We start from the raw sequence: 57671 nt of genomic DNA on the forward strand, positions 1-57671 counted from the left end.
AAAACATGTAATTTTTTTTATATAAATACGTATATTTATTAGATATTTCTTTTCATATCAGTTCAACCCCCATATTTTCCACAACTCTCAACTTTTTCCACTAATATCCTATTTGTTCTTTCATTTCCATTCTTATCCCTTCTATCTAGCAGATTCTTCCGCTCTCAACTTCAGAGAAAAAGCGGTCGGCGTGTGGGCGGCGGATGCGGTGGGAGGGGAGAAACGTGCCGGGGCGCGGGGCATTGATTTGGGTGGGAGCGGAACCTGACGCGGACGGGACGGAACGGGGGAGATGAAATCCGGCTCACAAAGCCGGATTTCAAGAGACACTGAGTCGGGAAAACATCAGTTTTCCTGACGAATTGTCTCGGTGCTCCCCCGTTCCGTCCCATCCCATCCACGCCAAGGTCTCCGCCCCACCCAAATCACAGCCCCGCACCCCGGCACGTTTCTCCCCTCCCACCGCATCCGCCGCCCACACGACGCCCGCTTTTCCACGTTTCTCCCCTCCCACCGCATCCGCCGCCCACACGACGCCCGCTTTTCCTCGTCCCCCCTCCCACCAAAAAACGGCCCCACAAGGAACCGTTTTTTCTCATCTTATAATACATTCTTCAACAGCATCAGCACCGGATTATTCTCCCGAATCCATGCCAGCGCCATATCGCCCTGGATCTGCTTCATGCATACATTCCCCCAGTGTGTCGCCTGAAAGCAGTACACCACCGCAAAGAAAATCCAGATCCACAGCACCGCACGCACGACACCAAGTCCTGCTCCTCCCATGCGGTTCAAAAAGCTGATCCCCGGAATCTCCGCAATCAATTCCACAATTTTCACCGCAATCGTCACGAAAACAACGGCAAGCACCAGCGTCAGAAAGAAAGCAATCCCTTTCATAATCTTTTCCGATACCGCCTTCGCCGCGTAGGATGCCAAACTGTGCAGCTGTTCCTCCTGGTACTCCCGCACCGCGCCGCTTCCGAGAATCTGGTTCACCAGCTCCTCCGGCACGCCCATGCTCTCCAGCCATTTCTTCTGCACATCCTGGTTTTCCCCCGACAGAAATTCATTGTTTTCAAATGTCTCTAAGCATTTCTTCTCCACATACTGCGGCAGCTCCGTCCGCTCATTCAGCACATCCGTCACATACGGATTCATCCAGATCGCCAGTCCTGTCACCAGAATCAGGGACACCATGGACAGCACTGTCCGGACCAGCCCCTTTCGATATCCAGCCAGCGCGGAAAGAATACACACCGCAAGTAATACGTATCTCAGCCAATTCATGTTTTTCTTCTCCTATTTCAGCCGGATCATCGAAACGCCGTCCTCCTCCGCGAGCAGATACCGGTTCTGCCCCATGCCGAGGATCTCGTGAATCTGTGTTTCGCTGACCACGCCGCTGTACTTCTTTCTTCCATTTAAGGTATATACACACAGCTCCTGCCGGTTCGTCAGCAGAATCTGTTTTTCTTCTATCTGAAGGTTCTGGTAATAGAAATCCAGATTTTCATCCGCAAGCTGCTTTCCTTTCAGATTGTAGATTTTCATCCGGTAAGGATGATCGTCACTCTCCCCGCGCAGAATCAGAACCACGCGGTCGTCCGCATACGCGCAGCTTAAAATTTCTCCATCTTCCGATACGCTCACCGTTTCCTTCGGCTTGTTTGTTCCTTCATAAACGCGGAAGCCGTTGTCAAAGAAGGCAACCCATGAGGATGTTCCCGCGGTTTCGATCTGTGGGCACAGCATATCGGTGTAGCTCGATGAGCTTGCAAGATTGTCCACCAGATCCTCGCCCCTGCTTCCGAAATTGTAGAAAGCGACCTGTGATTTCATCTTGCCGCCGTCTTCGTAAGCGTAGGAAACCGCCATCCAGAGTCCGTCCGCAGAAAGTGAGAGATCCATCGGATAGCCCGGGCTGTCCATGTTCGGGTGAGAGGAGGCGATCTCCGTTCCATCGGTATTATAGTATTTGATCCAGCTCTCCCCGTTGTTTTCCAGAATCGCCGCAACGACGCCCTGGCCTGCAATGGATGCTTTCACGATCGGATACGACGCGGTAATTTCGCCGGCCTTTCCATCGGCATCGTATACAACAATTTTGGTTCCGTTTTTATCGTAAATGGCAATTGCATCGCCGCAGGATATCATCTGCGGATTTTCCATGGTATAATGATCGCTCCAGAGGATCTGATTTTTCCGGTCGCGCAGTTCGATGCCGTCGATACCGTAGCGCACGATCTTATTTCCGGATTTCTGAAACATATACGTATCGGTGTCCTCGGTCTCTGTTGCCTGTACTGTGTCGTATCCCTGAAAAGTACGCAGCTGAAGCCATACCCCTGTACCAATTCCGGCCGCGAGAATGGCTCCTGCAAGGATTCCAACGGTGATCCGGCGTCTGCGTTTTCTTTTTCTGTTTTCTGCTTTATACTCCTCAAGATCCCGGACTTTTGCTCCGTTCTCCTGTTCTTCTCTGTTTTTTCCGTCCATTTTCATTCCCCTTATGTTCTTTTCGGACTTATTTTCTGCCGCCCTTTCGGCCGCAGTTTGATTCCGCTCTAGTGTACCATATTTTTCTCTATTTTGGGAGGTATATTTTCTGCCCCGCATATATGAGATCTTCCACCGCGATCTGGTTCAGTTCGCAGATATCTTTCACTCTGCTCATCGTTCCGTAATATCTCTCACTGATTTTCGAGAGGCTGTCCCCCTTCTGTACGGTGTACTCCTGCCAGACCTGCGCGGCGGTTTCTGCCGTCTCACTGCCGGAAGCAGTTACCGGGGCGGACGATGGCTCTGCTCCCGGTGCTGGATCTGTCTGCGCCGTACCGGTATTGTTCTCCGCTGCACCAGTCTGCTCCCCGCCGGATGTGCTTTGCTCTCCGCTGCCTGCCGGATCCGTTCCGGATAAATTCTGCTCCTCACTTACCGCCGCGCTCCCGCTCTCATTTTCCGTTTCCAGTTCCGTTCCTGTGCTTTCCGGTGTCGAAGTATTTTCCCCTGTGTTTCCCTCTTCCGCCGCTGATGCTTCCGCTGCACTCTCCGCCGTCTGTGTCTTCTCTCCCTGTACGTTTCCCGCCACTGCTACCGTCTGCTCCTTTGTTTTCCCCGGAAACGGCAGCGCATCTCCGTATTTCTGCGTCACCGTCACAAGAAGCGCCGCAGCCGCGCATGCTGTCATCGCATAGAGGATCGGCTTTCTGTGATCGTGTTCCGGCTCCTCCCCGCTCTTCTCCTCAATCATCTTCCGAAAATCGCTGACAGCGCGGTCGGGCACGCTCTCTCCGTTTTCGATCGACCGGTTCTGATTCTGATCGATCAGATACGACTGCATCGGCTCATTCTTTTCATAATAAATGTAAAAGCCTCCCGTGCTCCGCAGGGTGCCGCCCTCGTACGTATAGAAGGTTTCCTCTTTTTCCTGTCCGTTGACGCGGAACAGCGTCTTGTCATTTCCGCCGAAGTGGTTCAGATGCGCTCGGATGATCTGTTCATTCAGATCCTCCCCGTATCCCGGAAGAGAAAGTGCCCAGCCGAGGATCTGCTGGTTTTTGAAATATTTTTCCATCACATCGTGGACCTCCGTCCATACTGCATCATCGAAGACCAGGTGATCCGGCGCCGGCTCCATCGTATGAATCGCGGCCGCGCTGCGGATAAAAAAGTAGGAAATTCCGTCCGCCCACTTAAATTCGCCGAACAGCATGGCGGCACGTCCCTCTGGTGCGGAAAATATTTTTTCAGAAAGGTTCCGACATAATCTTCCAGATAAATCCGCTCCCTGCCGTTTGTATCACCGACCTGGCGGATATTTTTCGGCAGATGAAAGTATCCCTCGTTGCCGTTCGCCTGCTCTTTGTTTTCTTTATAGACAATCTCAATCATGCTTTTCACCCCTTTTTGCCTACTTTATCACGGATGTTCCGCGAAAAAGATCGTTTTGGGGCAGGGCTGTCACGGTTTTTTCCGACTGTTTTCCCGTTTTTCTGCACCGGAGGGCATGTCATGTTTTTTTCATTGCAGGAATAGTTTATACCATATACGGTTAAACTGTGGATGATTCTTCTGAAAGGCAGGTACCGGTCATGTTTCGAAAAAAAGACGCCGAAGTTTACTACATCAATGAGCGAAGCCGCAGCGCCAGCGAAGAGCTGGCGTCGCTGTTTTCTTACTGCATTCAAAAGGACGGACGCATGTTCCGTGAACTGGTATTTCTCTGCATCGGAAGCGACCGGATCACTGGGGATTCCTTAGGACCGCTGATCGGGTACCAGCTTTCGCCGTACTGCAGCCGCATTTTTCATGTCTACGGAACGCTGGATGACCCGGTGCACGCCCTGAATCTACCGGACCGGATTTCGTACATCCATTCCCGCCACCCGGAGGCACTGCTCGTTGCGATCGATGCTTCGCTTGGTTCGCGGCGTCATCAGGGATACATCACGATCGGAAACGGGGCGATCCGGCCAGGCGCGGGGGCAGGGAAGACGCTGCCCGAGGTCGGGGATATTTTTATCACAGGCATTGTGAATGTATCGGGCAGTTTTGAACAGCTTCTTCTGCAAACAACCCGGCTTGCCACGATTTTCCATATGGCGGAATCCATCTCGCAGGGAATCCTGCTCGCCTGCCGGGAACTTGAGGCGGCTGGGACAAGCGAACTTCTGCTTTAAGAAAAACTGCAGACAACAAAACAGGCAGAGACTACACCGTTTTCCGGTGTGGCCTCTGCCTGTTTTCTTTTGTCATTTATTTCGAAAAATCTTATTTACAGAACTCTTTTACCTGCTCGTAAACGCCCTCGCCGTCGAGTTTGTATTTTGCAAGAAGAGCGACTGCCGGGCCGGACTCTCCGAAGACGTCCTGTACACCGATTTTCTTCACTGGAACCGGGCATTTCTCTGCCAGTGCATCGCAGACTGCGCTTCCAAGTCCTCCGATCACCGAGTGCTCTTCTACGGTTACGACTTTGCCGGTCTCTTTTGCTGCTGCAACGATCAGCTCCTCATCCAGCGGTTTGATGGTGTGGATGTTGATGATCTTGGCATCAATGCCGTCTGCTGCAAGTTTCTCTGCTGCTTCCAGAGCGGAGCTTACGCAAAGGCCTGTTGCAACGATGGTGACATCCTTGCCTTCACGGAGAACAACGCCTTTTCCGAGCTCAAATTTGTAATCCGGTCTGTCGTTGATCACCGGCACTGCCAGACGTCCGAAACGAAGGTAAACCGGTCCGTTGTATTCATAAGCTGCTTTCACGCAGGCTTTTGCCTCTACATCATCTGCCGGGTTCAGGATGACCATGCCCGGGATGGTTCTCATCAGGGCGATATCCTCATTGCACTGATGTGTTGCGCCGTCTTCTCCTACGGAAATTCCGGCATGGGTAGCACCGATTTTTACGTTCAGATGCGGGTATCCGATAGAGTTGCGCACCTGCTCAAACGCACGGCCTGCGGCAAACATCGCGAAGGTGCTTGCGAACGGAACGATGCCTGTGGTGGAAAGACCGGCAGCGATTCCCATCATATTACATTCTGCGATACCACAGTCGATGTGACGGTCCGGATATGCTTTTTTGAACACACCGGTCTTGGTTGCTGCTGCAAGGTCAGCGTCGAGTACGATCAGATTGTCATGCTCTGCGCCAAGTTCAACCAGTGCATTACCGTAACTTTCTCTTGTTGCGATTTTCTTTACTTCTGACATAACGCTTCACCTGCCTTTTCCAGTTCTGCCATAGCAATTGCGTATTCTTCATCGTTCGGAGCTTTTCCGTGCCAGCCTACCTGGTTCTCCATGAAGGAAACGCCTTTTCCTTTTACGGTCTTTGTGATGATGGCGGTCGGCATGCCTGTTACGGTGCGCGCCTCATCAAATGCAGCTTTCAGCTGATCGAAATCGTTGCCGTCCGCTACGTTGATTACGTGGAAGTTGAATGCCTCGAATTTTTTGTCGATCGGGTACGGACTGTTGACATCTGCTACGTTTCCGTCGATCTGAAGTCCGTTGTTGTCTACGATCACAACGAGGTTGTCCAGATGTTTTGCTCCGGCAAACATAGCTGCCTCCCAGACCTGACCTTCCTGGATTTCACCATCGCCAAGAAGTGTATAAACACGAAATGCTTTGTTCTGCAGTTTTGCACCGAGTGCCATTCCGACTGCTGCGGAGATTCCCTGTCCGAGGGAACCGCTTGACATATCAACGCCCGGGATATGTTTCATATCCGGATGTCCCTGCAGGTAAGAGCCAAGGTGACGAAGGGTCAGCAGGTCTTCTTTCGGGAAGTAACCTTTTTCAGCCAGTGCTGCGTAGAGTCCCGGCGCTGTGTGGCCTTTCGAAAGTACAAAACGATCGCGGTCCGGATCTTTTGGATTTTTCGGATCCACGTTCATTTCTTCAAAATACAGATACGTGAAAATATCGGCTGCAGACAGAGATCCGCCCGGATGGCCGGCCTTTGCTGCATGAACGCCGCTGACGATCCCTTTGCGGATCTCATTGGCCGTCTTCTGAAGTTCTAACTTGTTCATGTCTTTTCTCCTTGTTTAGTTGAATCGGAATCAAAAGCTGGAAATATCGCTATTGTTCACTTTGTTCACAATACCATATTTCCAGCTTTTATGCAATCATGTTTAGGTCTTATTCGCCGAATACAGCTTTGTAGTCAGCCTGGAATTTTGCGATTCCGGCGTCGGTCAGAGGATGTTTGGTCATCTGTACGATTACGTTGTATGGAACAGTTGCAATGTCTGCACCAGCCAGTGCGCAGTCGGTTACGTGGATCGGGTTGCGGACGCTTGCTGCGATGATCTCGGTGTCGATGCCGGCTACGTCGAAGATCTCAACGATTTCACGGATCAGATCAACGCCGCGGGTGCTGATGTCATCGAGTCTTCCAAGGAATGGGGAAACATAAGTTGCACCTGCTCTTGCAGCCAGAAGTGCCTGGTTTGCGGAGAAGATCAGGGTTACGTTTGTCTTGATGCCCTCTGCGCTCAGAACTTTAACAGCTTTGAGTCCTTCTACGGTCATCGGGATTTTAACAACCATGTTGGATGGATGGCTGCGATCTCACGGCCTTCTTTGATCATGCCTTCTGCATCTGTTGTGGTAGCTTTTACCTCGCCGCTGATCGGTCCGTCTACGATCTCGGTGATCTCTTTGATGACCTCTTTGAAGTCACGTCCTTCTTTTGCGATCAGGGACGGGTTGGTGGTAACGCCGCAGATAACGCCCATGTCGTTTGCTTTTTTAATGTCCTCTACTTTTGCTGTGTCGATGAAAAATCTCATGTTGTTTTTCCTCCCATATTCATACTTTCGTAAGGTTTCGGGGCCTGTTGTTTTCCGCAGAACGGCTCCGTTTTTCTGTTATCTCCAGTATAGATATGTTTGGTTTTTCCGTCAAGTCGGCCTCATTTTTATTAATTAATTTATTATTTATAAATACTATTTTATAAATTACTCTGGCGGATTTTTTCTCATTTTTTCCGGTTTTTCCTTTTCTTTGTGTTTTCCCGGTTTGCGCCGGAGCTGTTTTATTCAAAATTATTAATAATAATTTCAGCCGTCCTATTTATTTTTTAATTTTTCGGTTCTTGCATACGAAGTGCTGCGCCGCACGATCAGTTTCGGTTCATACTCGACATGATACGTGCTTAAGGGTTCATTGCCGTCCTGGCTTTCCCGAAGAGACTGGATTTTCCGCAGGATGATATCGCACGCATCGCGGCCCTTCAATGGCACATAGTGGTCGATCGTCGTCAGGGAAATCGAGCGGAAGCTGGAATAGACGGTGTTGTCACATCCCACTACGGAAATATCCGCCGGAATGCGCAGTTTGCTCTCGAGCACGGCGTCCATGATCCCGAACGCGATCATATCATTCATGCCGACGATTGCCGTAAGGTTCTTGTCCTCCCGCAGCAGTTCCTTCGTCAGATAATAGCCCATCTTGTACTCAGAATCCATGCTCGGGATCACCTCGTCGAGGTCCTCATCCGCCGATTTGACGATCACGCCGTCGCCGTATCCTGCCTCCTCAAACTCGCGCACAAAGCCCTCCACGCGTTTCAGGCGCTGGCCCTGTTTGGAAGTCAGCGGAGGTGAAACAAACGCCACATGCCGGTGTCCCAGTTCCAGCAGGTGGCGTGCCATCAGCCTGCCGGGTTTTGCATTGTTCAGCTCGACCGCATCAATTTCCAGCAGCTCTTCTCGGTTGTTGATGATGACAAGCGGAATCTCCGCGGCCAGCTCCTCCACTTTTTCCTTGCAGCTTCTGCTCGGATTGCAGGTGTAGATAATTCCGCGCGGGCGCACACTCTTCATCATCCGAAGATAATTCTCTTCGATTTTCAGGTCCCTCTGCGTATTGCAGACAAATACCCCGTAATTCTTCTCTTTTGCAACTTCTTCGATGCCGTGCAGCAGCATCACATAGTAAGGATTCGTCAGCGTCGGACAGAAGACGACGATCAGCTTGTTGCCGTTCGACTCTCTTCTCATCTTCCGCCGCGGAATCTGGTAGCCCAGCTCTTTTGCCGCCGCCTCCACTTTTTCTACTGTTTCCCGCGAGAACGAAACGTTTTCCCGCCGGTTCAGGATCATGGAGACCGTCGCCTGGGATACGCCTGAGGCTGCTGCGACATCACTGGATGTCACTTTTTTTCTGCCCATAATTACAGCTCCGTTCTGCCCTCTAACGCACGCAGAAGGGTGACTTCATCAATATTTTCCAGATCGCCGCCCACCGGAACGCCGCTTGCAATCCGCGTCACCTTGATGCCGGTCGGCTTGATCAGCTTGCTGATGTACATGGCCGTTGTCTCGCCCTCCAGGCTGGAGTTCGTGGCAACGATAACCTCCGAGACATCGCCCTGGAGGCGCTGCATCAGCTCTTTTAACCGGATGTCGTCCGGCCCAATCCCCAGCATCGGGGAGATGGCCCCGTGCAGGACGTGGTAAACGCCGTCGTATTTTCCGGTTTTTTCATATGCCGCAAGATCCTGCGTCGTCTCCACCACCATGATCACGCTGTGGTCGCGCTTGACATTTGCGCAGATCGGGCACAGCTCTTTGTCGGTCAGGGTCTGGCAGCACTTGCAGTACTGGACGTGGGATTTTGCTTCTGTGATCGAATCGGCCAGCCGTTTTGCCTGGTCGGCCGGCATATTCATAATATGAAAGGCCAGCCGCTGTGCGGTTTTCACACCGATGCCAGGCAGATGGGACAGCTGCTCGATCAACTGATTGATGTATCCGCTGTAGTAATCCATCAGAACGGGAATCCTCCGCCCATGCTGCCGAGTCCGCCGGCAAGTTTGCCCATAGCTTTGGCTGCCTCGTCCTCAACTTTGCGCAGTGCTTCGTTGGTTGCTGCCATGATCAGATCCTCGAGCATTTCTACGTCGTCCGGATCTACGGCATCTTCGCTGATTTTAACTTTGGTTACTTCTTTTTTACCGGAAATGGTTACTTCTACGGCTCCGCCGCCTGCTGTCGCAGTGAACTCTTTCTCCTCCAGTGCTTTCTGGTTCTCTTCCATCTGCTTCTGCATTTTCTGAGCCTGCTTCATCAGATTGTTCATGTTGCCCGGCATTCCTCCCGGAAATCCTCCTCTTTTTGCCATGGTAATATCCTCCTGAAAAATTTGTTTTTAATCTATTCTTCCCCGTCGTCAAAGTCGCTCTCGTCGTCCTCCTCGACCGGGATTCCATGAATCGCCTGCGTCAGTGCATCATCCACGGAAATCGTGGAGAGCGCGGCGTTTGCATGCTGGTCTGCTAAAATGAGCTGGACCTCTACGGTTTTTCCAGTCATCTGTTCAATAATGGTGCGGATCTCATCGGCTGCCTCCGGCCGCTCAACGTAAATGGATGCGAGCTGGTCTGCAAACTCAACAAACAGTTTGGCGTCGCCCGTCTCGCTGTTGTATTTCGGAACGGCGCTCTGCAGAAACTGGCGGAACATGCCGCTTGTCTGGCCGACAATTGCCTTCCAGGACGCGCTGATGCGCTGTAAATCCGCCGGTGCGGCTTTCACTGGTGCCAGTGCATTCTGCGGTGTTTCTGCCGCCGCATAGCCGTCTCCGGCCGCTCCGGAGCCTCCTGCACTGCCGTTTCCTGCTCCCGGTGCATTTGTCACCATCATCGGGATTCCGCGCTCCATTTTTTCTTCGAGAATCCTAAGACGCTCCAGCACGGATTCGAGGTTCTGCTCCATCTGCGGTTTGCAGAGTTTGACGAGCGCCACCTCAACGAGCACGCGCTTCTGCGCCGCATAGCGGAGCTGGCCGGAGAGCTCGGATAAAACGCGGATATAGTGGATCAGCGTCTCATCGTCTACCATCGTGCTCTCTTCTTTTAAAAGCTTCAGGTTTTCTGTAGAGACGTCGAGCAGTTCTTCGGTTTCATCTGCGCTTTTTACCAACAGCAGATTCCGCAGATACCACGTAAAGTCGGTAACGAACTGTCCCAGCTCTTTTCCGCGGTTTAAAAGGGTTTCCAGCGTGCGGATGCTTCCCGTTACATCCCCGGCGAGGATCGTGCGGAGCATCTGGCTGAAGATTTCGGTATCAACAGTTCCGAGAACTTCAAGGACTTTATCGTACGTCAGCTTCTGCCCGAGGTAGAAGGCGATGCACTGGTCCAGGAGGCTTAACGCGTCTCGCATGGAGCCGTCGCCCGCCTTTGCGACGTAGCGGATGGCTTTTTCTTCGACGTCCACGCCCTCTTTTTCCATCAGTTCACTAAGACGCGCCGCGATGGTGTCGATCGTGATGCGGCGGAAATCGTACCGCTGGCATCTGGAAAGGATCGTCACCGGGATTTTGTTTGCCTCTGTGGTCGCCAGAATGAAGATGACATAGGACGGCGGCTCCTCCAGGGTTTTTAAGAGTGCATTGAACGCTCCGGTAGAAAGCATATGCACCTCGTCGATGATATAGACTTTATACCGTCCCTGTGTCGGCCGGTAGGCTACCTCCTCACGGATTTCACGGATGTTGTCGACACCGTTGTTCGATGCCGCGTCGATCTCGATGACGTTCGTGGAAACGCCCGCCAGAATCGCCTTACACGTCGGACATTCGTTGCACGGGCTTCCGTCCACGGGATGTTCGCAGTTGACCGAGCGGGCGAGAATCTTGGCGATCGTCGTTTTTCCTGTTCCGCGGGTTCCGCAGAACAGGTACGCATGACCGATGCGGTCCGCGCGGATCTGATTTTTTAATGTTGTTACAATGTGATCCTGTCCTTTTACATCCTCAAAGGTGGAAGGACGGAATTTTCGGTACAGAGCAGTATAGCTCATAAAATTTTTCTCCTTTTATTGCATCGGCATGGAAGCCTGCCGCCGGCAGTTTCTTTTGGACAGCAGTGCAACAGAAGAACGGAGACCTTGTTCTTCTTGCTTTAAGGCCTCCGTTCTTTTTCCTTGCCTTTTTCGGGAACGCATCAATCGCCGAAGCTGATTCCCATCCGTTTTGCCTGCAGGACTTCCTGTGCATTCGGATCTACGGTCTTTAATTTTCCGGCGCACTCGCCCAGCGGAATTTTCTTTACTTTTCCGTTGACCATTCCGACCATGTAGCCGTACTGTTTGTCCAGAATAAGCTGTGCTGCCTCAGATCCGAGTCTTGTGGAAAGGACACGGTCATACGGACACGGGCTGCCGCCTCGCTGCATGTGGCCCGGTACGGTGACGCGGATTTCCATGCCTGTCTTTGCCTCGATCTCTTCTGCGATCTTGTAGGATACGGACGGGTATTTCTTTGCGATTTCTTCCTGACGTTTTTTCAGCTCTTTCTTCGGAAGTGCTGCGTCTTCTTTTGCAATTGCACCCTCGGCAACGGCAAGAATGGTGAATCCGCTTCCGCGCTCTTTTCGTCTGTTGATGGCCTCGCATACTTTTTCAATATCGTATGGAATTTCCGGAATCAGGATAACGTCTGCGCCGCTTGCGATTCCGGCGTACAGAGTCAGCCAGCCTACTTTATGACCCATAACCTCTACGATAAAAACTCTCTGGTGAGAGGAGGCTGTTGTATGGATGCAGTCGATCGCATCGGATGCAATATTGACGGCACTGTAGAAACCGAAGGTCATATCCGTTCCGTAGATATCATTATCGATGGTTTTCGGAAGATGGATAATATTCAGTCCTTCCTCTCTCAAGAGGTTTGCTGTTTTCTGGGTTCCGTTTCCGCCAAGAATGACAAGGCAGTCCAGAAGGAGCTTGTGGTAGGTATGCTTCATTGCTTCCACTTTGTCCAGACCGTTTGCATCCGGGGTACGCATCAGCTTAAACGGCTGACGTGAGGTTCCGAGAATAGTTCCTCCCTGTGTTAATATACCGGAAAAATCTTTTGCACTGAGCATGCGGTAATCGCTGTAGATGAGGCCTTTATAGCCGTTCATGAATCCATATACTTCGAGATCTTTTACATTGTTTGCAAGGCCTTTTACGACTCCGCGCATGGTCGCATTTAATGCCTGGCAGTCTCCGCCGCTTGTTAACAGACCAATTCTTAACATATGACTTTTCCCATCCTGTTCTTTATTAGATTTTCACGACTGCTTCTTGTTTCTTGGCAGTATTATGGAATGTTTACATTATACCCTATTTTTTTCGTTCTCACAATAGTTCGGGGGAAGAAAGCGCGGGAGTTTCTATTTTTTGTACGAAAAAAGGAAGTCTGGGGTTCAGGCTTCCTTGGATTTTCTTTTTTATGCGCGCCGCACTTCGAACTCTCACCACAAACGTTACTCCTACAGCCTACTCGGCCCAGGCACCCTCACGGCACACAGGAGGTTCCACTTAGTGCTGCTGCATTCCTGCCCTGACACGGTTCATGGAGTCCTGTTGCGTAAGACCCAGACGTCAACGTCACTTATAGAAGGCAGCTTCGCAATGAAAAAGCCCTCGGATTGGCATCACCCCCGCTGTAGCGGATTGCGGGTACAGGGCACCGCTATCTCCCCGGCTGCGCATTGTTTAGTATACGGGATTTCGGAGGGGATGTCAAGGAATTTGTGAATTGAAATATTGGTATAGCACGAGTATAATTTATAGTAAGGCCAGAAAATAACGCAAAAATTCAGTACCGCAGAGTGTGAACGACTGCTTTTTTCATTATTTTCAAGATTTGCTATCGATAACTTTTTGAAAATGATACATTTTTTTCTTATAGAAGGAGGATGGACGAATGATACGAGTTACGGTCTGGAATGAGTTTCAGCATGAGCGAACGCAGGAGAAAGTGAAAGAGATTTATCCGGACGGGATTCACACCTGTATTGCAAGGTTTCTGAGACAAGAGGAGGAGCTTTCGGTTCGGACGGCTGTGTTTGACGAGAAGGAGCATGGGCTGACGGAAGAAGTACTGGCAAATACCGATGTGCTGGTGTTCTGGAATCATATGCTGCAGGAGGAGTTCTCGGACGATGTGGCCGAGCGGGTTCGGCGTCATGTGCTGGCCGGAATGGGGCTGGTAGTTCTGCATTCAGGGCATTATTCCAAGATTATGCGGAAGCTTCTCGGAACAAGTATGACGCTTCGGTGGCGGCATGGGGATCGTGAGAGACTGTTCTGTACGTGTCCGACCCATCCGATCGCGCAGGGAATTCCGGCATGGGTGGATATTCCGGAGGAAGAGATGTATGGGGAGTTTTTTGATATTCCCAAACCGGATGATGTGGTATTTACGGGATGGTTTGCAGGCGGTGAGGTGTTCCGCAGCGGATGCACCTTTACACGTGGGCTGGGCAAAATTTTCTATTTTCAGCCAGGACACGAGGAATACCCCATTTACCATATGCCGGTGATTCAGAAGATTATCAAAAATGGGGTGCGCTGGTGCGTTCCTGTAGTACGAAGACCGGCACCACTGGATAATGCATGGGTGAATCCATCTACGGAGGAAGTGTATCTTTCTTCACACCAAAAATAGCAGCTGCAGTTTACCGATATCTGTATCCCGTTTGATTTTTTCAAAACAGGGGTCTGATTTCACGATCAAAAATGTTCTGCAATACGCGGATGGAATCTGTGTACACATTGCATAAATCAGGAGGAAATGTTATATGAGAAAGCTTTCCGTTTTTTACGAACACATTCTACAGGCGTGTGAGCAGTCCGGTAAGACGATTCCGGAAGTGCTCGCGTTCTGCAGGGAGCAGGGAATTTCGGCTGTTGAGATGAACTACAGTCTGTTTGCATCAGAAAGAGAGGTCATTGCCCCGATGCTTTCCGATGCGGGGCTGGTGATCAGCTGTATGCATGAAACCTTTGATTTTTCCCATGATACGGATCTTGGCAGAGCACAGCAGATGCTCGATACTGCGGCATCGCAGCAGGTTTCGCGTGTCCTGTTTGTTGCAGGCGCGCTTGAAACTGCCGAAGCGGCAGAGCTTGCAGCCTGCAGCAGCACCTATGAGGCAACGAGTACTTTTATGGCCAAAAACAAATCGATTCAAAATATGGTACATGCGCTTTCCTCACTCGCCGAATATGCGGCTTTACGTGGCGTTTCGATTACCTTAGAGGACTTTGACGGTTTTTTACAGCCGTTTGCACGCACATATCCGCTGCTCTGGTTTATGGAGCACGTGCCGGGGCTGCGGTATACGCTTGATATCGGAAATTTTGCTTTCAGTGATGAGGATGTTTCGTATGCTGCCTGGCTTCTGAAGGATTATATTGTCCATGTTCACTGTAAGGATCGTGCCGAAAGTCCGCTCGTTCACGGACGTTTCTGCCGCGGTCTTGGCCAGACACCGGCCGGAACGGGATATCTGCCGATGGCAAAGCTTCTTACAGATTTAGAAGCGTGCGATTACGACGGTTATCTCGCCATCGAGCATTTCGATGCACCGGATCAGTTATCGTTCATCGAACAGTCCGCAGCGTTTCTGCGCCAGTGGGTTTCCGAATAATTCCGCCTCTTTCATAAGCGCTCTGATTTTCGGAAAATTTCGTATTTCCGGGGAGAAATTCAGCAAGGAAAATATGTCGAAAAAATTCTTTACTATCTTTGGTTTTTTCGTATCTTTTCCTTGCTTTCCATGGAAAACATGGTAAACTAAATTTGAAGCTTTTTGAGAAGGCGTGATTCGAAAAGCAAATCTAAAACAAGAGGGTTTTAAAGTAATGGGAGAAATTATTATTCCGCAGGGTTACAAATCTGCATTAAACCTCCACGATACACAGGTGGCGATTAAAACAGTAAAGGATTATTTCCAGCACGAGCTGACACATCGTCTGCATCTGCTCCGTGTAACAGCTCCGCTTTTTGTACAGCCGGAAACCGGCTTGAATGACAATCTGAATGGCGTAGAACACCCGGTTTCTTTTGAGTTAAAGGATCAGGGTACCAAGAAAACCGCTGAAATTGTTCAGTCTCTGGCAAAATGGAAACGGTACGCGCTTCACAAATACGGCTTCTCTGAGGGAGAAGGCATCTACACCGATATGAACGCCATCCGCCAGGACGAGGTGACCGACAACATTCACTCCGTTTACGTGGATCAGTGGGACTGGGAAAAAATCATGTCCCCGGAAGAACGCAATCTTGATTTCTTAAAGAGTACCGTAAAAGATATCTATGAGGCACTGAAAAACACGGAAAAACATATGGCAGACCAGTACGACTACATCGAAACCATTCTGCCGGATGAAATTTTCTTTATCACTTCCCAGGAACTTGAGGATCGCTATCCGGATCTGACTCCAAAGGAAAGAGAGTATACAATCACCAAAGAAAAAGGTGCTGTCTTTATTATGCAGATCGGCGGCGTGCTTGCTTCCGGAGAGCGTCAGGACGGACGTTCCCCGGACTACGACGACTGGTCCTTAAACGGCGATCTGATCGTTTATTATCCAGTGCTTGACATCGCCCTTGAGCTCTCCTCCATGGGTATCCGCGTCAACGCAGATGCTCTCCGCGCCCAGTTAAAGGAGTGCGGATGCCAGTCCCGCGCGAAGCTTCCCTTCCAGAAATCTATTCTGAACGGCACTCTCCCGCAGACAATCGGCGGCGGTATCGGACAGTCCCGTATCTGTATGTTTTTCCTGCGCAAAGCGCACATCGGAGAGGTACAGTGCTCGGTATGGCCGATGGAGACACGAGAGGTGATGGATGTGATGAATATTCAGCTTCTGTAAGAAATTCTCTGTCTTTTCTCAAATTTCTGTTCTTCTTTCAGAAGATCAAAAAGAAGAATTCCCATGCAGTATTTCCGCACAGGAATTCTTCTTTTTTCTTATTTTTTTATCTTACATCCACGTAACCTTCGGCATTCCGCGAAGATCTGCTTTTACATCACAAGAAAATGTTTCCCCCTCATGGGCCTCTATTACTTTTGCATTTTTTAATCCATCTTCTCCAACTGCCTTTTTGCCTAAATGGCCGCCTAAAACAGCTCCCAGTCCGCCGCCAAGAGCAGCTCCAAAGGCTGCATTTGCAACATCACCGGCTCCGATTTTTCCCATAGGCTTTCTTGTAATCGCAATCGTATGGGCACCTGCTTCGATTGGAATTACATACGGTTGTTTTGCAGCTCTCAACTTTTGCGGTTCTTGATCATCTATATACAGACAGAAAAACCCCGGTCGCCTTACGGCGCCGGGGTCTCTTACGTTTGAGCACAAGTATCTTTCGATACAATTATATTTTATTTAGAATAGTCTACCGATAATTAGTCGATCAGAGTAGCAACACGGCCTGATCCAACGGTACGGCCACCCTCACGGATAGCGAAGGTAAGACCCTGATCCATAGCGATCGGGTGGATCAGTTCGATGGTCATCTCTACGTTATCGCCAGGCATGCACATCTCAGTTCCTTCCGGAAGAGTGATAACACCTGTTACGTCAGTTGTACGGAAGTAGAACTGCGGACGATAGTTGTTGAAGAATGGAGTATGACGGCCACCCTCGTCTTTTGTCAGAACGTATACCTGAGCGGTAAATTTGGTATGGCAGTGAACGGTACCTGGTTTAGCCAGAACCTGTCCTCTTTCGATCTCTGTTCTCTGAACACCACGAAGCAGAGCACCGATGTTATCACCAGCCTGAGCCTCATCGAGGAGTTTACGGAACATCTCGATACCAGTTACAACAGTTTTCTTGGTCTCTTCTTTCAGACCTGCGATTTCAACTTCCTCATTCAGATGAAGAACACCAGCCTCAACACGGCCAGTAGCAACAGTACCACGACCAGTGATGGTGAATACGTCCTCTACAGGCATGATGAAATCTTTATCAGTGTCACGCTGCGGATCCGGGATCCAGCTATCTACTGCATCCATAAGCTCCATGATTTTATCTCCCCATGGGCCAGCCGGATCTTCCAGAGCTTTCAGAGCAGAACCCTGGATGATCGGAGTGTCATCTCCCGGGAAGTCATACTCGTTCAGCAGCTCACGGATCTCCATGTCTACCAGCTCAAGCAGCTCTTCGTCGTCTACCATATCGCATTTGTTCATGAATACAACGATGTAAGGTACACCTACCTGACGGGACAGAAGGATGTGCTCTTTTGTCTGAGCCATAACACCATCTGTAGCAGCTACTACAAGGATAGCTCCGTCCATCTGTGCAGCACCAGTGATCATGTTCTTTACATAGTCAGCATGGCCTGGGCAGTCAACGTGTGCATAGTGTCTTTTCTCTGTCTGATACTCAACGTGTGCAGTAGAGATTGTGATACCACGCTCTCTCTCTTCCGGAGCTTTATCGATATCTTCGAAGTTCTCAGCAGTGTTTCCTTCTACTCTGGTAGAAAGTACTTTTGTGATAGCTGCGGTCAGAGTTGTTTTACCATGGTCAACGTGGCCGATGGTACCAATGTTACAATGCGGTTTTGTTCTTTCAAATTTAGCTTTAGCCATTTTAAAATGTCCTCCTTAAAATTGCGCCCAGTGGGCTTTTTTGAGACTAAATTGGTGGCAGGAACCCACCTGAATCGTAAACCTGCTAAGTCTGATTATATTGCATTTCCGTCTTATTTGCAAGGAAAATCTCAGAAAAATAATACTTTTAGGCTGTGCAGCCTTTGACAGCTGCACACCCGATTATTTTTCTTACATTATTTTGCTTTTGCAGACAGAACTTTTTCCTGTACGTTTTTCGGAACCTGCTCGTATTTATCAAAGAACATGGAGTAGTTACCACGTCCCTGAGTTTTAGAACGAAGGTCTGTTGCGTAACCGAACATTTCAGCCAGCGGTACGAATCCACGGATCATCTTTCCGCCGCCGATGTCATCCATACCCTCGATACGACCACGACGGGAGTTGATATCACCGATAACATCACCCATGTAATCTTCCGGAGTGGAAACTTCGACTTTCATGATAGGCTCAAGAAGAACCGGAGCACCCTTCTGCATAGCTTCCTTGAATGCCAGAGAACCAGCAATGTGGAATGCCATCTCAGAAGAATCGACCTCATGATAAGATCCGTCGTATACATTTGCATGAACACCGACTACCGGGAAGCCTCCCAGGATACCGGCTTTCATAGCCTCTTCGATACCTTCGCCTACAGCCGGGATATACTCTTTCGGAATAGCTCCACCGACAACGGTAGACTCGAATTTGTAAATCTCTTCGCCGTTTGCATCCATAGGCTCGAATTTAACTTTACAGTGACCATACTGTCCACGTCCACCAGACTGTTTTGCATATTTGCTGTCGATGTCTGCCGGTTTGGTAATGGTCTCTTTGTATGCAACCTGCGGAGCACCTACGTTAGCCTCTACTTTGAATTCACGAAGCAGACGGTCAACGATGATTTCCAGATGCAGCTCACCCATACCAGCGATAATGGTCTGACCAGTTTCCTGATTGGTGTGTGCACGGAAGGTCGGATCCTCCTCAGCCAGTTTTGCAAGGGACTCGCCCAGTTTGCCCTGGCCTGCTTTTGTCTTAGGCTCGATAGCCAGCTCGATAACCGGCTCCGGGAACTCCATAGACTCAAGGATTACCGGATGCTGCTCGTCGCAGATGGTATCACCTGTGGTGGTGAACTTGAATCCGATTGCAGCTGCAATGTCACCGGAGTAAACTTTGTCCAGCTCCATACGTTTGTTTGCATGCATCTGAAGGATACGTCCAACACGCTCTTTTTTATCTTTTGTTGCATTCAGTACGTAAGAACCGGAGTTCATGGTTCCTGAATACACACGGAAGTATGCCAGCTTACCAACGAATGGGTCTGTCATAATCTTGAATGCCAGTGCGGAGAACGGCTCCTCATCGGAAGAATGTCTTACGATCGGGTTTCCGTCCAGATCGGTACCCTCGATTGGCGGGATATCGGTCGGAGCCGGCATGTACTCAAGGATCGCATCCAGGAGTTTCTGAACACCTTTGTTTCTGTATGCAGAACCGCAGCATACCGGTACAGCTGTACACTCACAGGTAGCTTTACGCAGAACTGCTTTCATCTCGTCTACAGACGGGATATCATCATCCAGATAACGCATCATCAGCTCATCATCCAGCTCGCAGATTTTCTCTACCAGCTCGGTGTGATACAGCTCAGCGTCTTCTTTCATATCTTCCGGGATATCAACGATGGAGATATCATCGCCCTTATCGTCGTTGTAGATGTAAGCTTTCATCTCGAACAGATCGATAATTCCCTTGAATTCATCTTCCTTACCAATTGGAAGCTGAAGGCAGATAGCATTTTTACCAAGTCTGGTCTTGATCTGATCTACAGCGTTGTAGAAGTCAGCACCAAGGATGTCCATCTTGTTGATGAATGCCATACGCGGTACGTTGTAGGTATCAGCCTGACGCCATACGTTCTCAGACTGAGGCTCTACACCACCTTTTGCACAGAACACGCCGACAGCGCCGTCCAGTACACGAAGAGAACGCTCTACCTCTACGGTAAAGTCAACGTGGCCTGGGGTATCAATGATGTTGATACGGTGCTCAAGAGCGCCCGGTTTCGGCTTGCAGTTCTCTTCCAGAGTCCAGTGGCAGGTTGTAGCAGCTGAAGTAATTGTGATACCACGCTCCTGCTCCTGTTCCATCCAGTCCATGGTAGCAGTTCCTTCGTGAGTATCACCAATCTTGTAGTTAACACCGGTATAGTACAGGATACGCTCGGTCAGGGTTGTTTTACCTGCATCGATGTGAGCCATAATACCAATGTTTCTGGTTCTCTCTAATGGATATTCTCTTCCAGCCAACGGATTTTCCTCCTCTTAGAATCTGTAGTGAGCAAATGCCTTGTTAGCCTCTGCCATCTTATGAACTTCTTCTTTCTTCTTCACAGAAGCACCTGTGTTGTTAGATGCATCCAGAATCTCGTTTGCCAGTCTGTCTTCCATGGTACGCTCGCCTCTCTTACGAGAATAAGCGGTCAGCCAACGAAGGCCAAGAGCCTGACGTCTGTCCGGTCTTACCTCGATCGGTACCTGATAAGTAGCACCACCGATACGTCTTGCTTTTACTTCAAGAACCGGCATGATATTGTTCATTGCTTCTTCAAATACTTCGATTGCTGGTTTTCCAGCTTTTTCTTCTACTTTAGCAAATGCGCCGTATACGATTTTCTGGGCAACGCCTCTCTTACCATCCAGCATGATGTTGTTGATCAGCTTGGTTACCACTTTGTTATTGTATAACGGATCTGCTAAAACATCTCTTTTCTGAGTATGTCCTTTACGTGGCACGTTACTTCCCTCCTTAACCATCATTCGATTAAATCATCGGTACTCACACTTATTTGCAGTATGTCCGCGCGTGTAAATTCTCTATAAATCCGCAGCCGTGGGGATTTATGGAATAACGCACAACATTTCGCTTTTTTTGTGATACTAGATATATCTCGAACTCGTTTTACTTAATTATTTCTTTTTCGGTCTCTTAGCACCGTATTTAGAACGGGCCTGTTTTCTGTTAGCAACACCTGCAGTATCAAGTGTACCACGGATGATGTGGTATCTGGTACCTGGCAGGTCCTTAACTCTTCCTCCACGGATCAGAACAACGCTGTGCTCCTGAAGGTTGTGACCTTCTCCTGGGATGTAACTTGTTACTTCGATTCCGTTGGAAAGACGAACTCTGGCGATTTTACGAAGAGCTGAGTTAGGTTTTTTCGGTGTAGCAGTTTTAACAGCTGTGCACACACCTCTCTTCTGAGGAGAAGACATATCTGTGGATTTCTTTCTCAGAGAATTGTAGCTTTTCTGCAGTGCCGGCGCGGTAGATTTCTTTACGGAAGTCTCACGGCCTTTTCTTACTAACTGGTTGAATGTTGGCATTCCATTTCACCTCCTGATAGATTTCTCCGTGTGTCCCACGGGGTTTCATACGGCTGCTTTTGTTCAACATAAATGCTTTGCAGCTTTTTGCGCGCCAAAAGAAACAGTCTTTTACGCACGCTCGTTTATTATATCGTCTGTCCTATCAAAAGTCAAGGGGAAAATTCGTAAAAATCGCGTGTTCACGCGGCTTTTTGCGGATTTTCCCCATTGCTGCATTACTATATAAAAGTGTTTTTTCTTCCTATTATATTCTCATCCAATTATTTTCTGACATTTTTTTCGTCAGAACGTGTACACGAAAGAATCCTGCTTTGCAGGCTTTCAGACTTCACCGGCTGCGGCGGGTCGCTTCAGCGATATAAAAACGAAACCGGCTGTTTGCGGAAATGATTTTTCAGACATACTCTAAAGCGGACGGTCTCGAAAGCCCGTGCACGCATCACACCGTTTTGGTTTTTCCTCACTCTGTGCATTTCCCCAGAGCTCGCGCGCTTTTTCCTCTGCGCAGCCCCTGCACCAGGGAAACATACGGATGTTGCTGATGTAGAATCTTTGAAAGGTTATCTCATCGTTGTTGATGTCAAACTGCTGTTTTCCCGACAACTCCTCTACATGTTCCGCAATCCATGCCTTCTGCCCTTCTGTCGCCGGGTGTCCCGGTCCGCCGAGCACATAATCCATATCGGCATGGAGATTTTCCGGTTCACCTGGTTTGTGGAAGCCCACAAATAAAATATATCCCCGGCGCAAAAGCTCCTGAATCGGCTCGTCCGTCTGACCTTCCGGGCCTAGAATTGCCCGCGCGGTCTGCGCATGAAAATTTTCTGTTTTTGGATAGAATCTTCCCGTTGGTGCTAAAAATCCATCTGCCATGCTTTTATCTCCCATATATTCTCATATATTCTCATATATTCTCATATATTCTCATTTGTTCTACGCTTATATACCATACTCGATTTTTCTCCAACAGGCAAGGCTTGTTTTTACTGAATTCTTTTTACTCGATTCTTTTTGCTGGATTCTTTTTTGAATCTGTGCTATACTCATTCCCGTGCATTTATATAATCGGATTTTCCCGCCTTTTTACGGGTGTCCGGACTGGTTCGTGAACTTCCCAGTATAAAAAACCAAGTATCTCAAAATCATTTTATTTCAAGGAGATTGGAAAATGAATGCAAAAAAACTGATCATCGACTGTGATCCCGGCATCGACGATTCTCTCGCCCTGATGCTTGCCGCAGCTTCCAAAGAGCTGGATCTGATCGGCATCACCACAGTCAGCGGAAATGTACCCGCTTCTATGGGCGCAAAAAATGCCCTCAAAATTCTTTCCATGATTGGAAAAACAGATGTCCCTGTTTATGTCGGAGAGGAAACTCCCCTGGTCCGCGACTATGTGGATGCCATGGACACGCACGGCATGGACGGCCTCGGCGAATCCGGCTGGCCGGATGTCAAAGAGCTTACGCCAAAAACAGACGCTGTTTCTTTCCTCATCGAAACCTTAAAAACAACCCCTGATGTTACAATTCTTGCCCTCGGACCGATGACGAATCTTGCAAAGGTTATTTCGTGTGCACCGGAATGCCTTGAGAATCTCGAAGCACTGGTCTCCATGGGCGGAAGCTACAAGAGTCACGGAAACTGCTCTCCGGTTGCCGAGTATAATTACTGGTGCGACCCGGACGCCGCAGCCGAAGTGTTCCGTGCTTTCTCCGAGCTGCCGCAGCTTGCCGGCAAAAAGCTCCATATGATCGGGCTGGATGTCACAAGAAAAATTGTTCTGACTCCGAATCTCGTGGAATATATGAAGTGTGTAAATCCGGAAGTCGGAACCCGCATCGAGGAGCTGACACGTTTTTACTTCGATTTTCACTGGAAACAGGAAAAGGTCATCGGATGCGTAATCAACGATCCGCTCGCAGCCGCTTATCTTGTGGATCCGTCGCTCTGCAGCGGTTTTGATGCCTATACGCAGGTGGAAACAAATGGTCTCTGCCTTGGTCAGACCGTTGTGGATGCCATGAATTTTTATCAGAAAGCACCGAACAGTCACATTCTAACGCAGGTCGATGTGAGCCGCTTTTTCCTGATGTTCTTTGCGCGTGTTCTTGGCGTATCTGAAGTGGAATCTGCACCGGTTCTCGACCAGATTCTTACCGCACCGCCCGTCTTCCCGCATGAGACAATGTTTCAGAAGGGAGGGGACGCAAGATGAACGCAAACCGTACGTTAAAGCTCACGACTCTGGCACTCTGTGGTGTTATCAATATCCTCGGCGGTACCGTTGCACTGCTGCTGCGCCTTCCGGTTTACCTCGACTCCATCGGAACGGTTCTGGCTGCCGCCCTGTTCGGACCGGTTGCAGGCCTCGTCCCGGGACTCATTTCCGGACTGATTTCCGGTATGACAAGTGATGTCTATGCGTTTTACTATATTCCGGTACAGCTCATCCTTGGTCTGGTTGCAGGTCTTGTATTCCGGAAGCTCCGCCCATCCCATACGGCCGGCTCCCGCAGTGAGGGACTTTCTCTTCGCACCATGGGCTGGAAGCTGTTTCCGGCAGCGCTTGTGATCTCACTTCCGGGTACTGTGGTAAGTTCCACAATCACCGCGGTTGTTTTCGGTGGAATTACTTCCTCCGGCTCCACTGTGCTGGTGCAGCTGCTTCACAGCCTCGGTATGAATCTGACTCTCTCTGTCTGCGTTGTACAGGCCATGACAGACTTTGTGGATCGAATGATTGTCCTTGCGGTCGTCCTCGTGATTCTGCCCGCCGTTTCTTCTGCTTTCGGCAGTCTTTCTATGAGAAGCAGAAAATAATCTGTACCAATAGCACAAAGAATCCTGCAAAAAATTCACTTTCTTTTTTGCAGGATTCTCATATTTTGGCATAACAAGAACTCCGGAAAAAAGGGGAGGCTGTATCAGGAGCCATCCCTTTTCCGGAGTTCTTTATTTCTTCTTTAATAAAATCATTCACATGCGCGGATCCATACCTGCATTTCGCCCTCACCTCGGTTGTTCCACATATAATATGGAATCAGCTTCAGTTTCGTCTTTTCCTCTTCCTCTTTCTGATACAGATGATACAACGGCTGTTTTTCTGCATCGCCCAGCTTCATGCGACGTCCCTCGGCCGTTACGCTCACAAAGTACTCGCCCAGCTCATCGGCTGCTTCTGCGGTTTTTTCACCATTCACACAGAGTTTTGTCAAATGCAGATTCTTTCCGTTGTCTGCTTCTTCCATACAGTAAACAACCGGTCCTCGTTTTACGGCAACACGGCCGGCGTCCTCGCGTACAAGCGGATTGGATGCCAGAAACTGGATTTCCATCGGGAAGTTCAGGCGGATCGTCTCACCCTTCGCCCATACTTTTGTCACATAAAGATACCCGTCTTTTTCTTCCACTTCTGCGCCTTTTGGAATCTCTTTTTCATAAGAAGCACACCATCCCGGGATGCGGAATGCAAAGGTGTACGGCTCTTTGGTATCGCTCTCGCAGGTCACGGAAACATGGCCGTCCCACGGGAATTCGGAAGTGATGGATGCTTTTACTTTTTCTCCTTCCACTGTTCCGCCCATGTACAAGTGGACAAACAGGGTTGTGTCGTTTTCCGTGTATGCGTAAGATGCAACTGAGCTTACCGTTCTTGCCAGGTTCGGAGGGCAGCAGGCACAGCCGAACCATTTCTGACGGATCGGTTTTACATGGAATTTCCGCTCATCCTTGTGACATGCCTCCGGCAGTACCTCCAGCGGATTGACATAGAAGAAGCTCTTTCCGTCGAGCGCCATTCCGGAGAGAACGCCATTGTAGAGGGCTAATTCCATCACATCCGCGTACTCTGCTTTTGCCTGAATCTCCAGCATGCGGCGAGCAAAGAACACAAGACCGATGGATGCACAGGTCTCTGCGTAAGCGGTATCGTTTGGCAGGTCATAGTTGAAAGAGAATGCCTCTCCTATATGAGTGGCACCGATTCCGCCGGTGACGTACATTTTCTGATGCACCATGTTGTTCCAGAGAGTTTCACAGGCTTTCAGCAGGCTCTCATCCTGCGTTGCCCTTGCCACATCCGCCATGCCGGAATAGAGATATACGGCGCGTACGGAGTGCCCCTGCACCTCATCCTGCTGACGCACCGGGCGGTTTGCCTGATTGTAGCTATATCGTTCCTCGCCCTCCGGGCAGGTCAGACCGCGCTCGATATCGTAATAGTATGGTTTTGTTCCGCGCTCGTCGATGAAGTATTTTGCAAGATCGAGATACTTCTGCTCGCCGGTCAGATCATAGAGACGCATCAGAGCCATCTCTGCAATTTCGTGACCAGGATAACCTGCTTTTTTACCCTCGCCGTGACCGAGTTTGCTGGCAATAAAGTCCGCGAAACGCTCTGCTGCTTTTAAGAGACGGTCTTTTCCGGTCGCCTGATAATAGGCTACGGCGCCTTCCGTCAGATGACCGAAGCAGTACAGCTCATGGTTGTCCTTAAGGTTTGTAAAAATCATATCCTGATCGTTGATCAGATAGTAGGTATCGAGGTATCCGTCTTCTCTCTGTGCTGCGCAGACAGCTTCAATTGCTTCATCTGCCGTTTTTTCCAGCTCCGGATCGGGATGCTGTGTCAGGGAGTACGCAACTGCCTCCACCCATTTGGTAAAATCGGTATCCTGGAACAGGAAGCCATAAAATCTTCCGTCCATTTTGCCATCCTTCGGCAGTGTCTCAAAAGTATCCAGCGGATATTTGATCTGAACAAATTTGTCTCCTTTTGCTTTCCGCTCTTTTTCAACTTCACCGGCGCGGCGGTAGTTCCGCATACAGAAGCTCGGTGCTGCTCCCGGAACATTGTCATTTAAGGCATTCCACTGATACGGAATTACTTCGGTGCGGACAAGCTCCATCTCTTTTTTCCAGAATGCATCAGTAACCTGGACTTTTGCCAGGGATAATGGTTTGCTGAAGTTTTTCTGATCCATTTTTTCGGTCTCCTTTTTCGTTGTCTTCCGCCGCCTCCTGGTTTAAAAAAGATATTTTCCTTGCTTTCAGGGATGGGAAGCGTTACACTTCTTTTGACGGCTGTTTTCCTGTTTTTCTATAGTTTTATTTTAGCAAAACGGACCGCCGTTTAAAATACAAGAATGTTTGAAAAGGTTTGAAAAAGTCATATGATCTCTGTTTTATTTCCAGATGCCGCCTGTTTTACCTACGACCTCTGCGGCAAATTCCAGTCCCCGTCCCCGGAGTGGATGCACCTGACACGGAATCTCGTCAATTTTGAACTGATGGTTGTGACGGAAGGAACGCTTTTTATCGCGGACGAACGCCGCTCTTACGAGGTTCACCCCGGCGAATATCTTCTTTTGCCGCCGACCGTCCATCAGCATGGCTCGAAAAAGGGAAGCTGCTCTTTCTACTGGCTCCATTTTATCCCGGGTATCCCCTCCGCACCGATCGTCGCTCCTTCTGACCCGACCGCCGGATCGGTTCTGGATGAGTTTCATGCTGCACCGCCATCCTCCTACCGCCTTGAGGACCTCGCTCCCGCCCAGCTTCCATCCAACTACCCCGAAACGTTATGCATCCCGCGCCAGGGAACGCTTTCCTCCCCGAACCGCGTCATCATCCTCATGAAGCAGCTCCAGGACACTTCCCTGCGTTTCCACAACACGTTCCTCAACAACAGCCTGACTGCCGCTGTTCTCGGCGAAATCAACTGTCAGAGTCCCTTCTACCGCACCTACACTTCCGAAACGCAGCGGACGCAGATCCTGCAGGACATCATCAGCTACATCCAGTACCACAGCAGCGAGTCCCTCAAAGTCACCGAACTCGCCCGTTATTTCGGCTACAACGACAAATACCTCTCCTCCCTCTTCCACGAGGGCACCGGAATGACACTGAAGCAGTTCATCCTGAAATCCAAAACGGACAGCGCAATGGCTGAGCTGACGGACACGAATCACACTGTCTCTCAGATTGCCTATAACGTTGGATTTCAGGATGCGCATAATTTTTCCACGGCTTTCCGAAAGCTCACCGGGATGACGCCGGGACAGTACCGGAAGAGTTATGGGAACCGGAAACTTTCTTTTGAATAGGACGGGAGGATACGACCCCCAGGCACCGCGGGGGGCGGACGCTCCGCTGCGCCTGGGGACCCATCTACGTTTTGGCGGACGGAAGTGATTTACTCAATGGATGGATTCACTTATTCTTTAGAAATTTACTGTTTCTTTTAGAAAATAGACATACTTTGCTCACATTTCTTCACTATACTATATCTCAGATAGTTGATGAACCACTCAAAACTATCTCCCCCCTCATTATGAAAGAGCAGCCCGCATATCCGCGGGCTGTTCTTATTTTTTGTCTTTTTGCACCCCACCTAACGTAAATGCCGCCTGCGGTCGGGGAAATATCCCGACCGCAGGCGGCCTCACAATCTACCGTGGAATCACATTACTCTTCCGCAGCTTCAATTGCTGCAGTCTCGATAATAAATTTCACGCTTCCATCCATTCCATTTGCCTTACCACTGTAAGAAGTATAAGCACATTTATCCGAATTCAGCGCCTGAATCCGATCCAGTACATCTCCCAGATCATCCTCAAAGGTACTCTTCAGCTTGCTGGTACCCTCTTCTTCAAACTTCTTCGTACCGTCAGCCAGTTCTTTCGCCCCATCGGACAGCTCGTCAATACCATCAACAACCTTGCTGCTTCCCGATTTCAGATCAGAAGCTCCGCTTGCCAGAGAAGAAGTTCCATTTGCCAGTGTAGAAGCTCCGCTCGCCAGCGTAGATGCTCCGCTTGCCAGCGTAGAAGCTCCGCTGTTCAGTTCAGAAGCTCCGCCTGCCAGGGAAGAAGTTCCATTTGCCAGTGTGGAGGCTCCGCTTGCCAGCTGGGATGCTCCGCCTGCTACCTGAGAAGCACCGCTTCTTAAGCTTCCGCTGTTTGCAGAAAGTTTTGCAGATCCATCGCTTAACTGGCTTCCCAGCTGTCCAAGACCTGCGGTCAGCTGTGTCGTGCCGCCCTGCAGAGTCGTAACACCCTCAACCAGAGCCGGTGCATTTGCTTTCAGCTGGCTTGCGCCGGAAAGCAGCGTATCATTGTAAGCACTCAGCTGAGTAAATCCTGCGTTCAATGCATTGATGCCTGCTGTTGCTTTTGCAAAACTCTCATTTGTGCTGCTGTACAGCTGGCTCACACCTGCGGACAGAGTATCGATGCCCTTGTACAGAGTGCTTCCGCCTGCATCAAGCTGTGCCACACCTGCGGTCAGTTTCTGCATTGCACCAAGATTCTGCTCAACAACTGCTTTATTATCGGTGATGGTCTGCATCTGTTTCTTCATGGTCTCAAGCTGCGGCATCAGAGCTGCAACCGTCTTCTGCAGATCACTGTATCGGCTCTTGATGTCGCTCATCTTCTGCTGCATTGCTGCAAGACCGGAGAGATCCGGGCGCTCGATTTCGAAGTTCAGTTCCGGAAGGGTAATCTGCGGAGCTGTAACCGGAGTAACCGAAACGGTTCCGGCGGAAGCGGAAACGCTGACACTTCCGATCTGATTTCTTGCTTTACTTAAGGAATCGGCAAGTTCTGTATTTCCAGCGCTCTTAGCTGCGGAAATCTGTGCATCCAGTGTAGCTGCTGCAACAGAGAGCTGATCATTTGCCTGTTTTGCTGCATCGGCGGAAGCCTGGCTTGCTGCTGCATCAGCTGCGCTCTGTGCTGCTGCTGTTGCTTCTTGGTTCAGCTGTGCTGCTGCTCCGTCTGCCCATGCCTGAACCTGTGCTGCCATCTGGGTTCCCATCTGCGTTGCCTGATTCGTGATCTGTGCCTCCAGACCGCTTAAGTAGCTCTCAAGTCCTTTGGACAACGTATCCATCTGGCTCATCAGCTCGTTGCCGTTTGTCATCATGCTGTTGACAGATCCTGCGATTGTGGTGTTCAGAACCTCGGAGAGTGCCTCGGTCTCGGAGATCAGGGTAGAACCGGTGCTGGTCATACCGTCTATCATCGTCAGAAGGCTCTGTACATCGGTGCTCTGCAGCTGCTCGTTCAAACTGGTCAGTCCTTCGGAGAGTTGTTTTGCTCCTGCTAAAATATCATTCTCATCTTTTCCGTCGAGTGCTGCGTTCAGTGTTGCGATTGCACTGTTTACCTCGGTCAGGCCGTCTGCCAGAGGCTGAAGCTGCTCAGCGCCTGCTGCAAGCTGTTTCTCGCCTGCTACATAAGAAGCAACGCCGTCGGACAGCTGTGTTGTTCCGTCGGTGTACTGTTTTACGCCTGCAACGACTTTATTCACACCGTTTACATACTCAGTTACGCTTCCAGTCAGCACACCGTTCTTTCCAAGATACGTCTGGATTGCTTTATTCAAGGTATCAGCGCCCTCGGTGTAGGAGTTTACGCCGCTTGCCAGGGAAGAAGCTCCGCTGCTTAAGGTGGATGCTCCGTTGGACAGGGTAGCTGCTCCGCTGTTTAAGGTAGAAGCTCCGCTGTTCAGAGTAGAAGTTCCGTTTGCCAGAGTCGATGCTCCGCTTGCCAGTGTGCCGGCTCCGCTTACCAGTGTGCCGGCTCCGCTGTTCAGCTCGTCAGCGCCGTCTTTTAACGTTCCGATACCGTCATCCAGCTCTTTGTAGCTGTCTTTTAAAGTATCCACACCATCGGAGAGTGCCTTGGAACCGTCAACCAGTTCCATTGCAGCATCCTCAAGATCACTCAGTGCATCCTTCAGGTCATCGTATCCGGTGATGTTGTCGGTATTGATGGTGTCGAGAACATCGTCAAGTGCAACGGTGAAGGTAGAATCCAGAGAGAAGTTCTCCACATCTGCAGTGATCTCCAGGCTTTCCGGCAGTTCGAAATCGCTGTCACCGGATACCAGATCTTCAAGGGAATCGGAATTTAATCCCAGGCTTTCCTGCAGGCCCGGCATACCAAATCCGATTACGATGTTTCTGCTTCCATCGGAAATGACTTTACCATTGTCGATCTTGACATTGGAGAAAGTATCCTGCGGAAGAATCATTCCGGTCATCAGGACGAATGGGGTGTACATCGTCTCTTTCTTGCCATTGATGTCAACCGTTGTCTTTGTGTTGTTTGTATAGTCAACTTTGATTTTCAGTTTTCCGCTCTTTCCGGCCAGGTCATCCGGTTTGATTTCCTTGCCGTCCAGATAATAGGTGAACTTCACGGAAACCGGAGGTTCTTTTGTGGTTGTTCCCTGATAATAGATATCCTCGCCGTCTGTCTGCCAGGTCAGCTCGTTTCCGCTCTGGGTGAACTCCTCGTCGCCCTTTACGTTTTTGATGTCCTTCAGTTCACTCTCATCTTTCAGGTTCTTTTCCGTTCCTGCGTTCTTCAGCCAGTTGGATACGGTGATCTGATCTTCCGATCCGTCTGCATTTGCATTTACATATACGGTTTCTTCTTTGGAAACCGCTGCGTCCTCTCCTGTCGCTGCATAAACCGGAGCAGCTCCCATAACAGCAGCCATACCAACAGCAAGACCAGACATCATCTGTTTTCTCAGTTTTCTGTTTCTATTCATTGTGATAAACTTCCTTTCTGTGGTTTTTATAATGGTTTTTTATGATGAAATCCAGGATCATAAGAGAAGTAAAACCCACTCGGAGTAAGATACTGCGGGATACTGTTTCCCTCAGATCGAGGATGTTTTTCCTATGCCTTTCAATCATCTAATGTTATAACGCAAAAATGACTCTTAGTCAACATTAAATACTGCACAAAATTGACGATCGGTCATTTTTTTCTTCGTGCATAGTCACAAAAATGAGAAAATTAGTCATTTTCCCTTTGACAGTTTCCATGTATTCTAACTATAATTGTAGTTAAGTAAATGACACATGATGTGATATTTTTCAGGAAAGGAGACTCTCTGTGGGAAAAATTGACAACAACAAACAAATGAAACGTGAGTCCCTTCTGGACTCTGCTTTCTCACTTTTTATCAACAACGGCTTCAGTAAAACATCCATTTCGGATATCGTGAATAACGCCGGCGTTGCAAAGGTACCTTCTATCTTTATTTCAAAGATAAGTACGATATTCGGAATCATCTGATTGCACATAAGGCGAGTCAGGTATTTCAGGCCGCCTACTCAGATCTGCTGCGCCACCCGGATATCCATGATTTTGAAGAGCAGGTGCTTTTTATCACCGACAATATCCTCGACCAGTTTGCCGCCAACCACAGCCTCGTGACGCTGATTTCCAAGCATCTGAGCTGGGGATTCTTCAAAAACTCTCTTACCTTTGCTCCGTTTGCCGACACGCCGGCCATCTACACCATCTATGAATCTCTGCTCTCTCATGCAGCATATACGTATCGCTCACCGGAGCTGATGTTCTATATGATTCTGGAGCTTGTAAGCGGTACAAGCTACAATGCTATCCTGTACCAGCAGCCGGTTCCGCTTGAAGAACTAAAGCCGGAGCTCTACGCTGCCATTCGGGGCATTTTCAAGCAGTTCCGAATCCGGAAGAAACGGAAAACCACGGAAAATGCAGGCGCGAATCCCGACTCACTGCTCTCGTAAACAAGAAAGAATCCTGCTTTGCAGGATTCTCCGCCTGCGGCGGGTCGCTTCAGCGACATAATTCCCGTCCGCCGCAGTGCGATCCTGCCCGGAGGGCTTTTTAATTTACAGGAAAATTCAACGAAGTTTCCTGTAAATCAAAAAAATACTTTCGCGGAATCTTTTCAAAAGAAACCACGAAAGTATTTTTTATTTTTCTCTTTGCCTATACCTGCTGTTCCAGATACTCACCAATCCGCTGTTCCATCACAGGCACCAGCCACTCGGCATAGCCGGCCTTCATCGGATGAATCGGATCCTGAAGATACAGTTTTCGTTTTTCCGGGGAAACACGGTTGATTCGTTCGTCATTCCAGAAATCGATCACACCGATCTGCCATTTTTCCTGAATTTTCAGAAGCGCCTCTACCATCTTCGCGTACGGCTCGGAATCATACTGTGGATTCGTATAGAACATCACCGGGCAATGCCACGTTTCTTTTGCATATGCAATGATATACTCAATCGCGCCGCAGACAGTTTCGACATCGAAGCTCTCCAGATCGCAGGATTCCGAAATTTCACCGAGCGGGCTGTTGCGTGTTGCATCGTTCGTGGACAGCTGGCAGATAAAAAGATCCACCTGTTGCTTTGGATCAAGCCTGTCGCGCATACGCTCGATGTAGGAATCCTCACCATTATCAATCAGCGTGGTTCCGTTGACCGCTTCTTTGATGCAGGTACAGCTGTCTTTCTTCGCTATGTACTCCGCAAACGAATTGTTGTGGGCAGCAAAGCCCTTCGTCACGGAGGATCCCAAAAATACAACTGTTTTTCCTTTTAACGGACTTGTTTTTTTAAACGGAATACGGGAAACATCGTATCGGACGGAATTTCCCTTTTTAAAATAACCTGTTTTCTTATTCATGCTATATATGCCGCCCACAGCTAAGGCTGCGCCTCCTGCGGCCAGGATTCCGGCTATTATTTTTGCATCCATCGCAAAACCTCCATTATCTGATTCAATACCACTTCGCAGATCCTGTCGGATCTTTTTTTCGAATACCCCTATCTTACATCATTTTTCTGAAAATGCAAGTAAACTTTGTTGTCGATTTTGTTCCGATTTTGTTAACAAAATACGGATTTTCTGTGTTCTGGTCGAATTCTGATCGATTCCGGCGATTTTTTTATTCTCTTTTCCTCAAAAACCATTGACTTTCAAGTGCACTTAAATGATATATTAAAAGCAACGTAATTACTATTCTTTCTGTACTTCCAGAGTCCTTCCACGCCTGCTTTACGAAAACCTCTGCGAATACAGAAGCATTGCAAAGGAGAAAATTCTACTATGAAAGAAACAATTTTAGGCAATCACCTGCGAAAAGTTCCTTCCATTGCAGTCGGATGCATGCGGCTTTCCGAAAAATCGAAGGACGAGATGAATCATTTTATCCACTCCGCGCTGGAGCAGGGCGCATATTTCTTTGATCACGCGGATATCTACGGCGGCGGCATGAGCGAGACTGTGTTCGGTGAGGCATTTTCCGGCGATCCGTCCCTGAAACGGGAGGATATTTTTCTCCAGTCCAAATGCGGCATCCGCCAGGGCTGCTATGATCTGTCGAAAGACCACATCCTGGAATCTGTCGATGGTATTTTAAAACGTCTGCAGACGGATTACCTCGATCTTTTGCTGCTCCACCGGCCGGATGCGCTCGTAGAACCAGAAGATGTAGCTGCCGCCTTTGATGTTCTGTTTGAGAGCGGAAAGGTCCGCCATTTCGGTGTTTCCAACCACAAGCCGATGCAGATTGCACTGCTGCAGAAATATGTCCGCCAGCACTCGTTGCCAATCAGGTACAGTTCAGCATTCCGGTTTCCAACCTTGTTGCAAATGGCATGGAAGTGAACATGGAAACACCGGGTTCGGTTGACCACGATGGCAGTCTGCTCGATTACTGCCGTCTGCACGATATTACCCTGCAGGCATGGTCTCCGTTCCAGATGCCATCATGGAAAGGATGTTTTCTTGGAAGCGACGAGTACCCGGAACTGAACCGGAAAATCCGTGCACTGGCCGAAAAATACAGCGTCAGTGATACCACGATTGCGGCAGCGTGGATTCTGCGCCACCCGGCAAATATGCAGCTTGTCACAGGTACGGCAAGCGAAAACCGCCTGAAAGAGATTATCGCGGCATGTGCTATTACGCTGACGCGGGAAGAATGGTATGAGCTGTATCTGGCGGCAGGCCATCCGCTTCCGTAAGTTTTTCTGTCCGCCTGCCCGTATGCGGAACAAAGCTAAAATCCGTTTTTCGGATCCGTGATTGATTTATAACATCGGAAAAGCATTCCTTTGGATCTTGTCGATCTTCCGGAATGCTTTTCCCTTTTTCCTTTTCTTTTTTCATGCAGCTATCTGCAATCCGCATTTACTGCCTGCCCATAACCAAATAACTGCTCCGCAGTTTATCAGAAGAAGCTTGCATTCCTCCTGATACAGGCAAGTCCCCAACCACTGCTTATTACTTTTCGTACTCGAAGCAGGTGACTTACTTGATTCGGTTAAATCAGATCTCTCCCACCAGATATCCCTGTTTTCCGTTGCGAAGGAAAACAGGCAGTGTTTCGATCGGCGCCTCAATTTCATAGGCTTTTCCGCCCTCATAAACATCACCGGTATTTGCCAGCGTCCAGGACGCACCGGCCGGCAGATAAACGGTACGGCTCGTTGCTTTTGGCCGGACAATCGGTGCTACAAGGATGTCGGAGCCGAACATGTAAGCATCGGAGATATCCCAGCACGCTGCATCCTCCGGGAACTCATAGAACATCGTTCTCATGACCGGTGTTCCTTTTTCGTGTGCTTCTGCCATCAGGCTTCTCGTGTAATCGCGCATTTTTTCGCGGACACCGATGAATTTTGTCAGGATTTCATAATTTTTCTCTCCGAAGCTCCATACCTCGTTGTCAGCTCCGGTTCCCTCACGCACTTCGCCAGCCTTGTTGATGATCTCTTCTCTTGGTCCCCGGTTTCCGTGAATACGCATAACCGGGCAGAAGGTGCCAAACTGGAACCAGCGCACAAGCAGCTCCTGAAAGTCCGGATCTTCGGTCACACCGCCGTGGAATCCACCGATATCAGTCGTCCACCACGGAATACCGCAAAGTCCCATATGAAGACCTGCACAGATCTGTTTGCGGAAATCCTCGTAGGTTGAGAAAATATCGCCGGACCACACAAGGGCTCCGTATTTCTGGCTTCCGAGCCATGCGCAGCGGACGAGGTTGACAATATCCTCCTGGCCGCTCTCTTTCTGGCCCTCGTAGAACATACGGGAATACTCTCTTGGATAAATATTTCCGATCTCTTCCACCGGGCCTGCGGCGTAGCGGTAGCACTCGTACTCATAGGTTGAAAACTCCGGCTCTGCCTCATCCAGCCAGAAGGTGTGGATGCCGAGATCTGCATAATTTTTCTTTACTTTCTCCCATACATACTTTCTTGTTCTCGGATTTGTTGCATCCAGGAAGACATTATTTCCATGGAACAGCATCTGTACATCAACACCTGCGTTGCTCTTCACAAGGAGTCCCTGCTGTTTCATTTCTTCGTAATTCTCGCTTCTCCAGTCGATCTGCGGCCAGATGGAAACCATCGTCTCGATGCCCATCTCATGCAGCTCGTCGATCATTGCTTTCGGATCCGGGAAATATTCTTCATCAAAACGATAATCACCGCATCTTGGCCAGTGATAATAGTCGATGACAAAGACATCCAGCGGAATGCCGCGTTTTTTGTACTCGCGTGCCACATTCAGTACCTGCTCCTGATTGTAGTAGCGCAGTTTGCACTGCCAGAAGCCAAGGCCGTACTCCGGCATCATCGGAACTTTACCAATGGCATCTGCAAAGTGCTCTTCAATTTCCGCCGGGGTATCACCTGCGGTTACCCAGTAGTCGAGCTGCTTTGTGGTGCGTGCCAGCCATTCCGTTGTGTTTGTTCCGAAATGAACCTCACCGACTGCTGCATTGTGCCACAGGAAGCCGTAGCCAAGGCTCGATACATAAAACGGAATGCTCGCCTGCGAATTGCGGTGCGCCAGTTCCAGGTTGCATCCCTTCAGGTTCATTCGCTCCTGCTGATACTGTCCCATACCGTAAATCTTCTCATCCGGGTTGGAATCGAAGGATACTTTTAGCTGATAAGCGCCGCCCTTTAATGCACGGTAATCGTGTGCGCGCAGGCAGAGCGCTCCGCCGTTCGCAATCTCAGAGAGCAGCACCTCGCCCTTCTGATTCAAGAACGTAATCCGAAGCTTCTGTCCCCACGGCTGAAGCTCGAGAACCGCCTGGATTTTACCGTTTTTGATCGTCGCTTTCCGTTCATCCACCAGCTCAATTTCCGCTTCCACCGGTTCCGGATCAAGCAGTGCAATGCTTCCCTCTTCTATCTCCGAAAGAAGCGTACCTCTCACCCGAGACTGTCCTTCTGCCACGGCTCCACCCGGACCGTCTCCCCATCCTGCCGGAAAATCAGCGCATTTCCCTGTTTCTCAAAATACTGCATAAAAACCTCCCTTTCCAGAACCCGCCGTTCCAAACGCATGCATGGGCTCTGCTCTTTTCGTTTGCTTTCTACTTAGCATTATACTAACATTTCCGGCAGAATACTTGATCTTAATTTTCATGTTCTAACACTATTTTGATCTTTTTCAATTATTTCCCATTGAAATAAAGCTCTTTCTTAAGGAATCGGAATTCGCCTTTCCCCTGCGTCCGTTTTTCAACGCAAAGAACCCCCGGAGCCATTACAGCCCCGGGGGTTCTCAGTATTTCATTTATTATGCAAGCTTCAAAGTATTAACCTTAACTCCAGGTCCCATAGTAGGAGCCAGAGTAACGCTCTTCAGGTACTGTCCCTTCAGAGTAGCCGGTTTTGCTTTGTTGATTGCACCGATCAGCGTCTGGAAGTTGTCGCTTAACTGCTCCTCAGTAAAAGAAGCTTTTCCGATTGGCACGTGGATAATGTTTGTTTTGTCAAGACGATACTCAATCTTACCTGCTTTGATCTCTTTAACGGCTTTGGTAACATCCATAGTTACGGTACCAGCCTTCGGGTTTGGCATTAAACCTTTCGGTCCAAGTACACGGCCCAGACGACCAACAACACCCATCATATCTGGTGTAGCAACAACAACGTCGTAATCAAACCAGCCATCGTTCTGGATTCTCGGGATCAGCTCCTCAGCTCCAACGAACTCTGCACCTGCTGCAACAGCCTCATCAGCTTTTGCGCCTTTAGCGAAAACAAGTACACGAACCTGTTTTCCGGTACCGTGCGGCAGAACAACTGCTCCACGGATCTGCTGGTCTGCGTGACGTCCGTCACAACCAGTTTTGATGTGAACTTCGATTGTCTCGTCAAATTTAGCAGTAGCTAATTTCTTAACTGTGGAAATAGCATCTGCCGGATCGTACTGAATGCTACGATCAACTGCTTTTGCAGCCTCTAAATATTTCTTACCATGTTTCATTGTCTAATAACCTCCTGGTGGTAGTTGCGGGAATCTCCCTCCCACGTCAATACGAGAAGATGTAAACTCTTCTTCTAAATTAGTCCTCTACAACGATACCCATACTTCTTGCGGTACCTGCGATCATGCTCATAGCTGCCTCAACAGTTGCTGCATTCAGGTCTGGCATCTTCATCTCTGCGATCTCACGAACTTTGTCCTTAGAGATAGTAGCAACTTTCGTTTTGTTCGGAACGCCGGAACCAGATTTCAGGTTGCAGGCTTTCTTAAGCAGAACTGCTGCCGGAGGAGTTTTGGTTATGAAGCTGAAACTTCTGTCTGCATATACAGTGATAACTACAGGGATGATCAGGTCTCCCTTATCTGCTGTTCTTGCGTTGAACTCTTTGGTAAACTGTACGATGTTTACTCCGTGCTGTCCAAGTGCAGGTCCAACCGGTGGTGCTGGTGTTGCTTTACCAGCAGGAATCTGTAATTTGATATATCCTGTAACTTTCTTTGCCATTTTACGGCACCTCCTAAATAAATGTGGTAATTGCGGGAATTTCCCTCCCACGAAACGCCCCTGGGGCATTTCTTACATCTTCTTGACTTCTGCGAAACTTATTTCTACCGGCGTTTCGCGGCCGAACAGCTCAACATTGATGGTAACCATCTGTTTTGTATCGTTGATACTCTGAATCAGTCCGGTTGTATCCTTCCATGCGCCGCCTGTTACAACGACTGCATCGCCAACTTCAAGGTCAAGCTCAACCTTTTCCTCACCACCGGTGATTCCAAGGTTCACCATTTCCTCATCCGTAAGCGGTACCGGCTTGGATCCCGGTCCGACGAAGCCCGTAACACCTCTGGTATTGCGGACAACATACCAGGTATCGTCGTTCATGATCATGTTGATCAGAACGTAGCCCGGAAACAATTTCCGGAGTACCTGTTTCTTGGTTCCGTTCTTGACTTCAACAACTTCTTCCATAGGAACACGTACTTCCAAAATCTGATCCTCAAGATGACGGTTCTCAATTGTTTTCTCAATATTGGCTTTTACTTTGTTTTCATAGCCCGAATAGGTGTGGACTACATACCAGTTTACTTCTGACATTCTGACACCTTTATCCTTATTTGATCAATAAATTGACGAACTCGATTACAGCGCTGTCAACCAGGGTGATTAACCCGCAGGTTACTGCAGAGATCGCTACGACTGCAACGGTCTGCTTGCCCAGCGTTTTGTTGTCAACCCAGATGATTTTTCTGAACTCTGCTTTCAAGCCCTTGAACCAGCTCTTTTTGGATGCTTTTTTTTCAGTTTCTGCCATTGGATCACCTCTTACCAAAGATTATTTGGTTTCTTTGTGCATTGTGTGCTTTTTGCAGAATCTGCAGTACTTCTTTGTCTCCATTCTCTCAGGATGGTTCTTTTTCTCTTTTGTCATGTTGTAATTACGCTGTTTGCATTCAGTACATGCCAATGTGATTTTTACGCGCACGACTTCCACCTCCACTGTGTATTTGCGTTATCGCTTGTGATCCTTGCGGATCAGCGGCGGTCTCTTCATTTCTGCCCTGTTTTTGCTGCTCGTACTTCAGCAATTTCAGGCATAAAAAAAAGACCTTCTTCCATGTCGCTGGTTTATTGTAGCACAGGAACTGCCTGTTGTCAACAAAATTCACCAAAGTACGCTGAGATTTTTTATCAGGATCGTATCGTTCACCGGTGTCCGGCGAACTGTAACACCCTGTTTGTTCGAGACGATTCCGGACAGGAAATGATTCTGCGCGCAATTTTTCCTGCGCGCAGAACCATTCTCTTATTCTTTCCCTGAAAAAGCCTTACGCATCCGATCTGGAATACGCGTTTTTCATCTGGTTGCTGAGTTCAAAGAGTACCTTGTGCAGTGTTGCACCCGTCTCTTTTTTCAGCATTTCAGCGATTTTGTTGTTTGCTTCTTCTCTCAATTGTGTCTGTTTTGTTTCGTCTGTCTCCCCTGCAAGTAGCGCATCGTATTGGTGGATCAGTGCATGGCCTTTTGCCATCACCTTTTCCTGATACCGCTCAATGTGAAAGATAGAAGACTTATAGGATGCATCTGCCATTGCTGCCACCATGCGGCTTGCCCAGTAGAAGTTATCTGTGGAAACCTCTCCCGTTGTGTTGGAAAGATACTCCGGTGTTGTCGTCACATCGGTGTAGAACGGAACCAGCACATTGAATGTATTTGACGCAAATGCAATCCACTGCAAAATGCCGTTGTCTCCTTTGTGATCCGGGCGCATCTGGATGACAGAAAGGAAATCGGTCCGGTTGACACCGATGGAGCGATATGCTCCCTTCCACGATTTATCGCCGTATGCGGCATACGGGTCGTACGGTGTTCCCTGATAGTGGGAGGACAGTACGTATTTCACATCCTCTACGGTGATCTTCTTCTCCGGAACCATCATCCACGGAATATCGTCGGATACCGGTGTGTAATCGGCATCCGGTCCGTCCCATTTTTTCGTGTGCGGGTTCAGACAGCGCTCCATGAACCAGGCACGCGGTGTATTGTAAACGTGATCGGAATCATCGTGGCTTCCGAAGGCATCGCGCGGATTAAAATTTCCATCCATAGAAAGATCCAGATGATATGTTTCAATAAATTCTTTCAAGTCTGCTGAGCACATATATTCCTTCTGTTCGCCGAGTGCATCCTCCAGATCAAAATGGTCGATGCCAAGCTGGTTCGGCATGGCCACATAATGGTCATCCGGCACTTTCACTGCCATCCAGTGATGGCCGCCGATCGTCTCCAGCCACCAGATCTCATCGTGGTCCTGAAATGCAATGCCGTTCATCTCGTATGTACCGTACTGCTCCAGCAGGCTGCCAAGTCTTTTGACACCTTCTCTGGCGCTTTTAATATAAGGAAGAACAATATAAACGAGGTCCTCCTCGCCGATTCCGCCCGGAACCTCTTCTTTTCCGTCTTCCGCCGGCTGATAAACGACAAGCGGATCAGCACCCAGCACACGCGGATTCGATGTGATTGTCTCGGTCGCAGTCATGCCGACCTGCGCTGCATTCACGCCGCTTGCCGACCAGACACCCTCGCCTTTTTCTGCGTTTGGCACTGCAGTGTACCGCATCGGATTGTCCGGAAGCTCAATGGTCAGATGAGAAATCTCGGTTTTATAGGTTCTCGGCTGCTCCTCCGGGTGAATCACTACAAATTTTTTCGATGTATAATGGCCTGCACCAGAATCGTCGTTTCGCGCGATCATGGTGGAACCGTCATACGATGCTTTCTTTCCAACTAAAATGGTTGTACAAGGCATAGCTATAGCCCTCCTTTTGCTGTCTTATGCTTCCGATTATGACATCTTCAGCTGCGATTTGCAAGCACCATGTTATCTGTCGTTTTCTTCCTTTTTCACAAAATAAACCGTATCAATTCCTTCTCCCCTGTCATCCTTCAGCCGCCGGACAAGACTATATCCCAGCTTGTCCAGGATATGCTCCTGGGCCCCGTTCGTGGACCAGGTACGGAGAGTAATCCGGCTTCCCGGAAATTTTGCTGCGATATCCTTTTCTGCTTCTGCATACATTACCTCCGAAATTCCCTGTCCGCGGTAATCCGGCCAGACGCAGAGGGTGGTCAGATAGCAGGAATCCGGATATGCTTCCAGATTCTCACAGTTAAAGTGATCCTTCCAGGTCATAAAGGCCCGCACGACTCCCTCTTCCTTCCACAGCACCACATGCTGACTGCAGATATTCTCCAGATATTCTGCAATTCCATCCGTCTTTTCTTCTGTCTCGGCCCAGTTCGTCTGGGATGTACTGTTGCGGTGGGAAAGCGGCGGAACGAAATCCTGATCGCACAGCTCCAGCAGCTGCCGGATTTCCTCTTTCTCTTTTCGATCCTCTATCCCGTCCCTTACAACGACTCTGCTCTCGCAGCACATCCACGGAAGCCGGCATACGAGTGCTACGGCTGCACACATGCCATCTTCTACGCTGGCGGCATCGAGCCATTCTTCTCTGGTATGCGCTCCCCCGCCCCGGCAGAAACCGACGCAGATAGCAGGAATATGCCGCGACAATGGGATATTACAGTCTGTGGATGCTTCAGAGCATACCGCCTCTTCCCCATCGGCTGCCTTCAGCGTTTTCTGTGCGCACCGCGTCATACGTGCCATCTGGACAGGATCCGTTTCTCTTGCGCACGGCCGCTTTCCGACGAGCTTGCAGGAATACTGTACCTCCTCACTCTGGCGTGCTGCTATGGTCTCCTCCAGATATGTTTCGCAGGCTTCCAGGCTCCTGTAATCCTCCGAACGGAATTCAAACAGCATGGAGGCATCCTGCGCAATCGTATTAACAGAGGTTCCTCCCTCTATTTTTCCCACATTGTATGTTGTATGAGATGCTGCATCCGTCTGAAAACGGTAAAGCTCTCCGATCAGGCCCGCAAGCTCTGCAATAGCATTTTTTCTTCCGAAATTCAGGAAGGAATGACCGCCCTTTGTTTTTGCCGAAATCCGATACCGGACAGACCCGATGCAGATGGGATACATTTTATCCCGATACAGATCAAAGGCTGCCATTCCGCACAGATTTTTTTCATAATGGTCGACAAGCGCGCGAACTCCGCACAGATTGCCAAGCCCTTCTTCTCCAAGATCCGCTGCAAAAATCAGACCGCATGGAAGCTCCGGCTCTGTCTCATGAACGTATTTTGCCGCCATCAGAAGCATCACAACATTCACGGTATCGTCTGTGATGCCGGGACAACGCCAGATCATTCCGTCTTCTTTGATCTCCAGCGGCTCCTCCAGCGAAAACACGGTGTCCAGATGCGCCGTATACAGAACCTTCTTTTCCTGTTCCGGCCGATACTCCCAGATTACATTTCCAAGCTCATCCGTATGAACCGACTCCATGCCCTGCTGTTTCATCCATTCCATGCAATATGCGATTCTCTGATCTTCTTTTCCCGTTTCCGTCGGGGTCAGTGTCAGCTCCCGCAGCGTCTGCAGCGCAAGTTCTTTGTTGTTCCGGCAAAAGTTTCGGTATTCTTCTTCTATTTCCCATTTTTTACGCATGAAGTACAATCCTTCCTTCTTTGTATTCCCATTCTGTTCCATATCTCTTGCTCACGCGGGTGAGATATTCTGCAATTTTTTCTGCTGTTTTTTCGTCTGCCACGTACGGAATATTTTTTTCTGCCTTTTCCCTGTCCATACCAAGCTCGACCGGCAGAAGCTCCAGATGTGTGCATTTCCCCTGACAGATCTCGAAGTACGGCAGCACACTCCGATAGACCTCCGGAATTTCGTAGAGGGAATGTGAGGACTGCTCCTGCCGCCTGGCGATTCCGATGGATGCTGCCGTGTGAATATTCAGACCATATTTTTCCATGTAGTCCGCAGGCAGAAGGCGTACATACTGATTTTCAAAAATAAAATTTCCGAGGCAGTAGAAAATCGGACAGTCATGATACAGTTCGATTCCCTTCAGCTGATGCGTTCCGCCCCCGATCACCGCGCTGGCGCCCGCATCGATACAGGCGTGTGCAAATTCCTCCAGAAAATAATCCGCTTCCTCGTCATTGTCCTTACGGATTTCATGGGAATGTACCATAACCAGGACTGCCTCACATGTCATCTTCGCTTCCCGGATTGCATCGACGGTGCGTTTCACATCGATCGGATTCGGGCTGGAGCTTCTTCCCTCTGTTCCGTCCTTGCTGATTTCAAACATTTTCCCGCCAAATTCCATGACACCCTCGGAAAGCGGAGCTATAAATCCCTCCTGCCGGTGCAGATCCCGCAGTCCGTTGATTCCGGTCACCTCTGCAATCTTTGCAAGATCCTGCGCATGTTTCTCCGTAATGGTATATTTTTCCGAAAAGCGCAACGGATTTAAGCCCGGCCTGCCAGGCTGCCGTTCCGTCTGGCTTCCCGCCCTGGCTGCATTTTCAAAGGTAGAACAGATATCAATCACCGCAATCTGTCCCGCTGTTGTGTCCAGAATGGCAGGACGCGATGCTTCGTAAAGATTTTTGCCTGCTCCGGCATATGCCACATCCTTTTTTTTCAGTTCGCTGATCGTAGATGCAAGTCCTTCATAGGAATAATCCATCGTATGATTATTCGAAATCCCAAGAAAATTAAAACCGTAACGCAGGGTGTCTTCCAGACACTTCGCATCTGCCGTCAGCCATGTTCCGCCGGAATACGCCGATGCGTAACAGCTGCCGTCCGATATCGTTGTTTCCAGATTTGCCATCCGGACTTCTCCCCGCATCAAAAATTCGCGAATCGGCAAAACATCCTGATACCCCGGCAGAAGCCGTTTCATAATCAGAATATCACCCGCCGCCGATACTCTTATTGTTCTGTTCATTCTTTTTTTGCCTCCCGAACGATTCCCTCTCTCTGCTTTTGGAATCGCATCCTTATCCATTCTTATTTTTTCGTAACGGTTCAGAGCCCCATCCCGGTTTTTCTTTCCTTTTACATGCTTCCAAATCGTTACCTTTTTTCTCTGTATCTGCTGCTTCTTTCTACCAGATCCGCAAAAAGGCGGTTCATCTCCGGCGCTGAGTGAATCAGCCCTTCCGGATGCCACTGTACGGCCACAATCTGTCCGTTGCGGCTTTCTATCGCCTCGATGGTTCCATCCGGCGCCGTTGCTGAAACCACGATGTCCTCTCCCGGCGTACGCACTGCCTGATGATGCATGGAGTTTACCGCATGGGTGCCTGCCCCCAGGATTTCTGCCAGATGGGTTCCCTCTTTAATTTCCACATGGTGATGCAGATAAGACCGCTCCAGGGACTGCAGATGCAGAATTGTGGTTTCCTTCTGTGTATAGATATCCTGGTACAGATCACCGCCGCACAGGACATTTAAAAACTGAATTCCTTTGCAGATGCCAAGCATAGGCATTCCCATCTCTTTTGCTGCCCGTCCAAGTGCAAACCAGGCCTCGTCGATCTCCGGACGGATCGTCTGGATCTGCGGTTTTGGCTCTTCTCCATAATACCACGGATTTAAGTCCTCTCCGCCGGGAACCAGAATTCCGTCGCACACAGCAAGTATGCCTTCCGGATCCGCTTTCATGGCAACTGCCGGAATTGCCATCGGAATTCCGCCGTTGTTCAGAACTGATTCGATATAATCGCTGTTGACATACATTCTCTCCGCACTTGAAAAAAGTCCCGGCTGTGTTTTATACGTATTTCCCAAGATTCCAATGATCGGTTTTCTCACTTGTAAACTCTCCTTTTTTACCAGATATGCGAAAACGGCTTCACCTTTCCTGTGAACCCGCTTCCGGCATGCTTTTTCTTTCGTTATCGAATATTTTACAGTACATCCTGATGGCAGATATGACGGATCTTTTCCTCATCTAAAGCACGAATGACATTGGCTGCCATTGCGCTTGCTGCCTCCAGGTCTTCTTTTGCGCAGAAATTGTAATGGCTGTGCGCATAGCGGGATGGAACACCAAGCACCAGACACGGAACTGCTTTTCCTGTCACACTGATTTTTGCTGCGTTTGTGCTTCCGCCTCTTCTTACGCTCTCCTGGTATTTAATTCCGCATTTTTCTGCTACTTCCTCGGCCAGTGAAATAACTGCGTATTGGAAATATAGCTGTTGTCCAGGATACGAATCTGAACACCCTTCTTCATGCAGCCCTGTGCCTGTCCTGCGCTGATGAAAAAGTCATCGGAAGGAGATCCCTCAAATACAATGGCAAGGTCCGGTTTTACAATCTGACTTGTTACCACAGCACCGCGGGTTCCGACCTCCTCCTGTGCTGCAAAGGCGCCGACAACATTAACCGCAAGAGAAGCCTGCTCCTTTTCCAGCTGTTTCATCGTATCTACGATGCATGCGCAGCCGGCCCGGTTGTCAAATGCTTTTCCGAAGCAGATTTCATGCTCTGCATCGTATTCAAAGGTTACATCCGGCATCATCGGATCACCGATATGGATTCCGAAAACGTTTTCAACCTCCTCGCGGCTGGTTGCTCCGACATCCACATACATTTTTTCAATTTCCAGAGTCTGGCTGTTGCGTTCTGCTGTTGTCATGAAATGAACCGGTTTCGCACAGATAATACCATGTACCATCTTTCCAGATCTGGTGCGGATCCATACCGCATGTGCCGGAAGGCTGGTCAGATGAAAGCCGCCAAGCATGATAATGCCAAGGCATCCGTTGTCCTGGATATTCTGTACCATGAAACCGCATGCGTCCAGATGGGCATCCAGCTGGATGACCGGACGGGAATCCTGCTTTGTTCCCGGCATCCGCACATACAGGTTATTCATTGCGTCATTTTCTACATCAAATTCTTTGCAGTAATCTGCTATGGTACGGATGACATCCTCCTCAAATCCACTTGGTCCAAATGCATCGGAAAGCTTACCAAACATTTCTATATCCATTGTTTTATCCTCTTTTCTTTGGGTTTCTATCAGATTTATATTCTTAATATACAACAAAGCAGTGTGCTGTGACAATATCCATCCAGCGATCTGTCTCCAGCTTATTTGTGAAGGTATCTACCTTCTGCATTCCCGGATAAAACGACATCGTGTACGCTTTTTTCCAGTCTTTATAGGTTACCTCATATGTAAAGTGCTCCGGAAGAGCCACCTGACACTCTTTTTTCTGTCCGGCAACTGCCTTTTTTACCCCTTCCCGGATTTCGGATATCACTTTTCCTTTCGCTTTGCACCACGTTGCCGCACCGACACCATGCTTCGTTTCCACTGTCGTAATGCCCGGAATCAGTTCTTTGGCCTGACGGCAGATCTCTTCATCTCCGGAAAGGAACAGCACCGGTACGTGATGTGATGCTGCTGTATAGCTGTTCAGCATGCACTCACTCATCACTTTTCCATTCAGATGAATATACAGGCTGTTTCCTGTCGATGTGTGGCTGATCGAAAAATTGGGATCTCCTGCCGGTGCATGATATCCAAGATACAACACGCCGTCATAGCTGTCGTCGATACCATACATCATATTATACGGATGACCACTCTTTCCCCGGATCAGGGTGACATACTCCGGCATTTTCAGCGGGTCAATGTTGGATGCATCTCCGTGACCGTCCTTTACGACAATCTCATCCGCGCCCGCTTCATGTGCTGCTTCGCATGCCGCAACGACCTCTTCGGTCATCTCCTCTGCAAATCTCTGGTATACGCTTTCCTTCTTATGTGTTTCATCGGTCAGTGCCACTCCGGCACAGCCCTCGATATCTGCACTGATAAAAAGCTTCATTTCTGCTGTTCCCTTCTTTCTTTATCATAAAGATGACAATATACGTAATGTCCGTCATCCACTTCATACCGCTCCGGTGCCTGTGTTTTGCAGCATTCCATGCATTTTGGACATCTGGTATGGAATTTGCAGCCTGTCGGCGGCTTGTGGGCGGATGGGATGCTTCCCTCAAGCAGAATTCTTTCTCTTTTTGCCGTCGGATCCGGAACCGGAACTGCGGAAAGCAGTGCCTGCGTATACGGATGCATCGGATTGCTGTAAATTTTCTCTTTTTCTCCGACCTCCACGAAATTGCCGAGATACATAACGCCGACACGGTCACTGATGTATTCCACAACGCTCAGGTCATGTGCAACAAAAATATAGGTCAGATCCAGGTCATGTTTCAGTTCATTTAAAAGATTCAGAACCTGCGCCTGAATAGACACATCCAGTGCCGAAACCGGTTCGTCTGCGATGATCAGAGACGGTTCTACCGCAAGTGCACGGGCAATTCCGATTCTCTGACGCTGACCGCCGGAAAATTCATGTGGATAACGGTTTGCATGGTAGTCATCCAGTCCTACCCGGTGCAAAAGATCCAGCACTTTCTTTTCCAGATCCGCTTTATCCTGATACAGATGATGCACCAGCAGCGGCTCTGCAATGATGTCAAAAACGGACATCCGTGGATTCAGGGACGCATACGGATCCTGAAAAACCATCTGTACCTTTTTCCGGATGGAACGCATTCTCCGGTCATTGTACTCTGTAATATCTTCTCCATCCAGATACACATGGCCCGATGTCAGATTTTCCAGTTTGCAGACCCCTCTTCCCAGTGTGGATTTTCCGCAGCCGGACTCGCCTACAATTCCGAATACCTCGCCTTTTTTCACCTCAAAGGTAACTCCGTCTACCGCTTTGACGAATTCCTTTTTCCCAAATCCGCTTCCGGCAACCGGATAATAAATTTTCAAATCCTCTACTCTAAGTAATGTATCCGACATCCTAGTCACCTGCCTTCTCTACGTGATCTGTTTTGAGCTGTCCGCTTTCGCAGAGCCAGCATCTGCTGATATGGCCTTCCTCGATCTGGAAAAATCCCGGTTCTTCCTCGCGGCATTTTTCCGAAGCGTATGGACATCGCGGCTCAAATTTGCAGCCTTTCGGCATATATTTCGGGTTTGGAACGTTACCCGGAATCGACTTCAGTTCTTTTCCGGCGTCTCCCAGTCTCGGAATCGATCCCAGCAGTCCCTTCGTATACGGGTGGGACGGATTGGCAAAAATTGTTTTTACATCTCCGCGCTCTACCACGCGGCCGCAGTACATAACGGCAACATCATCGCAGACCTCTGCAACAACGCCAAGATCATGTGTAATAAACAGGATGGATGTACCCGTCTCTTTTTTCAGCTGATTCATCAGATCCAGTATCTGTGCCTGAATCGTTACATCCAGTGCGGTCGTCGGCTCATCCGCAATCAGGATTTCCGGCTTGCATACAAGCGCCATGGCAATCATGACCCTCTGTCTCTGTCCGCCGGAAAGCTGGAACGGATACTCCTTCATCATATGCTCCACACGCGGAACACCCGTTTTCCGGAGCATGTCCTCTGCCTTTTTCAGTGCCTCTTTTTTTGATATTTTTTCGTGCTGCAGAACGCATTCTGCCACCTGGTCTCCAATCTTCATGACCGGGTTCAGACTGGTCATCGGTTCCTGGAAAATCATGGAAATCTTGCTTCCGCGCAGCTTTCTCTGCTGTTCCTTCGTCAGCTTTACAATGTCATCGCCATCCAGCAGGATTTCGCCGTCAGCAATTTTTCCTTTCGTTCCGGCCAGTAATCCCATCACAGAGAGGGATGTCACGCTCTTTCCACTTCCCGACTCGCCTACGATGCCAAGCGTTGCGCCGCGTCGAAGCTCAACATCGACACCGTCTACTGCTTTGATCACACCGCCATCGGTATAGAAATACGTATGTAAATTTTTTATCTCAAGTACGTTATCAGTAGCCACTTCTGCTCCTCCTTATCAATCGGAAAGTTTCGGATCGAGTGCATCGCGAAGTCCGTCGCCTAACAGGTTAAAGCTCAGTACGGTAAGGAAAATCGCAAGACCCGGAAAAATCGTCACATACATTGCACTTGCCATATAGTTTCTTCCGTTGGAAAGAAGCAGTCCCCATTCCGGTGTCGGCGGCTGTGCTCCCATTCCCAGGAAGGAAAGGCTCGATGCCGTCAGAATGGAAGATCCAAACGACATGGAATACTGTACAATGATGTCCGGAATGGCTCCCGGCAGAATATGGTGAAACAGAATTCTTGCATCGGAAACACCGATGTTCCGTGCCGCCAGGACAAAGACGGAATTTTTCAGGGTCAGCGTTTTGCTTCGGACAAGCCGTGCGAAGGTCGGTGTAGAAAAGACAGCGACCGCAATCACAACGTTTGTCATGCCGCTTCCGAGGATTGCCACGATGGCGATTGCAAGAATCAGTCCCGGAAAAGCAAACAGGACATCGCAGATTCTCATAATAATAGAATCAATCCATCCGCCGTAATATCCGGCCAGAAGTCCGAGAATGGTACCACAGACTGCACCGACCGTAACAGCGCCGAATCCGACTGCAAGTGAAATCCGGGTTCCACAGACGATACGGGAAAACAGATCCCGTCCAAACTCATCCGTTCCAAACAGGTGCTTCATACTTGGTCCCTGCAGAATCGCATTGTAATCATACTCATTGATTCCGTACGGCACAATTTTGCTTCCGAAAAACGCAAGGAAAATGAGAAAAATGATAAAACAAAGCGCAACTACTGCATTTTTCTGTTTTTTAAATTTTCGAACCATCTCAGAAAACGGAGTTTTAATTCTCTCCTGGTTCTCGGTCTGTACTTTTTTCTTTTCTTTCATTCCACTCATCTCCTACTGAAGTTTAATTTCCGGATTCAGAACCGCATAGAGGATATCGACAATCAGGTTGATGACGATAAACTGCAGCGAAAAGATCAGAATCAGGGACTGGATTGCCGGATAATCTCTGTAATTGACCGATTCAATCAGAAGGGAGCCAAGGCCAGGATAGGCAAATACCGTTTCTGTGACAACAGAACCTCCCAGCAGAAAGCCGAACTGCAGACCCACAACCGTCACGACGGAGATCATGGAGTTGCGGAAAACATGCTTCCAGATCACAACCTTTTCTTTGATTCCTTTTGCTCTTGCTGTTCTGACGTAATCTTCTTTTAAAACCTCAATAATGGAGGATCTTGTAAATCGTGCGATCACGGCTGCAATTCCGACGCCGAGCGTGATCGACGGCATAATCAGACTTTTCAGGCTTGTTCCGCTTGTTGTCGGCAGAATTCGCAGTTTTACCGCAAACAGCATAATCAGCAGAAAGCCGATCCAGAACGAGGGGAGTGAAATACCCGAGACCGCAATCGTCATTCCGGTATAATCCTGCCATTTTCCCCGGTGTGTTCCGGACCACACACCAAAGAGCACACCAACAACCGAGCTCCACAGCAATGTGACAAATGCCAGACGGACGGTATTTCCGAATCTTCCCGCAATTTCCTTTGTAACCGGCTGCTTTGTTCGAAGGGAGGTTCCGAGATTTCCTTTTAAAAGTCCTGTCACGTAGGTAACATACTGTGTCGGAATGGATTTATTGAGGCCAAGCTCTTCTCTTACTGCCTCTACGTCATCCTGTGTTGCCTGCTCTCCTGCAACGAGTCTCGCCGGATCTCCCGGAATCAGGCGGACAAAGAAAAATACAAATGTAACAACAATAATCAGTGTGGGGATCGTACCCACAATACGCTTCAGTATATATTTTGGCATATTGTATCTCCTACTTTCATGCTTATCCTACAGGTACAATCCCACGGATCACTGCCTGCTTTCCTGTTTGTAAGAAACCGGCGCCCTCTTTTGATGGAAGGACGCCGGGGTCTTTTTCATATCCTTATTTCAGTCTGCCGTTATTCGGCTGCCATTCTGGCATTTCTCATGCCGATGCTTCCATCGCCTAACAGATATACTCCGGTAATGTTGTTGCTGGTTGCCCAGATGTTTTTATCGCTTGCGATGCAGAGCAGCGGAAGATCCTTCCATACAGTATCCTGTACTTCTGCATAGATCTCACCACGTCTGTCTTCATCTGCTGTTGCAAGACCATCTTTGAGAAGCTGATCTACTTTTTCATTCTCATAGTAGCTGATGTTGTAGCTCATCGGCGGTTCAGATTCGGTTGCCAGCATCGGGCGAAGTCCCCAGTCAGCATCACCGGTGGAAGTAGACCATCCGCTTAAGTAGCAGTCAACCTCGGCATCTGCTCCTGCGCAGTCAGCTCCCTGAACCTTTTCATTCAGAACGGCATTTTCCATTCCGTTCAATTCCAGATCAATACCAACCTCAGAAAGCTGCTGTTTGTAGAACTCTGCTTTTTTCTGATTTGCTGTCGTGTTGCTGTACATCAGTGTTGTGGTAAATCCATCCGGATATCCTGCTTCCTTTAACAGCTCTTTTGCTTTTTCCGGATCGTAGGAATACGGATCATTTCCTTTGTAGTGCTGTACTTCTTCTCCTACCATAGAAGTTGCCACAGAACCGTAACCGTTCATAACGACCTGGATATATGCCTCTTTGTTGATTGCATAAGCCATTGCCTCACGAACCTTCACATCGTTGAACGGTGCTTTCTGTGTATTCATGAAGAAGTACCATACGGCGATGCTGTCGCCCATTCCAACGGATACGTTGCTGTCACCTTTTAAGGTGTCAACACTTTCTGTCGGTACAGACCACATAATCTGTGCGTCACCTGCCTGAATTGCAGATACACGGGTAGCACTTTCTGCAACCGGTTTGAATGTGATGCTCTTAAATCCTGCATCTGCATCTGCCAGAGCAGTTCCGCCGCAGACGTCTGCGTCATATCCCCACCAGTCTTTGTTCAGTTCTACTTTCATATGGTCACCGGCAACCCACTCAACAAATTTGTACTGTCCGGTTCCTACCGGTGCCTGTGCACAGGCATCTTCTCCTGCTTCAATCTGTTTCGGGCTCATGATCAGCGTAGCCGGATGTGCCAGGTTGCTGATGAAAGCACCGAATGACTGTGATAAATAAATTTTAACGGTATAATCATCTACCTTCTCTGCATGATCCAGAACATTGCAGAGGAATGTAGTACGTTTCAGTCCAAGGCTCTTATCTGCCCATTTGTTTACGTTTGCAATCAGGGCATCTGCATTCCACGGAGTTCCATCGGTAAAGCTTACGCCCTCACGAAGATGAATCGTATACTCGGTTGCTTCGTCATTTGCTTCGTAGCTGGTTGCCAGCATCGGAATGATCTGCATATTCTCATCAAATCCAAACAAACCGTCCATCATCATTCGCTGTACACCACCGGAAAGTGTATCGGAAGTATCCATCGGATCCATGGTGGTAAAGTCTACAGCTACCATTGCCGTAACATCAGAATCCTGGGATACCGACTCGCCTGCCGGAATCGTGATGGTATTCTCCGTACCTGCTTCTGAACCGGATGAGGTCGATGCAGCGGATGCTGTTGATGTGCTCTTACTTGTGTCAGAAGAACCTGTCGATCCACATGCTGTCAGTGCCAGTGCCGTTGCTGCTGCAACCAGAGCACGCATTACATGTCTTTTTTTCATTGTTGTCTCCTCCTTTTCTGCAAGTGTTGCTGTTTTCTTTGTTCTTTCTTTTCACAGATAACAGAACCATGATATAAAAAAGAGCAAAGATGCCTTACCTTTTTTTTTACAGCCCCTTTGCTTAATCGGTATTATAGATGTAATGCGTCACTATGTCAAAGCATTCTTCTTGATTTTTTCTTTTCTTTTTTGTCTTTTTGCATTTAGGTTGTTTATTTTCGTCAAAAATGATATAATTATCCTAATTTTTAACCCATTACCACTTTTTAGCAGGAAAAGAGGTCCCTTTATGAACAGAAAACAAAAGCTTGGCAACGTATTGATCATTTCTTCCCGGAAACGAATGCTTTCCGAATTTCAGTCTTATCTTCACTCCGTGCTCGGTGAATATCTCACCTTCAATACCCTTTTGAGAGAGCAGGCCACAGACCCCTCTCTCTTCCGGGGATACCAGTGCGTCCTTTTTCCAACCGCCCGCGCCATGGAAACCTTTCCGCTTACCCTTGACTCCTCCATTTTGCAGCTCCCCTGCGACCGCGTTTTCAACCATATGTTCCTGGATAAAATCATTCAGATTCCGCCGCACGAACGTGTCTATCTGGTAAACGATGATAAATATTCCACGCTCGCTATCATTTCCCAGTTTGAGGAATGCGGCATCACACAATATGACTTTGTTCCGTTTTATCCCGGATGCAAGGATACCGAGTCTGACATTCAGTTTGCCATCACCGCCGGCGAGCCGCAGCTCGTTCCTTCCCGCATTCCCAATGTGCTGGATATCGGCAACCGCATCATCGATATTTCCACTATTTTACAGCTCTGCGAATATTTCAACATTCCTCTGCAGACCGTAAACCGTGTATCGCGCAATTATGTCAATCAGATTCTTCACACCGTCAAGACCTCAGAAACTTACTATACAAATTATGTACAGACCGAACAGCTCATGCAGGTTATCCTGTTCTCTCTTCCCATTGGCATCTGTCTGTTTGGTGCGGATGGCCTCATTCAGTTCATGAACGCTAAATTTGCACATGCCTTCTCGCTTCCCTCCTCCAACTTTGAAGGACAGCCTTTTTCGGAATGTCTTCCGTCTGCCTACGCGGACACTGCTTTCGACCGCAACGGTGACTGGACCCTTCTCCTTTCGGATCAGAAAACACAGATCACGTTAAGCGTTCTCTCTATGGTTTTTCCGGATACAGAACCTGTTTTTCTTGCGTTTCTTCCCGATGGCAGATCCACGGAAATGTCGGTATCGAAAGACGAAAAAACGGAAGAAAGCACTTTTTTTGCTTCCTCCCGTACCTTTTCCCTTTCCCTGTCCCACGCAGATTCCGTCCAGAATCTGATGGCGCAGGCCAGACATCTTGCACTTTTTGATTTTCCGATTCTGATCCAGGGAGAAAGCGGTACACAGCGCCGGACACTCGCACGTGCGATCCACAATTTTTCGCGCCGCCACCATTATCCGTTTTCCGTTCTTCATTCTCCCGGAAATGATCTGACCGAAGCCTCCCTGCTCCGGCTTCTTGCCGAAACCAACCATGGCACACTCGTCCTTTCCCAGGTGGACCGTTTTCCGCTTTCCATTCAGGATCTGCTGGTCAATATTCTTACCAATGTTCATGGTAACTTCTTTTCCGCACCGGAAACCCGCCGTTTCGATGTGCGTATCATTGCTATTGCGGATGATAACCTTTACAAAAAAGTAGAAAAAGGAACCTTCCTGCGGGAGCTTTTTCACCTTTTAAGCGCTTCAGAGCTTCAGACAGTCCCGATCCGCAGACGCAGGGAGGATATTCCCGATCTTCTCAATTACTTTCTGCTTCAGTTTTTCCACAACACCGATATGACCTGCGACCGGATCTTTTCGGAAGGGCTTCTGCGCTTTCTGAAGGAATATGCGTACCCCGGAAATATTCATGAGCTGTACAATCTGTCCTGCAGCCTGTTTACCCGGTACAGCAGCCATAAGCTGCAGCTTTCCGATCTGCCGACATACCTCCGTTCCCGCCAGATGGCTGACGTTTCCCTCACCAACCTTCAATATCAGGTTCTTTCTTTCGTATCGACACATCCAAAAGCAGGCCGCCTGGCAATCAAAAACGGACTGGCCGACGGAGAAACCTTTGTATCCGAAGCGGCTCTGCGCACCGTACTCGGAGAGCTTTCTTCCGCCGGTTATCTCATCGTGCACCGGACAAAAGGCGGATGTGAAATTTCCGAGCTGGGGCGTATGGTTCTGGAAAAATAATTTATTCCGGGAATCCCGGTATTTCCAGAAACTCGGCAAGGCTGCGGTATCTGGCTCCGTCCAGGCCTCTTTTTTCCTTTGCGGTTACCATAGAGTTCAGGATCGCTTCCTCCACAGCCTCTGCCGCTGCTTCAAATGCCTCGTTGATTTTTTCTTCTTTTATCCGGGCACACACTTCCACCTCACATGTACTCTTTGTGTCTACGCGGTTTGCTGTTGTAAATCCGATCATGATTTCACCGCTTCCGTGGCCGGTGTAGGCTCCTGTTCTGGCGATTCCAACTCCACAGCGGCGGATAATCCGGTACAGCTGCCGCTCCGATACCGGAAGGTCTGTTGCCAGAACCGTCATAATTGATCCCCGGTCTTCGGCGCTGCTTCCGCATTCTTCCTTCCGGATCCGCTCCAGAATCTTCTCTCCTGCCGGTTTTCCACTGATTTTCAAATCTCTGGTTGCCCCGAAATTTGACTGTACCAGAACACCAATGGTATATGTTTTTCCGTCAAGCACCAGCGTGCGGGATGCTGATCCGATTCCCCCTTTCAGCCCATAGCAGATAGTTCCTGTTCCGGCACCGATATCACCTTCCGCAAAGTCTGTATCCGCCTGCTCCAGTGCATGATACAGCTCTTTTTCCCCCACTACCCGGTTACAAATCTCATTGATTCTCGAATCATTACATTCTCCGACAACCGGATTGATGGAAAAAACATCTTCCCCTTCTTTTCGGGTCTGCTGTATCATCCATGAAATCATGCATCCGCCACTTTTCCGACATTCAGTGTATTGGTCAGGGCAATGGGCGTTTCAAGAGTTCCGAGCTCCTGTACCTGCACAAGACCGCACGTTTTCCCGAAACCGTTATGCACGTAGCAGACGCCAGGTACTTTTTCAGAAACGGATTGCCTTCTCCCGGCACAATCACCGTCACTCCGGTATGCTGATTTCCACTTTCCACCGTCGCATGGCCTACCCGCACACCGGGCACATCCGTAATTTTGTTTCGCGGTCCGCTTTCATGATGTCCTACCCGATATCCATAATCGCTGATTCTCTTCTGTCTCATCCTGTTTCCTCCTCTTTTTCTGATGTGCTCCCGGAATTTTTCAGCTCACGCAAATACGGGCACAAAAAAGACTCCGCAGATACATTTTTCTCTCACTTTACGCTCTCTTCTCTTTTCTGTCCATACCTCTTCCCACAATTTTTCCTCTTTTCTTTATATTTTTTCCATTTCTTTTAGAATTTGGACACACTTTGCTCACATATTCCTTTTATAATAAATCTCGGATAGTTGATAAACCACTCACTATCTCCCCCCTCATAAAAAGATGGCGATATACTTTTGTATATCGTCATCTTTATTTTTACTGACAAAAACGCCCCCGGGCAGAAAACGTAACCACTTCCGTTTTCCGCCGGGGGCATTCTTTCTTCCTTTTTGCTCAGGCCTCTGCAGCAGCTTCCTCTGCTTCCGCTTCTGCCATCGCCTGTTCGTACTGTTTCAGGATAATGGTCTGAATTTTTTCTCTGGTTCCGGAGTTGATCGGATGTGCGATATCGCGGTACTCCCCGTCCGTAGCCTTACGGCTCGGCATTGCGATAAACAGTCCTTTTTCTCCTTCAATCACCTTGATATCATGTACAACAAATTCGTCATCGATTGTGATAGACACAACCGCCTTCATTTTTCCTTCTTTTGTTACCTTGCGTACTCTCACGTCTGTAATGTTCATAAACTTTTATGCCCCTTTCACCCCATAATCAGATGGCGTATCTTTCGTTTTTTTCGACAACAATTTTGATGCCGTCCTCCCCACAGTGATAGGAGTTTGCACGGATGGTGTCCCTGCTCTCCACAATACAGTTTTCAATGTGAGTGTTGTCTCCGAGATATACATCATTTAAGATGATAGAATTTTTAATCACACAGTTGTTTCCAACATATACCTTCTTGAACAAAACAGAGTTCTCAACCTGTCCGTTGATGATACAGCCGCTGGATACAAGAGAATTTTTCACTGTGCAGCCAGGATTGTATTTTGCCGGCGGAAGATCGTCGATCTTGGAGTAGATGCCCGGATACTGTCCGAAGAAGTAATCTCTTACCTCCGGTTTCAGGAAATCCATGTTGGTTCTGTAATAGGAATCTACGGTAGCAATGTTGCTCCAGTAGGTATTGATCTTGTATCCGTAAATCCGTTTCAGGTTTTTGTAACGGATTAAAATATCCTTTACAAAGTCGTAGCGGTCTTCCTGTGCGCTGCGCTCAATCATTTCGATCAGCTGGCGACGGCGGATGACATAGATACCGGTAGAGATCACGTTGGAGCTCGAAACCATCGGTTTTTCCTCGAACTCCTCGATGCGGCAGTCCTCATTCATCTTCAGGACGCCGAAGCGGCTGGTATCTGCTTCCTTTGAATCCGTGCATACCACGGTAACATCCGCACGTTTTGCAATATGGTATTCCAATACCTTATTGAAATCCAGTTTGTATACGCCATCTCCCGATGCGATGACTACGTACGGTTCATGGCTGTTTTTCAGCCATGTCAGGTTCTGACTGATCGCGTCTGCCGTTCCACGATACCACCAGCTGTTATCTGATGTAACGGTTGGAGAAAATACAAACAGACCGCCATGTTTTCTTCCGAAATCCCACCATTTGGAAGAGCTTAAATGTTCATTTAAAGATCTGGCGTTGTACTGTGTCAGGACAGCCACCTTCTGAATATGAGAGTTTGCCATGCTTGACAGCGCAAAATCGATGCTGCGGAAGCTGCCTGCGACCGGCATAGCTGCAACGGCTCTTTTATTGGACAGCTCTCTCATTTTGTTGTTGTTACCGCCTGCAAGAATAATTCCCAATGCTCTCATATTACTCACCGTCCTTTTCTACAATTGCTCCGCCGGACGGAAGTGTGCCATCCGGGTAATCCTCAAGGGAAGTTTCACCGGAAATGCAGACATTCTTTCCAATGGTTACGCCATCCGGAATGACTGCCTTTTCTCCAACGGTCACAAGTCCGAATCCGTAAATATTCGGTTTTA

The 57671-nt window shown here is 48.9% G+C and carries 49 protein-coding genes, 1 other RNA gene, 4 pseudogenes and 1 riboswitch (1 of these 55 running past the window's edge); of the genes and pseudogenes, 12 read left to right on the forward strand and 42 right to left on the reverse strand.

The window, feature by feature from the left end; translation table 11 throughout:
- Positions 1 to 600: 600 nt before the first annotated feature.
- The 3 genes from DWZ60_RS10355 to DWZ60_RS10365 all read right to left on the reverse strand — a co-directional run bounded on the left by DWZ60_RS10355 (position 601) and on the right by DWZ60_RS10365 (position 3715).
- Complete coding sequence (locus tag DWZ60_RS10355; RefSeq protein WP_055226862.1) at positions 601 to 1290, reverse strand: CvpA family protein; 690 nt, start codon at positions 1288 to 1290, stop codon at positions 601 to 603.
- 12 nt (positions 1291 to 1302) lie between these two features.
- Entirely contained in the window at positions 1303 to 2499 is a 1197-nt protein-coding gene (locus tag DWZ60_RS10360) for a DUF5711 family protein (RefSeq protein WP_117509901.1), read from the reverse strand.
- An 88-nt stretch (positions 2500 to 2587) separates the two neighbouring features.
- Positions 2588 to 3715, reverse strand: a complete 1128-nt coding sequence (locus DWZ60_RS10365) for a LysM peptidoglycan-binding domain-containing protein (protein ID WP_243038293.1) — start codon at positions 3713 to 3715, stop codon at positions 2588 to 2590.
- A gap of 17 nt (positions 3716 to 3732) precedes the next feature.
- On the opposite strand from DWZ60_RS10365, the gene DWZ60_RS10370 reads away from it, so the two are divergent.
- Entirely contained in the window at positions 3733 to 4038 is a 306-nt protein-coding gene (locus DWZ60_RS10370) for a hypothetical protein (protein ID WP_119221619.1), read from the forward strand.
- 56 nt (positions 4039 to 4094) lie between these two features.
- Positions 4095 to 4682: a spore protease YyaC gene (gene yyaC / locus DWZ60_RS10375; RefSeq protein ID WP_055226856.1), complete on the forward strand. Its 588-nt coding sequence runs from the start codon at positions 4095 to 4097 to the stop codon at positions 4680 to 4682.
- A 91-nt stretch (positions 4683 to 4773) separates the two neighbouring features.
- On the opposite strand, the gene DWZ60_RS10380 is transcribed toward yyaC, so the two are convergent.
- The 9 genes and pseudogenes from DWZ60_RS10380 to ffs form a co-directional block, all read right to left on the reverse strand.
- The gene (locus DWZ60_RS10380; protein WP_022463274.1) at positions 4774 to 5715 is read right to left on the reverse strand and encodes a transketolase family protein; all 942 of its coding nucleotides are present in this window, start codon (positions 5713 to 5715) and stop codon (positions 4774 to 4776) included.
- The gene (locus DWZ60_RS10385) at positions 5703 to 6542 is read right to left on the reverse strand and encodes a transketolase (protein WP_055219293.1); all 840 of its coding nucleotides are present in this window, start codon (positions 6540 to 6542) and stop codon (positions 5703 to 5705) included. Before DWZ60_RS10385 ends, DWZ60_RS10380 begins: the two co-directional genes overlap by 13 nt.
- 109 nt (positions 6543 to 6651) lie before the next feature.
- A pseudogene (gene fsa, locus DWZ60_RS10390) lies at positions 6652 to 7304 on the reverse strand (fructose-6-phosphate aldolase).
- A 279-nt stretch (positions 7305 to 7583) separates the two neighbouring features.
- Positions 7584 to 8687 (reverse strand): LacI family DNA-binding transcriptional regulator, encoded by a 1104-nt coding sequence (locus tag DWZ60_RS10395; protein WP_022463271.1) that lies wholly within the window; start codon positions 8685 to 8687, stop codon positions 7584 to 7586.
- A 2-nt stretch (positions 8688 to 8689) separates the two neighbouring features.
- A complete protein-coding gene (recR, locus tag DWZ60_RS10400; protein ID WP_022463270.1) occupies positions 8690 to 9286 on the reverse strand; it encodes a recombination mediator RecR in 597 nt (198 codons plus the stop codon).
- Entirely contained in the window at positions 9286 to 9639 is a 354-nt protein-coding gene (locus tag DWZ60_RS10405; protein ID WP_022463269.1) for a YbaB/EbfC family nucleoid-associated protein, read from the reverse strand. Before DWZ60_RS10405 ends, recR begins: the two co-directional genes overlap by 1 nt.
- A 32-nt stretch (positions 9640 to 9671) precedes the next feature.
- Positions 9672 to 11321, reverse strand: a complete 1650-nt coding sequence (dnaX, locus tag DWZ60_RS10410; protein ID WP_117509902.1) for a DNA polymerase III subunit gamma/tau — start codon at positions 11319 to 11321, stop codon at positions 9672 to 9674.
- A 143-nt stretch (positions 11322 to 11464) separates the two neighbouring features.
- On the reverse strand, positions 11465 to 12544 hold the full coding sequence (locus DWZ60_RS10415; protein WP_022463267.1) for a 6-phosphofructokinase: 1080 nt from the start codon (positions 12542 to 12544) through the stop codon (positions 11465 to 11467).
- A 194-nt stretch (positions 12545 to 12738) separates the two neighbouring features.
- An RNA gene (gene ffs / locus DWZ60_RS10420) (signal recognition particle sRNA large type) lies at positions 12739 to 13001 on the reverse strand.
- Between the two features lie 214 nt (positions 13002 to 13215).
- Here ffs and DWZ60_RS10425 point away from each other — a divergent pair.
- From DWZ60_RS10425 to asnA, 3 genes are all read left to right on the forward strand, one after another.
- A complete protein-coding gene (locus DWZ60_RS10425) occupies positions 13216 to 13959 on the forward strand; it encodes a ThuA domain-containing protein (RefSeq protein ID WP_119221620.1) in 744 nt (247 codons plus the stop codon).
- Positions 13960 to 14092: 133 nt separating this feature from the next.
- Positions 14093 to 14944, forward strand: coding sequence for a sugar phosphate isomerase/epimerase family protein (locus tag DWZ60_RS10430; RefSeq protein ID WP_118720452.1), 852 nt, complete (start codon positions 14093 to 14095; stop codon positions 14942 to 14944).
- Between the two features lie 214 nt (positions 14945 to 15158).
- Positions 15159 to 16172, forward strand: coding sequence for an aspartate--ammonia ligase (gene asnA / locus DWZ60_RS10435; RefSeq protein ID WP_022463264.1), 1014 nt, complete (start codon positions 15159 to 15161; stop codon positions 16170 to 16172).
- 111 nt (positions 16173 to 16283) lie between these two features.
- Here asnA and DWZ60_RS10440 read toward each other — a convergent pair whose 3' ends face one another.
- The 6 genes from DWZ60_RS10440 to DWZ60_RS10465 form a co-directional block, all read right to left on the reverse strand.
- On the reverse strand, positions 16284 to 16574 hold the full coding sequence (locus tag DWZ60_RS10440; protein WP_147397741.1) for a hypothetical protein: 291 nt from the start codon (positions 16572 to 16574) through the stop codon (positions 16284 to 16286).
- Between the two features lie 131 nt (positions 16575 to 16705).
- Positions 16706 to 17899, reverse strand: a complete 1194-nt coding sequence (gene tuf, locus DWZ60_RS10445) for an elongation factor Tu (RefSeq protein ID WP_022463261.1) — start codon at positions 17897 to 17899, stop codon at positions 16706 to 16708.
- Positions 17900 to 18096: 197 nt separating this feature from the next.
- Positions 18097 to 20214, reverse strand: a complete 2118-nt coding sequence (gene fusA, locus DWZ60_RS10450; protein WP_118659528.1) for an elongation factor G — start codon at positions 20212 to 20214, stop codon at positions 18097 to 18099.
- A 15-nt stretch (positions 20215 to 20229) separates the two neighbouring features.
- Entirely contained in the window at positions 20230 to 20700 is a 471-nt protein-coding gene (gene rpsG, locus DWZ60_RS10455) for a 30S ribosomal protein S7 (RefSeq protein WP_022463259.1), read from the reverse strand.
- A gap of 174 nt (positions 20701 to 20874) precedes the next feature.
- The gene (rpsL, locus tag DWZ60_RS10460; RefSeq protein WP_022463258.1) at positions 20875 to 21291 is read right to left on the reverse strand and encodes a 30S ribosomal protein S12; all 417 of its coding nucleotides are present in this window, start codon (positions 21289 to 21291) and stop codon (positions 20875 to 20877) included.
- Between the two features lie 408 nt (positions 21292 to 21699).
- Positions 21700 to 22167 (reverse strand): hypothetical protein, encoded by a 468-nt coding sequence (locus DWZ60_RS10465; RefSeq protein ID WP_119221621.1) that lies wholly within the window; start codon positions 22165 to 22167, stop codon positions 21700 to 21702.
- A gap of 219 nt (positions 22168 to 22386) precedes the next feature.
- A riboswitch (PreQ1 riboswitch) is annotated at positions 22387 to 22431 on the forward strand.
- A 31-nt stretch (positions 22432 to 22462) separates the two neighbouring features.
- Between DWZ60_RS10465 and DWZ60_RS10470 the strand changes: the two genes are divergently transcribed.
- A complete protein-coding gene (locus tag DWZ60_RS10470) occupies positions 22463 to 23512 on the forward strand; it encodes a nucleoside hydrolase (RefSeq protein WP_118595262.1) in 1050 nt (349 codons plus the stop codon).
- Positions 23509 to 24117, forward strand: coding sequence for an ECF transporter S component (locus DWZ60_RS10475; RefSeq protein WP_118595263.1), 609 nt, complete (start codon positions 23509 to 23511; stop codon positions 24115 to 24117). Before DWZ60_RS10470 ends, DWZ60_RS10475 begins: the two co-directional genes overlap by 4 nt.
- A gap of 152 nt (positions 24118 to 24269) precedes the next feature.
- On the opposite strand, the gene DWZ60_RS10480 is transcribed toward DWZ60_RS10475, so the two are convergent.
- Entirely contained in the window at positions 24270 to 26279 is a 2010-nt protein-coding gene (locus DWZ60_RS10480) for a glycoside hydrolase family 127 protein (RefSeq protein ID WP_118595264.1), read from the reverse strand.
- A gap of 189 nt (positions 26280 to 26468) precedes the next feature.
- Here DWZ60_RS10480 and DWZ60_RS10485 point away from each other — a divergent pair, with 189 nt between their 5' ends.
- The gene (locus tag DWZ60_RS10485) at positions 26469 to 27401 is read left to right on the forward strand and encodes an AraC family transcriptional regulator (protein WP_119208587.1); all 933 of its coding nucleotides are present in this window, start codon (positions 26469 to 26471) and stop codon (positions 27399 to 27401) included.
- 361 nt (positions 27402 to 27762) lie between these two features.
- On the opposite strand, the gene DWZ60_RS10490 is transcribed toward DWZ60_RS10485, so the two are convergent.
- Positions 27763 to 30861, reverse strand: a complete 3099-nt coding sequence (locus DWZ60_RS10490; RefSeq protein ID WP_119221622.1) for a hypothetical protein — start codon at positions 30859 to 30861, stop codon at positions 27763 to 27765.
- 350 nt (positions 30862 to 31211) lie between these two features.
- Between DWZ60_RS10490 and DWZ60_RS19955 the strand changes: the two genes are divergently transcribed.
- Positions 31212 to 31394, forward strand: a complete 183-nt coding sequence (locus tag DWZ60_RS19955) for a TetR/AcrR family transcriptional regulator (protein ID WP_330422263.1) — start codon at positions 31212 to 31214, stop codon at positions 31392 to 31394.
- A gap of 83 nt (positions 31395 to 31477) precedes the next feature.
- Positions 31478 to 31870 (forward strand): hypothetical protein, encoded by a 393-nt coding sequence (locus DWZ60_RS19960; protein ID WP_330422264.1) that lies wholly within the window; start codon positions 31478 to 31480, stop codon positions 31868 to 31870.
- Positions 31871 to 32075: 205 nt separating this feature from the next.
- Here DWZ60_RS19960 and DWZ60_RS10500 read toward each other — a convergent pair whose 3' ends face one another.
- Positions 32076 to 32849: an SGNH/GDSL hydrolase family protein gene (locus DWZ60_RS10500; RefSeq protein ID WP_118595267.1), complete on the reverse strand. Its 774-nt coding sequence runs from the start codon at positions 32847 to 32849 to the stop codon at positions 32076 to 32078.
- Between the two features lie 351 nt (positions 32850 to 33200).
- Here DWZ60_RS10500 and DWZ60_RS20815 point away from each other — a divergent pair.
- Positions 33201 to 34120, forward strand: a pseudogene (locus tag DWZ60_RS20815) (aldo/keto reductase).
- A gap of 304 nt (positions 34121 to 34424) precedes the next feature.
- Here the strand turns inward: DWZ60_RS20815 and DWZ60_RS10510 are convergent.
- From DWZ60_RS10510 to DWZ60_RS10590, 17 genes and pseudogenes are all read right to left on the reverse strand, one after another.
- Positions 34425 to 36332 (reverse strand): glycoside hydrolase family 31 protein, encoded by a 1908-nt coding sequence (locus tag DWZ60_RS10510; protein ID WP_330422265.1) that lies wholly within the window; start codon positions 36330 to 36332, stop codon positions 34425 to 34427.
- Between the two features lie 366 nt (positions 36333 to 36698).
- Positions 36699 to 37391, reverse strand: coding sequence for a 50S ribosomal protein L1 (gene rplA, locus DWZ60_RS10515; RefSeq protein ID WP_022463246.1), 693 nt, complete (start codon positions 37389 to 37391; stop codon positions 36699 to 36701).
- 79 nt (positions 37392 to 37470) lie between these two features.
- Positions 37471 to 37896, reverse strand: a complete 426-nt coding sequence (rplK, locus tag DWZ60_RS10520; protein WP_022463245.1) for a 50S ribosomal protein L11 — start codon at positions 37894 to 37896, stop codon at positions 37471 to 37473.
- A 72-nt stretch (positions 37897 to 37968) separates the two neighbouring features.
- Positions 37969 to 38490, reverse strand: coding sequence for a transcription termination/antitermination protein NusG (gene nusG / locus DWZ60_RS10525; protein WP_022463244.1), 522 nt, complete (start codon positions 38488 to 38490; stop codon positions 37969 to 37971).
- 16 nt (positions 38491 to 38506) lie between these two features.
- Positions 38507 to 38707 (reverse strand): preprotein translocase subunit SecE, encoded by a 201-nt coding sequence (gene secE, locus DWZ60_RS10530; RefSeq protein ID WP_022463243.1) that lies wholly within the window; start codon positions 38705 to 38707, stop codon positions 38507 to 38509.
- A 21-nt stretch (positions 38708 to 38728) separates the two neighbouring features.
- Positions 38729 to 38878 (reverse strand): 50S ribosomal protein L33, encoded by a 150-nt coding sequence (gene rpmG, locus DWZ60_RS10535; protein ID WP_055219257.1) that lies wholly within the window; start codon positions 38876 to 38878, stop codon positions 38729 to 38731.
- 343 nt (positions 38879 to 39221) lie between these two features.
- Positions 39222 to 40706: a C69 family dipeptidase gene (locus tag DWZ60_RS10540; protein WP_119221623.1), complete on the reverse strand. Its 1485-nt coding sequence runs from the start codon at positions 40704 to 40706 to the stop codon at positions 39222 to 39224.
- 72 nt (positions 40707 to 40778) lie between these two features.
- Positions 40779 to 42476 carry a M20/M25/M40 family metallo-hydrolase gene (locus tag DWZ60_RS10545; protein WP_158554999.1) on the reverse strand — a complete coding sequence of 566 codons (1698 nt, stop codon included), beginning with the start codon at positions 42474 to 42476 and terminating at the stop codon, positions 40779 to 40781.
- Positions 42469 to 43779, reverse strand: coding sequence for a CapA family protein (locus DWZ60_RS10550; protein WP_158576385.1), 1311 nt, complete (start codon positions 43777 to 43779; stop codon positions 42469 to 42471). The genes DWZ60_RS10545 and DWZ60_RS10550 overlap by 8 nt, the downstream gene beginning before the upstream one ends.
- Before the next feature lie 128 nt (positions 43780 to 43907).
- The gene (locus tag DWZ60_RS10555) at positions 43908 to 44648 is read right to left on the reverse strand and encodes a gamma-glutamyl-gamma-aminobutyrate hydrolase family protein (RefSeq protein ID WP_055226730.1); all 741 of its coding nucleotides are present in this window, start codon (positions 44646 to 44648) and stop codon (positions 43908 to 43910) included.
- A 95-nt stretch (positions 44649 to 44743) separates the two neighbouring features.
- A pseudogene (locus tag DWZ60_RS10560) lies at positions 44744 to 45834 on the reverse strand (M42 family metallopeptidase).
- Positions 45835 to 45877: 43 nt separating this feature from the next.
- Positions 45878 to 46678: a M55 family metallopeptidase gene (locus DWZ60_RS10565; protein ID WP_055219245.1), complete on the reverse strand. Its 801-nt coding sequence runs from the start codon at positions 46676 to 46678 to the stop codon at positions 45878 to 45880.
- Complete coding sequence (locus DWZ60_RS10570) at positions 46675 to 47667, reverse strand: ABC transporter ATP-binding protein (protein WP_055219243.1); 993 nt, start codon at positions 47665 to 47667, stop codon at positions 46675 to 46677. The genes DWZ60_RS10565 and DWZ60_RS10570 overlap by 4 nt, the downstream gene beginning before the upstream one ends.
- Position 47668: 1 nt before the next feature.
- Positions 47669 to 48682 carry an ABC transporter ATP-binding protein gene (locus DWZ60_RS10575; protein ID WP_117761727.1) on the reverse strand — a complete coding sequence of 338 codons (1014 nt, stop codon included), beginning with the start codon at positions 48680 to 48682 and terminating at the stop codon, positions 47669 to 47671.
- A gap of 15 nt (positions 48683 to 48697) precedes the next feature.
- A complete protein-coding gene (locus tag DWZ60_RS10580; RefSeq protein WP_055219238.1) occupies positions 48698 to 49582 on the reverse strand; it encodes an ABC transporter permease subunit in 885 nt (294 codons plus the stop codon).
- Between the two features lie 12 nt (positions 49583 to 49594).
- A complete protein-coding gene (locus DWZ60_RS10585; RefSeq protein WP_022463233.1) occupies positions 49595 to 50515 on the reverse strand; it encodes an ABC transporter permease in 921 nt (306 codons plus the stop codon).
- A gap of 140 nt (positions 50516 to 50655) precedes the next feature.
- Positions 50656 to 52356, reverse strand: a complete 1701-nt coding sequence (locus DWZ60_RS10590) for a glutathione ABC transporter substrate-binding protein (protein ID WP_118720374.1) — start codon at positions 52354 to 52356, stop codon at positions 50656 to 50658.
- A 289-nt stretch (positions 52357 to 52645) separates the two neighbouring features.
- On the opposite strand from DWZ60_RS10590, the gene DWZ60_RS10595 reads away from it, so the two are divergent.
- Complete coding sequence (locus DWZ60_RS10595; RefSeq protein ID WP_158576387.1) at positions 52646 to 54616, forward strand: sigma 54-interacting transcriptional regulator; 1971 nt, start codon at positions 52646 to 52648, stop codon at positions 54614 to 54616.
- A 1-nt stretch (position 54617) separates the two neighbouring features.
- Here DWZ60_RS10595 and DWZ60_RS10600 read toward each other — a convergent pair.
- The 4 genes and pseudogenes from DWZ60_RS10600 to DWZ60_RS10620 all read right to left on the reverse strand — a co-directional run.
- Positions 54618 to 55605, reverse strand: a pseudogene (locus DWZ60_RS10600) (P1 family peptidase).
- A 457-nt stretch (positions 55606 to 56062) separates the two neighbouring features.
- Positions 56063 to 56353, reverse strand: coding sequence for a septation regulator SpoVG (gene spoVG / locus DWZ60_RS10610; protein WP_022463229.1), 291 nt, complete (start codon positions 56351 to 56353; stop codon positions 56063 to 56065).
- A gap of 28 nt (positions 56354 to 56381) precedes the next feature.
- Positions 56382 to 57497, reverse strand: coding sequence for a glucose-1-phosphate adenylyltransferase subunit GlgD (glgD, locus tag DWZ60_RS10615; RefSeq protein WP_022463228.1), 1116 nt, complete (start codon positions 57495 to 57497; stop codon positions 56382 to 56384).
- Between the two features lies 1 nt (position 57498).
- Positions 57499 to 57671, reverse strand: the final stretch of a protein-coding gene (locus DWZ60_RS10620; RefSeq protein WP_022463227.1) for a glucose-1-phosphate adenylyltransferase. Its footprint extends 1099 nt past the window's final position; 173 of the gene's 1272 nt are visible here — the last part of the coding sequence; its start codon lies off the right edge, out of view; it ends in the stop codon at positions 57499 to 57501.

The sequence above is a fragment of the Blautia sp. AF34-10 genome (assembly GCF_003477865.1).
Classification (GTDB): Bacteria; Bacillota; Clostridia; order Lachnospirales; family Lachnospiraceae; genus Fusicatenibacter; species Fusicatenibacter saccharivorans.

Bases quoted from the DNA above. Each gene is read 5' to 3' on its own strand.
- DWZ60_RS10355 (WP_055226862.1), bottom strand. From the start codon at position 1,290: ATGAATTGGCTGAGATACGTATTACTTGCGGTGTGTATTCTTTCCGCG.
- DWZ60_RS10360 (WP_117509901.1), bottom strand. From the start codon at position 2,499: ATGGACGGAAAAAACAGAGAAGAACAGGAGAACGGAGCAAAAGTCCGG.
- DWZ60_RS10365 (WP_243038293.1), bottom strand. From the start codon at position 3,715: ATGCTGTTCGGCGAATTTAAGTGGGCGGACGGAATTTCCTACTTTTTT.
- yyaC (WP_055226856.1), top strand. From the start codon at position 4,095: ATGTTTCGAAAAAAAGACGCCGAAGTTTACTACATCAATGAGCGAAGC.
- DWZ60_RS10380 (WP_022463274.1), bottom strand. From the start codon at position 5,715: ATGTCAGAAGTAAAGAAAATCGCAACAAGAGAAAGTTACGGTAATGCA.
- DWZ60_RS10385 (WP_055219293.1), bottom strand. From the start codon at position 6,542: ATGAACAAGTTAGAACTTCAGAAGACGGCCAATGAGATCCGCAAAGGG.
- DWZ60_RS10395 (WP_022463271.1), bottom strand. From the start codon at position 8,687: ATGGGCAGAAAAAAAGTGACATCCAGTGATGTCGCAGCAGCCTCAGGC.
- recR (WP_022463270.1), bottom strand. From the start codon at position 9,286: ATGGATTACTACAGCGGATACATCAATCAGTTGATCGAGCAGCTGTCC.
- DWZ60_RS10405 (WP_022463269.1), bottom strand. From the start codon at position 9,639: ATGGCAAAAAGAGGAGGATTTCCGGGAGGAATGCCGGGCAACATGAAC.
- dnaX (WP_117509902.1), bottom strand. From the start codon at position 11,321: ATGAGCTATACTGCTCTGTACCGAAAATTCCGTCCTTCCACCTTTGAG.
- DWZ60_RS10415 (WP_022463267.1), bottom strand. From the start codon at position 12,544: ATGTTAAGAATTGGTCTGTTAACAAGCGGCGGAGACTGCCAGGCATTA.
- DWZ60_RS10425 (WP_119221620.1), top strand. From the start codon at position 13,216: ATGATACGAGTTACGGTCTGGAATGAGTTTCAGCATGAGCGAACGCAG.
- DWZ60_RS10430 (WP_118720452.1), top strand. From the start codon at position 14,093: ATGAGAAAGCTTTCCGTTTTTTACGAACACATTCTACAGGCGTGTGAG.
- asnA (WP_022463264.1), top strand. From the start codon at position 15,159: ATGGGAGAAATTATTATTCCGCAGGGTTACAAATCTGCATTAAACCTC.
- tuf (WP_022463261.1), bottom strand. From the start codon at position 17,899: ATGGCTAAAGCTAAATTTGAAAGAACAAAACCGCATTGTAACATTGGT.
- rpsL (WP_022463258.1), bottom strand. From the start codon at position 21,291: ATGCCAACATTCAACCAGTTAGTAAGAAAAGGCCGTGAGACTTCCGTA.
- DWZ60_RS10465 (WP_119221621.1), bottom strand. From the start codon at position 22,167: ATGGCAGATGGATTTTTAGCACCAACGGGAAGATTCTATCCAAAAACA.
- DWZ60_RS10470 (WP_118595262.1), top strand. From the start codon at position 22,463: ATGAATGCAAAAAAACTGATCATCGACTGTGATCCCGGCATCGACGAT.
- DWZ60_RS10475 (WP_118595263.1), top strand. From the start codon at position 23,509: ATGAACGCAAACCGTACGTTAAAGCTCACGACTCTGGCACTCTGTGGT.
- DWZ60_RS10480 (WP_118595264.1), bottom strand. From the start codon at position 26,279: ATGGATCAGAAAAACTTCAGCAAACCATTATCCCTGGCAAAAGTCCAG.
- DWZ60_RS10485 (WP_119208587.1), top strand. From the start codon at position 26,469: ATGATCTCTGTTTTATTTCCAGATGCCGCCTGTTTTACCTACGACCTC.
- DWZ60_RS10490 (WP_119221622.1), bottom strand. From the start codon at position 30,861: ATGAATAGAAACAGAAAACTGAGAAAACAGATGATGTCTGGTCTTGCT.
- DWZ60_RS10500 (WP_118595267.1), bottom strand. From the start codon at position 32,849: ATGGATGCAAAAATAATAGCCGGAATCCTGGCCGCAGGAGGCGCAGCC.
- rplA (WP_022463246.1), bottom strand. From the start codon at position 37,391: ATGAAACATGGTAAGAAATATTTAGAGGCTGCAAAAGCAGTTGATCGT.
- rplK (WP_022463245.1), bottom strand. From the start codon at position 37,896: ATGGCAAAGAAAGTTACAGGATATATCAAATTACAGATTCCTGCTGGT.
- nusG (WP_022463244.1), bottom strand. From the start codon at position 38,490: ATGTCAGAAGTAAACTGGTATGTAGTCCACACCTATTCGGGCTATGAA.
- secE (WP_022463243.1), bottom strand. From the start codon at position 38,707: ATGGCAGAAACTGAAAAAAAAGCATCCAAAAAGAGCTGGTTCAAGGGC.
- DWZ60_RS10540 (WP_119221623.1), bottom strand. From the start codon at position 40,706: ATGCCTTGTACAACCATTTTAGTTGGAAAGAAAGCATCGTATGACGGT.
- DWZ60_RS10545 (WP_158554999.1), bottom strand. From the start codon at position 42,476: ATGCGTAAAAAATGGGAAATAGAAGAAGAATACCGAAACTTTTGCCGG.
- DWZ60_RS10550 (WP_158576385.1), bottom strand. From the start codon at position 43,779: ATGAACAGAACAATAAGAGTATCGGCGGCGGGTGATATTCTGATTATG.
- DWZ60_RS10565 (WP_055219245.1), bottom strand. From the start codon at position 46,678: ATGAAGCTTTTTATCAGTGCAGATATCGAGGGCTGTGCCGGAGTGGCA.
- DWZ60_RS10570 (WP_055219243.1), bottom strand. From the start codon at position 47,667: ATGTCGGATACATTACTTAGAGTAGAGGATTTGAAAATTTATTATCCG.
- DWZ60_RS10580 (WP_055219238.1), bottom strand. From the start codon at position 49,582: ATGAAAGAAAAGAAAAAAGTACAGACCGAGAACCAGGAGAGAATTAAA.
- DWZ60_RS10585 (WP_022463233.1), bottom strand. From the start codon at position 50,515: ATGCCAAAATATATACTGAAGCGTATTGTGGGTACGATCCCCACACTG.
- DWZ60_RS10590 (WP_118720374.1), bottom strand. From the start codon at position 52,356: ATGAAAAAAAGACATGTAATGCGTGCTCTGGTTGCAGCAGCAACGGCA.
- DWZ60_RS10595 (WP_158576387.1), top strand. From the start codon at position 52,646: ATGAACAGAAAACAAAAGCTTGGCAACGTATTGATCATTTCTTCCCGG.
- spoVG (WP_022463229.1), bottom strand. From the start codon at position 56,353: ATGAACATTACAGACGTGAGAGTACGCAAGGTAACAAAAGAAGGAAAA.
- glgD (WP_022463228.1), bottom strand. From the start codon at position 57,497: ATGAGAGCATTGGGAATTATTCTTGCAGGCGGTAACAACAACAAAATG.